Origin of the sequence: Helicobacter sp. 11S02629-2 (genome assembly GCF_002272875.1) — a bacterium.
Lineage (GTDB): Bacteria > Campylobacterota > Campylobacteria > Campylobacterales > Helicobacteraceae > Helicobacter_I.
In genome coordinates, this window is the sequence record NZ_MLAN01000002.1 from 57672 (window position 1) to 115342 (window position 57671).

50 protein-coding genes, 1 tRNA gene and 2 pseudogenes (2 of these 53 cut by a window edge) are annotated in these 57671 nt (G+C 35.5%); 28 read left to right on the forward strand and 25 right to left on the reverse strand.

What is annotated here, in order from left to right; all coding sequences use genetic code 11:
* The 5 genes from dnaE to pheS all read right to left on the reverse strand — a co-directional run.
* Nucleotides 1-802, reverse strand: the 5' portion of a protein-coding gene (gene dnaE / locus BKH40_RS01600) for a DNA polymerase III subunit alpha (RefSeq protein WP_095276255.1). Its footprint begins 2861 nt before the window's first position; only the first 802 of its 3663 coding nucleotides appear in the window; it begins with the start codon at nucleotides 800-802; its stop codon lies off the left edge, out of view.
* A 194-nt stretch (nucleotides 803-996) separates the two neighbouring features.
* On the reverse strand, nucleotides 997-1224 hold the full coding sequence (locus tag BKH40_RS01605) for a YdcH family protein (RefSeq protein WP_095276257.1): 228 nt from the start codon (nucleotides 1222-1224) through the stop codon (nucleotides 997-999).
* 46 nt (nucleotides 1225-1270) lie between these two features.
* Nucleotides 1271-1738 (reverse strand): peroxiredoxin, encoded by a 468-nt coding sequence (locus tag BKH40_RS01610; RefSeq protein ID WP_095276259.1) that lies wholly within the window; start codon nucleotides 1736-1738, stop codon nucleotides 1271-1273.
* A gap of 22 nt (nucleotides 1739-1760) precedes the next feature.
* On the reverse strand, nucleotides 1761-4169 hold the full coding sequence (gene pheT, locus BKH40_RS01615; RefSeq protein ID WP_095276261.1) for a phenylalanine--tRNA ligase subunit beta: 2409 nt from the start codon (nucleotides 4167-4169) through the stop codon (nucleotides 1761-1763).
* On the reverse strand, nucleotides 4169-5230 hold the full coding sequence (pheS, locus tag BKH40_RS01620) for a phenylalanine--tRNA ligase subunit alpha (protein WP_095276263.1): 1062 nt from the start codon (nucleotides 5228-5230) through the stop codon (nucleotides 4169-4171). The genes pheT and pheS overlap by 1 nt, the downstream gene beginning before the upstream one ends.
* An 82-nt stretch (nucleotides 5231-5312) precedes the next feature.
* Here pheS and BKH40_RS01625 point away from each other — a divergent pair, with 82 nt between their 5' ends.
* Together BKH40_RS01625 and BKH40_RS01630 are read left to right on the forward strand one after the other, a co-directional pair.
* Entirely contained in the window at nucleotides 5313-5642 is a 330-nt protein-coding gene (locus BKH40_RS01625) for a histidine triad nucleotide-binding protein (RefSeq protein ID WP_095276265.1), read from the forward strand.
* Nucleotides 5643-5794: 152 nt separating this feature from the next.
* Nucleotides 5795-5870 (forward strand) — tRNA-Phe (locus tag BKH40_RS01630).
* An 83-nt stretch (nucleotides 5871-5953) separates the two neighbouring features.
* On the opposite strand, the gene BKH40_RS01635 is transcribed toward BKH40_RS01630, so the two are convergent.
* Nucleotides 5954-6583 carry a recombinase family protein gene (locus tag BKH40_RS01635; RefSeq protein ID WP_095276267.1) on the reverse strand — a complete coding sequence of 210 codons (630 nt, stop codon included), beginning with the start codon at nucleotides 6581-6583 and terminating at the stop codon, nucleotides 5954-5956.
* 8 nt (nucleotides 6584-6591) lie between these two features.
* Between BKH40_RS01635 and BKH40_RS01640 the strand changes: the two genes are divergently transcribed.
* A complete protein-coding gene (locus BKH40_RS01640) occupies nucleotides 6592-7278 on the forward strand; it encodes a TaqI-like C-terminal specificity domain-containing protein (protein ID WP_180675056.1) in 687 nt (228 codons plus the stop codon).
* Nucleotides 7279-7347: 69 nt separating this feature from the next.
* Here the strand turns inward: BKH40_RS01640 and BKH40_RS01645 are convergent, their stop codons facing one another.
* Together BKH40_RS01645 and gltX are read right to left on the reverse strand one after the other, a co-directional pair.
* Nucleotides 7348-11292: an Eco57I restriction-modification methylase domain-containing protein gene (locus BKH40_RS01645; protein ID WP_095276270.1), complete on the reverse strand. Its 3945-nt coding sequence runs from the start codon at nucleotides 11290-11292 to the stop codon at nucleotides 7348-7350.
* 77 nt (nucleotides 11293-11369) lie between these two features.
* The gene (gene gltX / locus BKH40_RS01650; protein ID WP_095276272.1) at nucleotides 11370-12716 is read right to left on the reverse strand and encodes a glutamate--tRNA ligase; all 1347 of its coding nucleotides are present in this window, start codon (nucleotides 12714-12716) and stop codon (nucleotides 11370-11372) included.
* Between the two features lie 55 nt (nucleotides 12717-12771).
* On the opposite strand from gltX, the pseudogene BKH40_RS01655 reads away from it, so the two are divergent.
* Both BKH40_RS01655 and BKH40_RS01660 read left to right on the forward strand, forming a co-directional pair.
* Nucleotides 12772-13383 (forward strand): annotated as a pseudogene (locus BKH40_RS01655) (trimeric intracellular cation channel family protein); the annotation flags it as partial.
* A 153-nt stretch (nucleotides 13384-13536) separates the two neighbouring features.
* Complete coding sequence (locus BKH40_RS01660; protein WP_095276275.1) at nucleotides 13537-14304, forward strand: SDR family NAD(P)-dependent oxidoreductase; 768 nt, start codon at nucleotides 13537-13539, stop codon at nucleotides 14302-14304.
* Between the two features lie 139 nt (nucleotides 14305-14443).
* Here BKH40_RS01660 and BKH40_RS01665 read toward each other — a convergent pair whose 3' ends face one another.
* Nucleotides 14444-15277 carry a fumarylacetoacetate hydrolase family protein gene (locus tag BKH40_RS01665; RefSeq protein ID WP_095276277.1) on the reverse strand — a complete coding sequence of 278 codons (834 nt, stop codon included), beginning with the start codon at nucleotides 15275-15277 and terminating at the stop codon, nucleotides 14444-14446.
* Nucleotides 15278-15351: 74 nt separating this feature from the next.
* Between BKH40_RS01665 and BKH40_RS01670 the strand changes: the two genes are divergently transcribed.
* On the forward strand, nucleotides 15352-16017 hold the full coding sequence (locus BKH40_RS01670; RefSeq protein WP_095276278.1) for a polyphenol oxidase family protein: 666 nt from the start codon (nucleotides 15352-15354) through the stop codon (nucleotides 16015-16017).
* A gap of 86 nt (nucleotides 16018-16103) precedes the next feature.
* Here BKH40_RS01670 and traF read toward each other — a convergent pair whose 3' ends face one another.
* Nucleotides 16104-17879, reverse strand: a complete 1776-nt coding sequence (gene traF / locus BKH40_RS01675) for a conjugal transfer protein TraF (RefSeq protein WP_095276280.1) — start codon at nucleotides 17877-17879, stop codon at nucleotides 16104-16106.
* Nucleotides 17880-18002: 123 nt separating this feature from the next.
* Between traF and mqnE the strand changes: the two genes are divergently transcribed.
* From mqnE to BKH40_RS01695, 4 genes are all read left to right on the forward strand, one after another.
* The gene (mqnE, locus tag BKH40_RS01680; protein ID WP_095276282.1) at nucleotides 18003-19118 is read left to right on the forward strand and encodes an aminofutalosine synthase MqnE; all 1116 of its coding nucleotides are present in this window, start codon (nucleotides 18003-18005) and stop codon (nucleotides 19116-19118) included.
* Nucleotides 19119-19150: 32 nt separating this feature from the next.
* Nucleotides 19151-20074 carry a branched-chain amino acid transaminase gene (locus tag BKH40_RS01685; RefSeq protein ID WP_095276731.1) on the forward strand — a complete coding sequence of 308 codons (924 nt, stop codon included), beginning with the start codon at nucleotides 19151-19153 and terminating at the stop codon, nucleotides 20072-20074.
* Nucleotides 20075-20103: 29 nt separating this feature from the next.
* Nucleotides 20104-21264, forward strand: coding sequence for an SPFH domain-containing protein (locus BKH40_RS01690; protein ID WP_095276284.1), 1161 nt, complete (start codon nucleotides 20104-20106; stop codon nucleotides 21262-21264).
* 111 nt (nucleotides 21265-21375) lie between these two features.
* Complete coding sequence (locus tag BKH40_RS01695) at nucleotides 21376-23130, forward strand: Na/Pi symporter (protein WP_180675058.1); 1755 nt, start codon at nucleotides 21376-21378, stop codon at nucleotides 23128-23130.
* Nucleotides 23131-23133: 3 nt separating this feature from the next.
* Here the strand turns inward: BKH40_RS01695 and BKH40_RS01700 are convergent, their stop codons facing one another.
* From BKH40_RS01700 to BKH40_RS01725, 6 genes are all read right to left on the reverse strand, one after another.
* Nucleotides 23134-23364: a hypothetical protein gene (locus BKH40_RS01700; protein WP_095276287.1), complete on the reverse strand. Its 231-nt coding sequence runs from the start codon at nucleotides 23362-23364 to the stop codon at nucleotides 23134-23136.
* Nucleotides 23365-23532: 168 nt separating this feature from the next.
* Nucleotides 23533-24243: a uracil-DNA glycosylase gene (gene ung / locus BKH40_RS01705; RefSeq protein WP_095276288.1), complete on the reverse strand. Its 711-nt coding sequence runs from the start codon at nucleotides 24241-24243 to the stop codon at nucleotides 23533-23535.
* Nucleotides 24244-24255: 12 nt separating this feature from the next.
* Nucleotides 24256-25800 (reverse strand): hypothetical protein, encoded by a 1545-nt coding sequence (locus BKH40_RS01710; RefSeq protein WP_095276290.1) that lies wholly within the window; start codon nucleotides 25798-25800, stop codon nucleotides 24256-24258.
* A gap of 17 nt (nucleotides 25801-25817) precedes the next feature.
* Nucleotides 25818-27101, reverse strand: a complete 1284-nt coding sequence (gene eno / locus BKH40_RS01715) for a phosphopyruvate hydratase (RefSeq protein ID WP_095276292.1) — start codon at nucleotides 27099-27101, stop codon at nucleotides 25818-25820.
* Nucleotides 27102-27184: 83 nt separating this feature from the next.
* On the reverse strand, nucleotides 27185-27763 hold the full coding sequence (locus BKH40_RS01720; RefSeq protein WP_095276294.1) for a prepilin-type N-terminal cleavage/methylation domain-containing protein: 579 nt from the start codon (nucleotides 27761-27763) through the stop codon (nucleotides 27185-27187).
* A gap of 6 nt (nucleotides 27764-27769) precedes the next feature.
* Nucleotides 27770-28501 (reverse strand): chemotaxis protein, encoded by a 732-nt coding sequence (locus tag BKH40_RS01725; protein ID WP_095276296.1) that lies wholly within the window; start codon nucleotides 28499-28501, stop codon nucleotides 27770-27772.
* Nucleotides 28502-28700: 199 nt separating this feature from the next.
* Here BKH40_RS01725 and BKH40_RS01730 point away from each other — a divergent pair, with 199 nt between their 5' ends.
* The gene (locus tag BKH40_RS01730; RefSeq protein ID WP_095276298.1) at nucleotides 28701-30959 is read left to right on the forward strand and encodes a TonB-dependent receptor; all 2259 of its coding nucleotides are present in this window, start codon (nucleotides 28701-28703) and stop codon (nucleotides 30957-30959) included.
* A gap of 148 nt (nucleotides 30960-31107) precedes the next feature.
* Here BKH40_RS01730 and rlmN read toward each other — a convergent pair whose 3' ends face one another.
* From rlmN to BKH40_RS01755, 5 genes are read right to left on the reverse strand one after another with little or no spacing between them, the layout of a single operon-like run.
* Nucleotides 31108-32166 (reverse strand): 23S rRNA (adenine(2503)-C(2))-methyltransferase RlmN, encoded by a 1059-nt coding sequence (gene rlmN, locus BKH40_RS01735; protein WP_095276300.1) that lies wholly within the window; start codon nucleotides 32164-32166, stop codon nucleotides 31108-31110.
* A gap of 1 nt (nucleotide 32167) precedes the next feature.
* The gene (locus tag BKH40_RS01740; RefSeq protein WP_095276301.1) at nucleotides 32168-32767 is read right to left on the reverse strand and encodes a purine-nucleoside phosphorylase; all 600 of its coding nucleotides are present in this window, start codon (nucleotides 32765-32767) and stop codon (nucleotides 32168-32170) included.
* Nucleotides 32764-33519, reverse strand: a complete 756-nt coding sequence (gene hisF, locus BKH40_RS01745) for an imidazole glycerol phosphate synthase subunit HisF (RefSeq protein ID WP_095276303.1) — start codon at nucleotides 33517-33519, stop codon at nucleotides 32764-32766. Before hisF ends, BKH40_RS01740 begins: the two co-directional genes overlap by 4 nt.
* A 12-nt stretch (nucleotides 33520-33531) precedes the next feature.
* Entirely contained in the window at nucleotides 33532-34524 is a 993-nt protein-coding gene (locus BKH40_RS01750) for an ABC transporter substrate-binding protein (protein ID WP_180675060.1), read from the reverse strand.
* Nucleotides 34502-35041: a GNAT family N-acetyltransferase gene (locus BKH40_RS01755; RefSeq protein WP_180675062.1), complete on the reverse strand. Its 540-nt coding sequence runs from the start codon at nucleotides 35039-35041 to the stop codon at nucleotides 34502-34504. Before BKH40_RS01755 ends, BKH40_RS01750 begins: the two co-directional genes overlap by 23 nt.
* Nucleotides 35042-35181: 140 nt before the next feature.
* Here BKH40_RS01755 and BKH40_RS01760 point away from each other — a divergent pair, with 140 nt between their 5' ends.
* Complete coding sequence (locus BKH40_RS01760; RefSeq protein ID WP_095276308.1) at nucleotides 35182-36054, forward strand: LPP20 family lipoprotein; 873 nt, start codon at nucleotides 35182-35184, stop codon at nucleotides 36052-36054.
* A 127-nt stretch (nucleotides 36055-36181) separates the two neighbouring features.
* On the opposite strand, the gene ruvC is transcribed toward BKH40_RS01760, so the two are convergent.
* Nucleotides 36182-36652, reverse strand: a complete 471-nt coding sequence (ruvC, locus tag BKH40_RS01765) for a crossover junction endodeoxyribonuclease RuvC (protein ID WP_095276310.1) — start codon at nucleotides 36650-36652, stop codon at nucleotides 36182-36184.
* Nucleotides 36653-37122: 470 nt separating this feature from the next.
* On the opposite strand from ruvC, the gene dnaA reads away from it, so the two are divergent.
* From dnaA to BKH40_RS01815, 10 genes and pseudogenes are all read left to right on the forward strand, one after another.
* On the forward strand, nucleotides 37123-38424 hold the full coding sequence (gene dnaA / locus BKH40_RS01770; RefSeq protein ID WP_095276312.1) for a chromosomal replication initiator protein DnaA: 1302 nt from the start codon (nucleotides 37123-37125) through the stop codon (nucleotides 38422-38424).
* Nucleotides 38425-38632: 208 nt separating this feature from the next.
* Complete coding sequence (dnaN, locus tag BKH40_RS01775; protein ID WP_095276313.1) at nucleotides 38633-39772, forward strand: DNA polymerase III subunit beta; 1140 nt, start codon at nucleotides 38633-38635, stop codon at nucleotides 39770-39772.
* An 18-nt stretch (nucleotides 39773-39790) separates the two neighbouring features.
* Complete coding sequence (gyrB, locus tag BKH40_RS01780) at nucleotides 39791-42097, forward strand: DNA topoisomerase (ATP-hydrolyzing) subunit B (RefSeq protein WP_095276316.1); 2307 nt, start codon at nucleotides 39791-39793, stop codon at nucleotides 42095-42097.
* A gap of 12 nt (nucleotides 42098-42109) precedes the next feature.
* On the forward strand, nucleotides 42110-42355 hold the full coding sequence (locus tag BKH40_RS01785) for an HP0268 family nuclease (protein ID WP_095276319.1): 246 nt from the start codon (nucleotides 42110-42112) through the stop codon (nucleotides 42353-42355).
* An 11-nt stretch (nucleotides 42356-42366) separates the two neighbouring features.
* Nucleotides 42367-43701, forward strand: a complete 1335-nt coding sequence (gene miaB, locus BKH40_RS01790; protein WP_095276322.1) for a tRNA (N6-isopentenyl adenosine(37)-C2)-methylthiotransferase MiaB — start codon at nucleotides 42367-42369, stop codon at nucleotides 43699-43701.
* Entirely contained in the window at nucleotides 43695-44303 is a 609-nt protein-coding gene (locus tag BKH40_RS01795; protein ID WP_095276324.1) for a lysophospholipid acyltransferase family protein, read from the forward strand. Before miaB ends, BKH40_RS01795 begins: the two co-directional genes overlap by 7 nt.
* A gap of 35 nt (nucleotides 44304-44338) precedes the next feature.
* A pseudogene (flgD, locus tag BKH40_RS08925) lies at nucleotides 44339-45148 on the forward strand (flagellar hook assembly protein FlgD); the annotation flags it as partial.
* Between the two features lie 769 nt (nucleotides 45149-45917).
* Nucleotides 45918-47723 carry a flagellar hook-basal body complex protein gene (locus BKH40_RS01805; RefSeq protein WP_095276330.1) on the forward strand — a complete coding sequence of 602 codons (1806 nt, stop codon included), beginning with the start codon at nucleotides 45918-45920 and terminating at the stop codon, nucleotides 47721-47723.
* Between the two features lie 269 nt (nucleotides 47724-47992).
* Nucleotides 47993-48760 carry a TatD family hydrolase gene (locus BKH40_RS01810; protein ID WP_095276332.1) on the forward strand — a complete coding sequence of 256 codons (768 nt, stop codon included), beginning with the start codon at nucleotides 47993-47995 and terminating at the stop codon, nucleotides 48758-48760.
* A complete protein-coding gene (locus tag BKH40_RS01815) occupies nucleotides 48757-49410 on the forward strand; it encodes a hypothetical protein (protein ID WP_095276337.1) in 654 nt (217 codons plus the stop codon). Before BKH40_RS01810 ends, BKH40_RS01815 begins: the two co-directional genes overlap by 4 nt.
* 8 nt (nucleotides 49411-49418) lie before the next feature.
* Here BKH40_RS01815 and BKH40_RS01820 read toward each other — a convergent pair whose 3' ends face one another.
* From BKH40_RS01820 to dapE, 3 genes are read right to left on the reverse strand one after another with little or no spacing between them, the layout of a single operon-like run.
* On the reverse strand, nucleotides 49419-50249 hold the full coding sequence (locus tag BKH40_RS01820; RefSeq protein WP_095276340.1) for a DNA ligase: 831 nt from the start codon (nucleotides 50247-50249) through the stop codon (nucleotides 49419-49421).
* Nucleotides 50239-50931: a hypothetical protein gene (locus tag BKH40_RS01825; RefSeq protein WP_095276342.1), complete on the reverse strand. Its 693-nt coding sequence runs from the start codon at nucleotides 50929-50931 to the stop codon at nucleotides 50239-50241. Before BKH40_RS01825 ends, BKH40_RS01820 begins: the two co-directional genes overlap by 11 nt.
* Nucleotides 50928-52064 carry a succinyl-diaminopimelate desuccinylase gene (gene dapE / locus BKH40_RS01830; RefSeq protein ID WP_095276345.1) on the reverse strand — a complete coding sequence of 379 codons (1137 nt, stop codon included), beginning with the start codon at nucleotides 52062-52064 and terminating at the stop codon, nucleotides 50928-50930. Before dapE ends, BKH40_RS01825 begins: the two co-directional genes overlap by 4 nt.
* An 87-nt stretch (nucleotides 52065-52151) precedes the next feature.
* Here dapE and fliQ point away from each other — a divergent pair, with 87 nt between their 5' ends.
* The 6 genes in view from fliQ to BKH40_RS01860 are tightly spaced (at most 48 nt apart) and all read left to right on the forward strand, a layout consistent with a single transcriptional unit that may run on beyond the window.
* On the forward strand, nucleotides 52152-52418 hold the full coding sequence (fliQ, locus tag BKH40_RS01835; RefSeq protein WP_095276347.1) for a flagellar biosynthesis protein FliQ: 267 nt from the start codon (nucleotides 52152-52154) through the stop codon (nucleotides 52416-52418).
* A gap of 10 nt (nucleotides 52419-52428) precedes the next feature.
* Nucleotides 52429-53238, forward strand: coding sequence for a UDP-N-acetylenolpyruvoylglucosamine reductase (murB, locus tag BKH40_RS01840; protein WP_095276350.1), 810 nt, complete (start codon nucleotides 52429-52431; stop codon nucleotides 53236-53238).
* Entirely contained in the window at nucleotides 53238-54755 is a 1518-nt protein-coding gene (gene ybeY, locus BKH40_RS01845; protein ID WP_180675064.1) for an rRNA maturation RNase YbeY, read from the forward strand. Before murB ends, ybeY begins: the two co-directional genes overlap by 1 nt.
* Before the next feature lie 48 nt (nucleotides 54756-54803).
* Complete coding sequence (locus BKH40_RS01850; protein ID WP_095276356.1) at nucleotides 54804-56168, forward strand: fibronectin type III domain-containing protein; 1365 nt, start codon at nucleotides 54804-54806, stop codon at nucleotides 56166-56168.
* Nucleotide 56169: 1 nt separating this feature from the next.
* Nucleotides 56170-57348, forward strand: coding sequence for a hypothetical protein (locus BKH40_RS01855; RefSeq protein WP_095276359.1), 1179 nt, complete (start codon nucleotides 56170-56172; stop codon nucleotides 57346-57348).
* On the forward strand, nucleotides 57345-57671 hold the start of the coding sequence (locus tag BKH40_RS01860; protein WP_095276360.1) for an ABC transporter ATP-binding protein. Its footprint extends 345 nt past the window's final position; only the first 327 of its 672 coding nucleotides appear in the window; the start codon lies at nucleotides 57345-57347; the stop codon falls past the right edge of the window. Before BKH40_RS01855 ends, BKH40_RS01860 begins: the two co-directional genes overlap by 4 nt.

The following is a 57671-nucleotide window of genomic DNA, read 5'->3' on the forward strand; positions in this document are numbered from 1 at the left end:
AGTCAGCAAAAAGCTCTGCCATCTCTTCAGGGCTTTTTACATAAAACTCATGCACGCTATGGCGAAGGCGATTAGCATCAGCTAGGGTTTTGCCCATAGCTATGCACATAGCCACTTCTTGCATGCTAGCATCTTCTTTTACCCTATAGTGGGAATCATTAGTAGCTATAAGCTTAGCGCCAGTTTCTAGACTTAGACGTATAAGATTATCATCTATGTCGTTTTGCTCTCTTATACCATGACGCATGATCTCTATATAAAAGTCTTCACCAAAGATATCTTGATACTCAGCTACTGCTTCTTTAGCACCCTCATAGCCACGTGCACCCATGGAGAGGTTTCTTTCACTTCTAGTGTTTAGATGCCAGCTTATCTCCCCTTGCAAGCAAGCACTACTACAAACTAAGCCACTACTATGCTCTCTTAAAAGCTTCTTGTTTATTCGCGGAAAGCCAAAGTAGCGTCCATCCATAAAGCTTCTTGAGCTTAGATACATAAGGTTTTTATAGCCAATGTCATCTTTAGCAAATAAGCAAAGATGAAACCTTGGAGTAGTTCTTGACCTATCTCCTAAGTCTTCTTTATTGTGAATATAAGCCTCCATGCCAATGATAGGCTTTATGCCAGCTTTTTTCATGGTGGTATAAAACTTTATAGCACCAAACATATTGCCATGATCACTCATAGCAACACTGTCCATGCCAAGGGCTTTTATCTGATTGCAAAGTGCATCTAGTTTATTAGCACCATCTAGTAAGGAGAACTCAGTATGTAAATGTAAGTGGGTGAATTTAGCGCTCATGATAGAATCTTTAAATTTATATGATTTGATGTAATGATTAAGTAAGTATATGAAATATATATCAACTAGCCTTTTTTGTCTTAGCAAAAAAAGCCAGCCTCTAAAACGCTAGGAATCTAACCTAACCCTTGCAATCTAGCTATTACAAAAAGCTTTTAAGCAACTTTAGGCTTTTTCTTAAGCCTTTTTTCTTCTTAGGCTTTTTTCTCTTGCAAGTAGCGGTTTAGTAGTTCCCAAACCTCATCTTTTAGTTTTAGCTTTTCTTTTTTTAAGACATCTATTTCTTGTGTAGATAAAGGAATGATTCCTTGCTCTGCATTTTTTATCTTTTGGTCTAGCTCGTTATGTTCCTCAAAAATCTTATCAAAATGTGCGTCATTTTGCTTTAGGTAAGAAACCTCTTCTCTATACTCGTGAAACATCTCAAACTCCTTTGTTGATATGATGAAGATTCTAAAACATTTACCTTTAAATACTGTTTAAAACTTCTAAGGCATGCCCTTTTGTTTTGACATTATAAAAAGCCTTATCCACTTTGCCATCTTTTATGATAAAAGTTGATCTTATAACCCCTTCTACTTCCTTGCCATACATCATCTTTTTACCAAAAGCATGGTATTTTTTAGCTACTGCATTATCTTTGTCACTTAGTAACACCACATCAAGACTTTTAGAATCTATAAACTTTTGATGACTTGCTGGGCTATCTTTACTAACTCCTATGACTATAGCCCCTTTAGCTGCAAACTCAGCTTTTAAGCCAGTAAAGTCAGTAGCCTCTAGTGTGCAGCCTGGAGTGTTGTCTTTAGGATAAAAGTAAAGCACTACTACAAAGCCTGCAAAGTCTTGGAGGCTTATGTTTACATTATCAGAGTTTGGTAGCTCAAAGTTTGGTGCTAAGTCACCAGGTTTTAGCTGCTTTTTTTCTACTGGCATAAAATCTCCTTTTATAGATTTATTATTTCAATCTAGCATCAAAGTTAGATTCTAAAAGCTTTAAGACCTTAGCTATATCTTCTTCTATATCTTCTTGTGCAAGTGTTTTAGAACTAGACTGCAAGATAAAACGTATAGTTAAAGCATGCAAGTCTTCGCTTTCTTTATACACATCAAGCGGATAAAAGCCAACTATTGAATCTAGCCCTGCTTTTTGTAAGCCATCTCTTATACTAGAAAAAGGGATCTTAGAATCTATTAACACAGTTAGATCTCTTCTTGAAGCCTGAAAGGCAGAGTAAGTCCTAGCTTTATGCTCTAGCTTAGCAAGCCTTCCTTTTAAGATTAAGTCCATATCAAACTCAGCATAAAAGACATTTTCTAAGCCATACATCGCACACACTTTAGGATTTAGCTTTGAGACAAGTCCAAGCTTATGTTCATCTTGATAGGCAAAAGCACTTTGATAAGGATGATATAAGCTATTAGCTATCTCTTCTTTAGCATCACTTACATTAACAAGCCTAAAGTTATCTACCACCTTAGATAAGCACTCACAAAAGCTATAAAACTCCCACTCCCTTCCTTTAGGGTTAGGATAGCTTGGCACTAGCTTATCTCCACAAACCCCAAAGGCTATCTTTAAGCTAGCTTCTCTTTTTTCATTATAAACTGTCCCTATCTCAAAAAAGCTAACTGACTTATAGCCTAAGTTCTTATTTCGCTCCATAGATTCTAAGATATTAGGCATAAGGCTAGGGCGTAATGTATCTAAGTCTTTAGTGATAGGATTAAGCAAAGCTTTATCTTCATCTAAAGGCTTAAAGCCTAGGTCTAAAAGTCTCTGACTTGAAGCAAACACATAGTGCAAACACTCATAAAACCCTTGAGAAAGTGCCTTAACTCTTATATCCCTTGTAAGTTTGTGCTTAGTGTAAGCAGGAGAGGTGTTTAGGGTTTGTGCTATTAATAAAGGCTTAGAATGGATATTTTGCACGCCCATGCAGCGAAGTATCTCTTCTGCGACATCTTGGCGGTTGACTATATCAAAGCGGTAAATTGGAGGAGTTAGTATAAAGTAGTCTTCATCGCAAGTTGTTTTTAGTAAGAAGTTAAGCCTTTTTAAGATGATGGCTATCTCGTCATTGCTTATATGATTACCTATAACTTTTGATATGTAGCTAAAAGTCATATCTATATTTAAAGGTTCAAGCTTGTGCATGATCTTTTGTTCACCTGAGTAAACCACCACATCTTCTAAGCTATCAAAGAGAGTGCAAAGAAAGCCCATGCCAACTTCAAGATTAGAGTTAGATCCCCTTGTTGAAAGATAGGTTACATCTTTGTCTTGTGCTACTTTATCTTTGACTTTATAGATCTCATTAGAGATAGTATCTGGATGTATGTGACTTGCTTCTATGACAAAGGTTCTTGGGTAGTCATTAGGTGCTACCTCGTAGCGTTTAACACCTATAGTACTAAGCTTATTGACATTTTCTACATCACCTTTTTTAACTATGGAATAAACTGATTCTAACCCTAGCTCATCCCTTCTTATATCTAGCTTGACTGTATCACCACTAGCTGATATCTCCTTATCATCTAAAGGATAAGCGTTAAATACCACGCCACTCATATAAGTAGCATACTCTAGGAAGTTTTCAATCTTTTCTTGTTTATATCTCTTAGCTATACCTAGGCTTAAGGCTATAACTAAAGGCAAAAACATATCTTTTATCTCAACTATCTTATACATCAAGCTAGCATCTAGCTCGCCATGACTTAAAAGCTGCAAGATTCTACCTACTCCTATGGCAAGGGAATTATCCCCTGCTGGCAAACTTTTTAAGATAAGATTAAAACTACTTGCTATCTCTCTAGCCACTCCTAAGACATAAAGGCAGTCCCCGCGATTTGGAGTGATGCCTAGTTCTATAACGTCTTGATTAAAAACAGCATACTCTTTTAGCTCTTTACCTAAGACTAGCTCGCCTATACTGCTATCAAGCTCCATTATCCCTTCACCCAAAACTGGGAGACCAAGCTCCTCACTAGAACAAAGCATGCCATAAGATTCTATATCTCTAATGGTGCTTTTTACTATGTTAAAAGGAAGCGTAGACTCTCCTTTAGGAGGAAGACTAGCACCTATTAAAGCAACTGCTACAAAGAGATCAGTCCTAGCATTTCTTGCCCCACAGACAATTTGCAAGATCTCTTCACCTATATCAACATCACATATGCTTAGTCTTTCAGCATTAGGATGGGCTTTTCTTCTTACTATCTTGCCTACTACGACCTTTGAAGGTACGCTTATCTTGTGAGTAGATTCTATCTCTAGACCAAGGGAACTAAGCCTATTGCAAACCTCTTCTAAGTCTAGATTTTGTATATCTAAAAAGGCTTTTAGTGCACATGTAGTTACTATCATTAAAATTGCTCCAATAATCTTAGGTCTGTTTCAAAAAAGCTTCTTAAGTCACCTATACCCCACTTAAGCATAGCAAGGCGCTCTACTCCTAGCCCAAAGGCATAGCCACTAACGCCTTCGTAGTTAACTGCTTTAAAAACATTGCTATCTACCACGCCACAGCCTAGCACTTCTAGCCAGCCAGTATGAGAACACACCCTGCAGCCTTTGCCCTTACAAAAAACACAGCTTATATCAGCCTCAGCACTTGGCTCAGTAAAAGGGAAAAAGCTAGAGCGGAATCTCACTTTAGTCTCACTTCCAAAGATGAACTTTAAAAAGTCTTCTAAAAGATACTTTAAGTTAGCAAAACTTATATTATCACCTTCTTCTACGACAAGGCCTTCTACTTGATGAAACATAGGTGAGTGAGTTAGATCATAGTCACGCCTAAAAGTAGGACCTGTACATATCATCCTTAAAGGTGGCTTTTTTGCCTCCATAGTTCTTATCTGTATAGGGCTAGTGTGCGTCCTTAAAAGCTTAGAATCTTTAAAGTAGAAAGTATCTTGCATGTCGCGTGCTGGGTGGTATTTAGGAAGATTAAGTGCTTCGAAGTTATGAAAGTCATCTTCTATAAGTGGACCATCTTCTAGCGAAAAGTTTAAGTTAGTAAAGTAGTCTATGATGATATCTTGCATCCTGTGTATTGGGTGCCCTTCTGAGATACCTTGCATGTGAAGGCTTAAGTCTTTTTTGGAATCTTTTTGCCCTTCTAGGCTATAAAACTGAGTGGTTGCATTAAATAGTGAAGCATCAAGCCTTTCTTTAGCCATAGCACCATCTAGCTCTTTACTTTCTAGCTCACTCTTTTTAGATTCTAAGAGGCTATCGTAGTCTTTTTTAAGCTTATTAACCTTAGAGGCTTGCTCTTTTTTAGCTTCTCCATCCATATCTTTTAACTCTTTAAAAAGCGAGGTTAAGACGCCATTTTTGCCGCCTATAGCCACTCTTAAGTTCTCTAGCTCCTTTGTATCTTTCACACACTTAAGCATTTCTAAAAGCCTAACTAACTCTTCCATATGCCACCTTTTTAAATTTTTTTGATTTTATCAAATCTAGCTTATAATTAAGCCTTACTACCACACTAAAAAGGAAAGAGTTATGACTATATTTGAAAAGATTGTAAAAGGTGAGATTCCTTGCAAAAAGATACATGAAGATGAAAAGTTCCTAAGCTTTTATGATATAGCCCCAAAAGCCCCAGTACACGCTTTAATCATAACAAAAGCTCCTATAAAAGACTTTAATGACATAGATGGTGAGACTATGAAAGAGATGACTGCTTTTATAAAAGAAGTAGTAGATATCTTAGGTGTAAAAGAAAGTGGCTATAGACTAGTTACAAATACTGGCAAAGATAGCGGCCAAGAAGTGCCTCACTTTCACTTTCACTTGCTAGCTAAAAAGCCACTAAGTGCTAACTTTGCATAACGGCTAAGCTTTTTTAGATTCTAAATGTGGCTTTGTGCTTATAAAGGCAAGATTTACAAGCTATATAAAGATCTTAAAGTGGGTAGTTAAGCTATATTTAAGCTAAGTAAGGGCACAATTTAGCCCTTATTTGCTTTTAAACTTAACAAGTTGGCTTGATAGCTCAGTCGGTAGAGCAGAGGACTGAAAATCCTCGTGTCGGTGGTTCGATTCCGCCTCAAGCCACCACTACTTATATTTTATAATCACACCTAATTATTCCAAATTTCGAAGTCAATATTTTAGATGCCCATTAATTCAACATTTATATATTAGTAGTTTCTACCTTTGAGTAAGTTCTTATTCCCACTAGCTATTAAAAAACGTCTTAGACTATCTCTATGAACTCCTACTCTTTTAGCTATATTTGCATGACTCATACCTTTAGCATCCCACTCTAGTATCTTTGCCATAGCATGATAGCAAGGATGTAGCTCTATTCTAGTTTTAGCTCCCTTAGGACGACCAAGCACTACACCCTCAGCTCTAAGTCTTGCTAAGGCTTCTTTAGTCCTTTGGGAGATAAGCGTTCTTTCTATCTCAGCACTTAAGCTAAAAGCAAAGGCTATAACCTTGCTTTGGATGTTGTCTCCTAGCTCAAACTTTTCTTTTAAAGAGTAGATTTGTACACCTTTTTCTACACACTCATTTAAAAAAGACATAACATTAAGCAGACTTCTTCCAAGTCTTGAAAGCTCAGGCACTAGTAGTAAGTCTCCTTTTTTAAGCTTCTTTCTTAAAAGTCCAAGCTTTCTATGATCTATAGCTATTTTACCACTCATGGTTTCTTCCCACATTTCATCTATAGCCAACCCTTGCTTTTTAGCATAGGTTTCTATCTCAAAGCGTTGGTTTTCTACAGTTTGTCTATCACTACTTACTCTTATATAGGCGTATATCATCTTATACCTTGCAGATTGGTTTTAATAATGATATTAGACCCATTTTACGAGGCAGGGATATAAAAAGATACTCTTACAACTGGGCGGGATTGTGGATAATTAATACTCACAATGGATATATAGATTCTAAAGGCAATAAGATTCCGCGTGTAGATATAGAGGAACATCCGACCTTAAAGTTGCATTTTGATTCTTATTATGACAAGTTGATAGTACGTAGTGATAAAGGTGATACACCTTATAATCTAAGAAACTGCGCATATATCGGCGATTTTGCTAGGCAGAAAATTGTGTATCCAAATATGGCTAGTGAATTTGTCGCAGTTTATGATAAAGAAGGATATATGACCAATCAAAAATGTTTCATCATAACCAGTGAAACAGAAAATCTTGAATATCTAACTAGTGTTTTAAACTCAAAACTAAACTTTTGGTATTTTAAATTAATAGGAGCTACTTTAGGGGCAAGTGGATATGAGATGTCAAAAATATTTGTAGAGAAACTACCTATCATAAAGCCAAGCTTTGAAAATAGCAACCTAATAAAATCAATTACTTACTTAGCAAGTGAAATACTAAAATTTAAAAAAGAAAACAAAGACGCGTCTTTAGAAGCACAAGAAGTAGATTCTATGATTTATAAACTATATAATCTAAGTATCGAAGAAATAGAGTTAATAGAATCTAAAGGCTAAAATATGCAGAGCAAGGTTGCCACGTTAGTTAAGACTTGTTTGCACTAGCTGTCTTTTTATTTTTATTAGCTAAGACTCTATAACTTTTATATCTTTTTCATCTAAGCCATAAAGTTTATAAACTATAGAATCTATAGTTTTTTCTAGCTCGCTTGTATCAGCGTTTATGTCTTGCTTTTTAGATTCTAGGATTTGGTCTACTAAGGCTATAACTTCATCGCATAAAGCTTGATTAATGGAATCTGGTTTTGGCACAGGTAGCAATTCTAAAAAAACCTTCTTGTATCTATATCCTTTTTCTCCTAGACCACCACCTGCATAAAACCTTTTAAAAGCAAAAGTGGCAAGCTTTGAGTGTAATAATCCCAAAAGATACTCCAAGTTACTACCCACCAAGATAAAGCTTGTAGCTTCTGCAAAAAATCCTTCATTAGAATCTAAACAAAACTGCGGTTCTTGAACTATCTCACTGTACACAATTTTCTGCCTAGCAAAATCGCCGTAATAAGCTATGTTGTCTTGTGTTTCAAACCACTTATTGCTAGTTTTCTTACGGCAGTCTTTTTCACCGCTTTGATCTATCCTTGGTCTAAAGGATTCTAAGTAAGATTTTAAACTAGGATAGAAATCTATATCTAATTTAAAAGCCGGGAATGTGCATATTATCCACAATCCCGCCCAGTTGTAAGAGTATCTTTTTATATCCCTGCCTCGTAAAATGGGTTTTATAATTTCAGCAGTTGCTTTTCTTTCAACTTCGCTTTTACAAGCGTTTAATATCTCATCTTTTTTAGCAGTATCTATGATAAAAGCTTTGTTATATCCAGTTTTGATTCCGTAGTTTATGGATATATCCCAGTCTTTTAGTGAAGTACCTTTGCTTTCTATCTTAGCTTTTAGGTTGTAGACTGAAGTATCGCTAAATATAAAAGCTTCTTTGTTGAGATTAGATATAGATATATTTGATGTATCAGAAGTGCTTATGTCTCTTGAAGTGGGATTTATATACTTTAAGTTATAGTTTGCTTTTGTGTGCCCTTTTTGAAATGACAAAGTAGAAGTATCAACAGTGGCACTATCAAAAACTTTCACTCCATTAAAGTCAGCATAGATTAAAAGAGTAGTGTTTCTTAGTAAAAACTCTCTTAGCTTTTCGCCATACTTTGCACGGCACCATTTATTAGAAGTTATAAAAGATAAGATCCCTTTCTCTGCTAAGATGTTAAATCCAGCTTCATAAAAGTAAGTATAGATATCAGAAGTAGAGTTAAAAACTTGATAGTTTTTTAGTGCATCTTTGAGATCTTTGAGAGCTTCTTGTCTTATGTAAGGAGGGTTACCTATAACTAGATCAAAGCCTATAAAGTTGCCATCACTATCTAGCACTTCTGGAAATTCAAAACGCCACTCGAAACTATCACGTTTTTTAAAAGTTTCATATATGTCCATACTTTTAATAAGTGCATCAAAAACTTTTTTATCAACCTTGCAACACTTAGTTCGCGTATCTACTATCTTATATAAATTATAACTTTTCACATAATCATTCAACTTATCTTTTATGCGACTATTTATTTCTATACCATCAAAACTAACATTATCTATACCACTATAGCCATAGCTTTTTAGATAGTTTGTAAGAAGATATTTAAAATTGACAGATTCTGTGGATGCTTCTTTAAACATAGATAATATAAATTCTTTAGATTTTTTTATATCTTCTTTAATAAGCGAATTGATACCCTTATCTGTTTCATTCTTATAGTTGTAAACTGCTTCTTTATATTTTGCTAGTTGCTCTTTAAACTTTCTTTTTAGATTGTCTGCAGTTTTTTCAACCTCTTCATAGTTGAGTAAGTCTCTTTTTTGAGATGCCTTAGTTGTTAGATCTTTTAATAAAGATTTTGTTGTTTTGCTTGTGTCTATATTAGCAACTAGCGAGTTACCACACTTTATATTGATATCAATATTAGGCAGAGTGTTTAAGTCGTGATAGGTAGAATCTAAGCTTTGATAGTAGCTACTTTTAAGTAGCTCTATCCAAAGACGTAAGCGACAGATGGCTGCTGAGTTAGGGTTTATATCAACACCAAAGAGGTTGTTTTCTATGATGTCTTTTTTAAGGTTGAAAAGCTCTTCTTGTATCTTTTGTCTAGGGTCGTTTAGGTTTTCAGGACGTTTATAGATAAAAGTTTTAGAGTGGTTGTATATTACTTCTAGCTCGTCATTAACCGCGGTAATCTTATCTGCTTCAGAAAGCAAACCTAAAGTACTATATATCTCTATCATAGTATTAAGTGCTGAGACTAAAAAGTGTCCACTACCAACTGCTGGATCACAGATGCGAATGGAACCTAAAGTTGCTTTGTGTTTAGCTAATATGGCTTCACTATCACTTCTAGTACTTTTTTTCTCTTCTTGTATCTCTTCTTTTATCTCTGCTTTAATATGTTCTAGATATAAGGCGTTCCATTTAGGATTGGTTTTATTAAACTTATCGATAACAACTTTTTCTAAAGCCTCTTTACTCATATATGAGGTGATAAAACTAGGGGTGTAAAAACTCCCTTCTTTGTAGCCATTAAGTTTTTCAAAGACTAGTCCTAAGACACTAGAGTTTATTAGTTCTTTATCTTCTTTTAACTCGCTTTCATTATTACTATCCCCGAAGTCAAAACTATCTAAAAAAGTAAAAAGATACTCTAGCCAGTTTACTTCCCCATGTTTTTTCTTGCCATTAGTATCTTTTATCTGAGTGGAGTTAAAGTACTCTAAAGACATGGCGTTATCTAAAGCACTCATCTCTATAAGCTCTTTTTCATCTCTTGTAAACAAAGAAGAGTTAAGGTAGGGGATATAGTCAAGTTCTCTTACTTGCTGTGAGTTTCTATTTTCTTTTGTTATGGCTAGGACTTTGAAAAAGAGATCATTTAACCTATCATAAGTCTCTATTTTTGTAGTTGTTAGAAAGGCTAAGTTTTTATCGCCGTTAAACCTTATAAGACTAGATTCTAAAAGTTTTAGAAATAAGATTCTATTTATCCAGATGATTAGTATCTGGAGGACATTTTCATTAAGCATGCCTTTTTTTAAATCTTCCATATCTTTATGGCTTTCAGTGACATTGCTTAAGATGTTGTAGTAAAGTGTGCCCTTTTGTTGCAAGCTTTCAGGACTAGGGAGGATTAAAACTTTACCATCTACTTTTTGCTCGCTTAGTCCAAGTAAGTAAAGAAGTTCATTATAAAAGTTTGTATTAAGCTTATTAGCATCGTTTGGATTAAACTCGCCTAAAAGAAAGTCTTTGCTAAAGGCTTTAAAATAGGGCTTAAGTATCTTAAGGCTGGATTTTTCATCTTTTAGTTTTTTTAGCTCTATGTCTTTTAGGTTTAAAAAAAGTCCATTTAGCTTAAGGCTTGCACCTTCTAAGTTCTTATCTAGGTTCTTGCTTGCTTCTTTATAAAACGCATTATTGCCCTTTAATAAGCTTTTATCGTCTATAAAGTTTTTATATAAATTTTTAAAGTCTTTATTTTCATAAAAAAGCACTTCAAAGTCCCTAGCTTTAAATATAAAGAATCTATAAAAGTCTGTGACGATGATATATTTTAAAGAAGTATTCCTATTCTCTCTTAGTCTAAAGTAATAAAGGATAGTTTCATGCAGGGCTTTTGTATTAGGAGTGTTAGCACTAAAAAACTCTTTAGATTTTGGTCTTTTAGCCTCTATGATAACTTGAATACACCCATCTTTTTTAAGGACTAAATCTATCTCACTCTTTCCTTTAAAGCCTTCACTTTTGCTTTTGGTTTGAGTAATAAAACCAAGCTCGGTAAATAATGGCTTTAAAGCGTCAGCTACTAGCGAGTCTTCACCTTGAGTTTGCAGGCTATCTAGGGTTTTAAGGTATTTTGTAAGTGCTTTTTTAAACCTCTCAAAGTCTTCTTTTTTTGCTCCATATTTATAGTAAAGCTCACCTAAAAATTCTTCTTTTCCCTCTTCTTTAAACCTCATATAAACCTGCCTACCTTAAATGTAAAAGCCATTATATAACAGATAGGGTTTTAGGCTAGAGTTAAAAAAGATAGCTTTTACTTCTTAGATTCTAAGTAAGCTTTTATACGCTCTAAACTTTCATCTTTACCTAGTATAAAAAGACACTCGCCTAAATCTATACCGCCGGGCTTACCAAGTAAAGCACATCTAAGTGCTTGCATAAAAATGCCTATCTTATAATCAAGCTTAAGATTATGCAAGGCCTCTTTTATGGAATCTAAACTCTGAAAGTCAAAGTCTTCAACAACTGGCAAACTTGCTAGGGCTAAAGGGCTAACTTTAGAATCCATCTTTTCATCATAGCGTGGCTTTTCTAGGATAGATTCTATCCCTAGCTTAAAGTCATTTAAGGTATTAGCACGGCTTTTAAGTGCTTCTAGCAAACACTCAGTTCTTTTGTTTTCTTCTAAGTCCATCTTAAGTAGACTTAAAAGCTCTTTCATACTTTTTTGTTTTATATAGTGAGAGTTAAGCCACATAAGCTTAGAAAAGTTACAAGCTGAAGCTGAGTTATTAATCTCGCTTGGATCAAAGACTTCTAGCATCTCTTTCATGGAAAATATCTCTTGATCCCCGTGGCTAAACCCAAGACGGAATAAGAAGTTAAGCAAGGCTTCTTTCAAGATCCCAGCATCTCTATACTCTAAAACACTTAGTGCCCCATCCCTCTTGCTTAGCTTTGCCCCAGCTTCATTACATATCATAGGTACGTGATAAAACTTTGGCACTTTAAAGCCTAAGGCTTCATAGATAAGGATTTGTTTAGGAGTATTGCTTACATGGTCATCCCCTCTTATAACATCACTTATCTCGCTTAGTGCATCATCTATAGCTACTACGAAGTTATAAGTTGGAGTGCCATCACTTCTAGCTATAACAAAGTCATCTATCTCGCTAGCACTTATAACTATCTTGCCTTTTATGCCATCTATAAATGTCACATCACCACTAAGAGGTGCTTTTATCCTAACTACTGGTGGGATTCCTTGTATTGGCGCGCCTTCATAGTCCCTATACTTTCTGGTAAAGTCTTTAAGGTTTTTAGTCTTTTGGCGTTCACTTTCTAGCTCTTCTTTAGTTAGATAGCAGTAGTAAGCCTTTTTAGAATCTAGTAGCTTTTGTATATAGCTTTTATAGATATCAAGCCTTTTACTTTGAAACCACATAGGACTATCGTGCTCTAGCTCTGTCCACTCAAACGCCTCAAGGATAGAATCTAGTGCTGCTTGTGAGTTTCGCTCAGTATCTGTATCTTCTATCCTAAGTAAGAACTTACCGTGATTTTTCCTAGCGTATAAATAGCAATAAAGTGCAGTCCTTAATCCTCCTATATGTAGATTTCCAGTAGGACTTGGTGCAAATCGTGTAACTATCATAAATATTCCTTATAAAATATATCTAGTAGAAATTATAAATCAACTTACCTAAGGATAAAGCATGATCTTGTTTGTACTTTACATAATAGCAATCATAGCTGAAGCTATAACTGGGGCTTTGGCTGCTGGGCGTCACAAGATGGACCTTTTTGGCGTTATGCTTATATCACTTCTAACAGCCATTGGTGGGGGGACTGTTAGAGATGTCGTACTTGGAAGCTACCCAACTACGTGGGTGCTTCACCCAGAATACGTTTTAATGCTTTGTGTAGTAAGCCTTCTAACTGTTGCCATGCCTTACTTTCTAGCTAGATTTGGCAAGCTTTTTTTACTTTTAGATGCTTTAGGGCTTGTAGCTTTTAGTATCATAGGGGTTGATAAGGCTTTAAGCCTAGGTCATGGAATCATAGTCTGCGTGGTAGCTGGGGTATTTACCGGAGTAGCTGGAGGCATCTTGCGCGATCTTTTGTGTAATAAGATCCCACTAGTCTTTCAAAAAGAAGTTTACGCTGGAGTTAGTATAGTAACTTGCATCCTTTATTATCTACTTCTTAAAACGGAGTTAAATCACACTTTAATAGTAATCATCACACTAATTGTAGGCTTTAGTTTTAGGGCTTTGGCGATCTATTATAAGCTTGGACTTCCTGTGTTTAACTACGATGAAGAAAAAGCCCTAAGGTTGCAAGAAGAAAGGATAGCAAGACGTCAAGCTAAAAAAGCTAGGTTACATAAAGATGAGATAATCATAAAAGACACAGCAGCAGAAGTTAAAGAATTAGAAAAAGAAGTCAAAGACTTAAAAGATTCCAAAAAAGGATAAAACATGTTCGCACTTATAACTGGCGCAAGCAGCGGCATAGGCAAAAGTATAGCTACAAGGCTTGCAAGTCTTGGCATCCCTCTCATGCTAGTAGCAAGGGATAAAAATGCACTAGATGAGTTAGCAGTAAGTCTAACTCAAATCTATAGCCTAAAAGTACACACATTAGGACTAGATCTAAACGAAGACTTTGCCATTGAAAAAATTTTAGGCTTTATAAGAGAACATGGCATAAAGCTAAGCTATCTTATAAATAACGCAGGCGTTGGGCTTTATGGCAAGCTTATAGACCAAGACCAAAAAGACCTTAGCAACATGTTAGATCTAAATGTAAAAACACTAACGCTTTTAACCTCAGCCTTGCTTCCCATGCTAGTTGCTTCAACTGATAAGGTTTTAGAATCTAAGATCTTATTTCTAAGCTCTATGGCTGCCCTTTCTCCTTTTCCTAGTCTAGCAGCCTACGCTGCTTCTAAGACCTATGTGAAAAGCTTAGCCATAGCCCTAAGATATGAACAAAATATAAAAGTAACTATCTTGCTACCCGGGGCTACTAAGACTAACTTTGAAAAGAGGGCTAAAGTAAAAGGCTCTAGTATGTTTAAAAACGCCATGCTTCCTGATGAGGTGGCACGCGAAGCTATAGATTCTATGAAAAAAGGTAGGCTTATATCAGTGCCCGGTGCTATGAATAAGTTTTTATACTTTATATCACTTGGCAATATACCTATGTGGCTTAGAGTACGTTTTACAACGATGATGGCTAGGTGATATAAAACACACAATGTGACTTAGTGGATATAAAAATAGATTCTATAAGTTTATAGAATCTAAAAGCTCTGCTATGACGCCTCGCTCCAAAAGACCTTCCTAGCAGTCAAGACATGACTTACAGGCTGCCTCTTAATACTTAGCTAAAAGTAGTAGTAAGCGTGCCTATTTTTTCTATCTCACACTTTACTACATCTCCTGCTTTTAAAAACTTAGGTGGATTAAACCCCATGCCCACGCCACTAGGAGTGCCCATAAGTATGATGCTGCCAGCTTTTATAAGAAAGTAAGATGAAAGCTCTTCTAAAACATAGCCTATGTTAAAGATAAGATATTTTGTATTACTAGATTGGCGAAGCTCTCCGTTAACATAGGTTTTAACATCTAAGTTTAAAGTGTCTGGATTCTCATCTTTAGAAGCTAGGAGTATAACAGGGCCTAGTGGTAAGGAAGATTCTAGACTTTTGCCTGCGTAAAACTGCTTATGCTTAAGCTGTAAGTCCCTAGCACTGATATCATTACCTATGGTGTAGCCAAAGATATAGTCTTTTGCGTCTTTTGCTTTTATATTATGGGCGTCTTTGCCTATGATTAAAGCTAGCTCGCACTCATAGTCAAGCTGGCTAGTTTTTGAGTTTATCTTAACTGTGGCATTTGGGTTAGTGAAGTCATTAACCCGTTTTGAGAAGTAGACTGCCTCTTCACGCTTGCCATCAAAGCTTTCTTTTTTAAACTTAGCACTTTCTTTGGCGTGATCCATGTAGTTAATGCCAAGGCAGATAACATCTTGCTTAGGTCTAGCCATAGGGGCAAGAAGCTCTACTTCACTAAGCTTGAAGCTTTTATCTTTCAGACCAAAGTCATGTTTTTTTATAAGCTTTTTGATGCTTTTTTCATGCAAGACTTTTATCTCTTCACCTTCAAGCACCCCAAGACTAACCTTATCTTTGTGTCTAAATCTAACTATCTTCATGGTCTATACTCCTTTTGCTACGATTAGGGTTTCATAAGATAGTATAGCTTTGATAGATAGATAAAGGGGATGATGTGTTTAAAAACTCAAAAGACTTGGGGCTTTTTAGAGATGAGTGTGTAGATTTTATAATGAGTGATGCAAGCAAAGATGCTTGTAGTTTTAAAGACAAGCAAGATATGCTTAGACTTTTTGGGGACAAAAAGCTTTGTGAGTTAAAGCAAGTACATGGTGACTTGATAGTGGATTGTAAAGACATACATGAAGGCAAGGTGATAGAAGCAGATGCTATCTACTCTAATGACCACAACGTCGTTAGCCTTATAAAGATGGCAGACTGTGCTGGAATCTTGCTTTATGCTAAAGACTTAAGCGCCTATGTTAGTCTTCATGCTGGGCGTGAGGGGGTGCTTAAAGGCATAGTTAGCAAAGCTATAAAGCTTTTAGAATCTAAAGGGGCAAGATTAGATTCTATACTTGCTTATGTAAGTCCTCATATAAAGTGGTGCAGCTATGAAGTAGGAAGTGAAATCTATGTAAGGGCAAAAAAGTTTTGCAAAGAAAAAGATTCTAAGTTTTACTTTGATTTAGAAAGTGCTATTAAGTCTCAGTTAATGGTTTTAGAATCTAAAAATATCTACTATGAAGAAGCTGATACTTTTAAAGAAGAAGGGCTTTTTTCTTATAGAAGGACTAAGACGTCTAAAAGGCTAGGGCTTTTTGTGTCTTTAAAAAACTAGGTTATTTTTAAAAAAGCTAGAAAGTTAAAAGTGTGGAATCTAAAAGCTTTTAAGCTTTTAGATTCTAAAGTTAAGATGAAGCTAGGCTACCAAGAAAAGCTTCCACCTATCCTAACATCTGCGTATTTTGGTATGGTGTAGCCTTGATACTCAAAAGTACTAGTGCCTACTTGAGCACTTATATCTAAGAAGCCAAAGAGGTTAAGACCAGCAGTCATTATCACTCCATTACCCCTTTGTCTTAAGTCGTAAGCAAGCCCTGCTCTTATATCTACGTACTTAAAGCCTACTTTTGCACCACCACCTATCATCTGGCTTAAAAGCAAACTAGCACCATTTTGTGCAGCAAAAGGATAGACTTCATTAGGTGCTAAGTCAGCATCAAAGGCAGCTGAGAAGTAATCACCATTATAAGCGATCCCTGCTCTATACTGAGGCTTTATGATGGCTGTAGCATGCTTAAAGTTAAACTTTGGAGTGTTTATATTTTTAGCTACCACACCTACACTTAGGGCACTATCGCTAAAGAGGTTTAAGTCGTAGTTCACACCCACATCTATACCATAAGAGCTTGCATTTTCCATATTTTTAACGTTGTTTTGAAAGCTACCCATAAAGTCACTTATACTGCCTTCGTTATACATACCATAGGCGTTCATGTACTTTAGTGCTATACCTACATTTAGGTTAGATCCCGGCAAGGCTATACTATAAGCGTAGCCTATAGGCACTTCAGTAAGGATAAAAAGTGAGTTAACCGCTTTACTGTTTCCATTTTGAAGGCTAGCTATAAGGGAGTGGTTGTTATAGTCGTTTTCACTAGACTTACTAAAAGTATAGCCACTTGAAGAAGTGCTAAGCTCACTATAGTTATCACCACTTCCTACTATAAGTCTAAGCCTGCTAGGGTCAGACTTTATGCTGATGTTGCCATGAGTGTCATTAAAGACACCAAAGGCTAAAGCACCAAAGGTTGACTTTAGATAAGGACTAGTAAGCTGTAAGGCTATACCGTTTTGGCTTCTAATGTTGATGTTGTTAGACTTAAAGATATCTTGTATGGTATTAATATCTTTCATAACGTTATCTAACTCTGGGCTTTGACCTTTTCTAATGGCTATAGTAGATATACCATTACCATCAAACTTTACATTATTCCAGTCCACACCATTAGCCACGCGGGTTATAAGGTCTTTTTGGTCTGAAGGCAGATTTGCTCCTTCAGCCGCCTTTACTACTTGCTCAACTAGCGGACCAAAATTACCATTATGAGTTGTTTGATATTGCTCAAAAAGTTTTTGTAGGTTTTCGCCATTTACATCGCCACTACCACCAGTGCTTCCATTTTTATCAGCAGCTTTAAGTGCGTTTCTTATAATGTCTTGTAAGTTACTAGGAGTACCATTTGTCCCGCTTGCCCCTCCTGTACTATTAGTATTACCACTGCTAGGAGAGTTTGCAGCAGCTGCAGCTAGCACAGCAGTGCTTGCAACTGTACCACTGCCACCAGCACCATTAGCCATAGCACTAAGACTGTTGCCACCGCCAAAAGATGATGCGAGATTCCCAAGTGTATTGGAGATATTGTCCATATTAGACAAGATGGGCAAAGCTTTATCTACATTATGCTCCCTGATAGATGCACCAAAGCTATAGCCAAATCTTGACTTGCTTCCACTTGCTATAAGTGCTGGGTTATAATAAAGCCCAAAAGGACTTCTTAAAGCAACCCCAGCTCCACCCATAGAAGTGCTTAAATTTCCCATGCTTCCAAACTCTAAAGCTCCTGCGCTACTGCTTACAAGTGCTAATACGCCAGCGGTTTTTAGTAAGTTTTTGTTGAATTTTTTAAAGTTTGTCATGGGGATAGGTTTCCTTACCAGTTTAAATTGTGTTTAAATTTTAACATAACAATCAAAACTTAAAAATGTTAAAATTTTAAAAGATACTATATAACTATATGAAAAGTAAAAAGGTTGTGGACCATGGACGTATTAGATAGGGCATTAAAGGATGTAAATAGCGTAAGTGCTGATGAGTTAGAAAAACTTTATGACTATGATATCTTTACTTTAGGTGAGGCAGCTAGCAGCTTAAGAGTACCAAAGTATGGCAAAAAAGTCTTTTTTAACACCAACAGACATATTAATCCAAGCAATATCTGCTCAGATGTGTGCAAGTTTTGTGCTTTTAGTGCAAGCAGAAAAAATCCAAATGCTTATGAGATGAGTATAGATGAGATAGTCTATCAAGGCGTTAAGAGTTTTAATAATGGTGCTTTAGAGCTTCACGTAGTAGGTGCACACAACCCAAACCATAGCTATGAGTGGTACTTTGATCTTTTCTCTGCTATAAAAAAGGCCATACCTAAAGTGCATCTAAAGGCTATGGGTGGGGCTGAAGTAGACTTCTTGCATAGAAAGTTTGGCGTTAGCTATGAAAAGGCCTTAGAAGACTTGGCTAAGGCTGGAGTAGATTCTATGCCCGGTGGTGGAGCTGAGATATTTGATTCTGGCATTAGAAAAAAGATCTGCCATGGAAAAGTAAGTGGTGAAAACTGGCTTAAAATCCACAACATCTGGCACAAAATGGGCAAGATGAGTAATGCCACTATGCTTTTTGGCCATATAGAATCTAGAAATCACAGGATAGATCACATGCTACGTCTTAGGGCTATACAGCAAGATGAAGCACGCGTTGAAGCAAAAGAAGGTGGCTTTAACGCCTTTGTGCCTTTGCTTTATCAAACTCATAATAACTTTTTAAACATCAAAGCCTCTCCTAGCGGACAAGAGATCTTAAAAACTATAGCCATCGCTAGGATTATCCTTTCAAACATCCCTCATATAAAAGCCTACTGGGCATCTTTAGGGCTTAATCTTGCCCTAGTCGCCCAAGAGTTTGGCGCTGATGATATGGATGGCACTATAGAAAAAGAAAGCATACAAAGTGCAGCTGGAGCAAAAAGCAAGCAAGGAGTAGATGAGCTAGAGATGGTAGCACAGATAGCAGATGCAGGCTTTATCCCAGTGCAAAGAGATAGCTTATATAATGAAGTTAAAACCTACCAAACTTCAAAGCCTACTTTTAAGGCCTCATAGATATCTAATACAATTTAAGGAGTAACAAAATGATAAAAGAAGCCAAATACATCTGGATGGATGGCAAACTAGTCCCTTGGAAAGATGCCACAACACATGTACTATCTCACACTTTACACTATGGAAACGCTGCTTTTGAAGGAGTGAGGGCTTATATGACCAAAAAAGGCCTAGCTATCTTTAGACTTCATGAACACACACAAAGGCTACTTAACTCTTGTAAGATTTTGCTAATAGATTGTCCTTACTCAAAAGAAGAACTTGAAAAAGCACAGATTAATCTACTTAAAACTAACAGAGATGACTATAAGGGCAATGTCTACATAAGACCTATAGTCTATCTAGGATATGGCGTTATGGGTGTTTATCACAAAGAAGCCCCTGTAAAAGTAGCCATTGCTGCTTGGGAGTGGGGTACTTACCTAGGTGAAGGTGCCCTAGAAAATGGAATCAAAGTAAAAACTAGCTCTTATGTAAGAAACTCCGCTAAGACTAACTTAAACAAGGCAAAAGCTGCTGCAAACTATCTAAACTCTCAGATGGCAAAGTTTGAAGCCATTAACTCCGGCTTTGATGAAGCCTTGCTTTTAGATGACACTGGCTTTATAGCTGAAGGTAGTGGAGAGTGCTTTTGTATAGTAAGAGATGGCAAGCTTATAACCCCACCTTATGACACAGCTTTAGAATCCATAACTCACAACACCGTGCTAAACCTAGCACGTGACTTAGGCATAGAGATAGAGCAAAGACGCATCAGTAGAGATGAAGTTTATATAGCTGATGAAGCCTTTTTCACAGGGACTGCAGCTGAGATAACTCCTATATGTAACTATGACTTTAGACCAGTTGGAAGTGGCAAAAGAGGAGAGGTAACCAAGAAACTACAAAGTGAGTTTTTCAAAATAATAGAAGGCGAGAACAAAAAGTACTCTAGCTATCTAACCTACATAGACTAAAAACATTTAAATAAAAACAAAGGAGCTTTATGCCAATAGACTTAAACGAGCATTTAAAAAGAAAACGTGAACAAGGAGGGGGCTCTCCAAGAAATGATAGAAACGATAGAAATGACAACAATAGAAACGATGACAACAGACAGCAAGGCCCAAGAAAAAGACCTCAGGGCTTTAACTTCAATGGCGGTGGAAGTGTAGGCAGCTTTTTTTCTAGTAAGAAAGGTATCTCGCTAATTATAATCATCATAATAGTAATCATACTTATCATAGCTAGGCCATTTGAAACTATAGAATCTGGTGAGATAGGGATAAAAGTTACAACCGGAAAGTATGATAACGTCCCACTTCAACCGGGTATACACTTCTTTATACCGGGCATTCAGAGGATAATCATAGTTGATACTAAAGTTAGAACTTGGAACTTTACAGGCTTAGAAGATTCTCTCCCTAGGGCTAATCAAGGGATTTTAAGAAGTGGCGCTATAAACGTTATGGACGCTAGAGGTCTTACAGTTTCTATCGAGCTTACAGTTCAGTATCAGTTAAATGCAGCTACAGCACCTCAAACTATAGCAAGCTATGGCATGGGCTGGGAGAATAAGATAATTGGCCCAGTAGTACTAGAAGCAGTTAGAACAGTAGTTGGTAACTACCCAGCAGAAGAGCTTCCAAACAAAAGAAATGAGATAGCTAACAAGATAGAAGATGACATAAGGGCTAAACTTACAAGTGGAGACAACCCAGCAGTTAGACTAAGCTCAGTCCAACTAAGAGAAATCTCACTTCCAACTAACATAAGAGCACAGATTGAAAAAGTCCAAGAGGCTAGACAAAGAAGTGAGCAAGCAAAACTTGAAGTTGAGATAGCTAGACAAGAAGCAGCTAAAAAGATAGCCCTTAGTAAAGGTGAAGCAGAATCAAGCATCACAAGAGCCAAAGGTGTAGCTGAAGCTACAGTTATAGAAGCAAAGGCAAAAAGCACAGCTAACAAAGAGATATCTCAGTCACTAAGTAATAACCTCTTAAAACTTAGAGAGATAGAAACTCAAGCTAAGTTTAATGAAGCCTTACAAGTTAACAAAAACGCGCAAATCATGTTAATGCCCGGTGGCGCTGTACCAAATATCTGGGTAGATTCTAAGTCTAAGGCTTATAACTCAGTAGCAAGCCCTCACAAGGAATCTAAATAGTCTTTTAGACTCCTAGCCTTTTACACTTTTAGCCTTTTAAAACATTTGCCTTTTTCTACCCTTACAAGGTAGGGAGAGGCTTTTTTTATATACAAAAACTAGGATTTTATGGTGAAAAAACACAGATTAAAAGTGATTATAGTCTTAGTTATAGCCGTGCTTATAGTAGTTTTTATGGTTAGAAATCACGCCGTGCAGTACTTTGCTGCTGGGCTTGCTATCTTCTTACTTGGCATGATGTTTTTAAGTGAAGGCTTTAAAGAGATAAATGGCGGTTTTTTAGAAAAACTTTTAAGAAAGTTTTCAGGCACTAAAACTACAAGCGTCATCTTTGGTGCCCTAACTACTATGATAATGCAAAGCTCAACGCTAGTTACCATCCTTAGTCTTTCTTTCCTTTCAGCCTCACTTATCACCTTAGGACAGGCCTTAGGCATAGTCTTTGGGGCAAATATTGGGAGTACTACTAGTGGATGGATAATAGCTGGCATTGGACTAAAGCTTGACATATCTATACTTGGCATGCCACTAATTGCCATAGGCGTGCTTATGATGTTTATGAAAGATAATATAAATCTTAAAGCCCTAGGTAAGATACTAGCAGGTGTAGGCTTTTTCTTCTTAGGCATAGCTTATATAAAGACTGGGTTTAATGGCTATGCTAACTCTTTTAGCTTTAACTTTGGAGATAAAAACTATGTCTTAGCCTTTAGTATATTTTTTATCCTTGGTATAGTTATAACTTCTATCATACAAAGTAGCTTTGCCACACTAACTATCATAATACTAGCCTTAAATGCCGGAACTATCACTTATGATAATGCACTAGCCTTAGTCATAGGCACAAATGTAGGAGGTGTAGTAACTGCCCTTATAGCCTCTATATCAGCAAGTCTAGATTCTAAAAAGCTAGCCATTGGCAATACTATCTTTAACATAGCCATCGCCATAGTTTGCATAGCCCTTTTGCCCTACTTCAAAGACATAGTAAACTTTTTAGATGACCTTTTTAGGTTTGACCCAAAAAACTACACTTTAAAGATAGCCCTTTTTCACACGACTTATAACGTCATAGCCGTGCTTTTAATGACACCTTTTATACCCCTTTTTGAAAAAGCTCTTAATAAGATGCTAAAAAGTAAAAAAAGCCAAGTGGATATGCCTAGGTACATAGACCCAAGTCTTATACCTTATATAAACACAGCCACAGAGGCCTTGCAAAGAGAAGTAAGGCATCTTTTTTCTAACGCTAGATACGTCTTAAGCGTAAGTGTTGGACTTTCGCTTGATAAGTTAAAGCAAGGAAGCTTAAGTGCAAGCGACTTAGACAACTATGAGTGGGTGGATATAAGCTTAAAAGACTTATATGACCAAAAGATAAGGGCCATCTTTGATGGCATCATAGAGTTTTCTTCAAGCCTTAGTCTAGCATCTGGTGATGAGAAGTTTAGTAAAGAGATCTTTGCTTTACAAAACAGTGCTAGAAGCCTTGCTGAAGCCACTAGGAATCTAATCACTTTGCACACACACCTTCGCAAGTTTGCCAACTCTAAAAATAAGATTCTAACTGAGCAGTACTTGCAGCTTAGGCTAATGTTTGGTTTTTTAATATGTGAACTAGAAGAGGTGCTAACTTTTAAAGAAGATTCTATGGAATCTAAAACGCGTCTTAAAAACCTAAAAGAAAGCTTTAAGCTAAAAGATAAAAACGCGCTTAAGGAGGTAGAAAAACTTCTATCTAATAAGCTTTTAGAAGTAGATGTCGCAACCTCTTTGCTAAGTGATATAAGCTTTAGTTTTAATGTAGCAAAAGACTTTATTAATAGCACTGGTTATCTTATAAAGCTTCATAAGCATGATGAGTAAGACTTATGTCTTGATGCTAGGGCATGTAGTGGCAACTAAGTTGTTAAAAGTCACTCCTTGGCTAGACTTAGTAGCACTTGCATCAGTGCCTACAGCACCACCTACCATAAACTTAAGCCCATTTATATTGTTTTCTAAAGCTTGACTTCCTTCTCCAAAGGCTAGTGTGCCAAAGGATAAAAGGCTAGCTAGGGCTAGCTTTAAGGTTTTAATCTTAAGAGTTTTGCTTACCATAAAAACTCCTTTAAAAAGATAGATACGATTACGCGCCATACTAGTAAGTTTTATGTTTAGGAATCTTAAAAACTAAAAAAGAAGAAAGAAAGGTTAAGCTATAGCTTAACTATCAGCAAGCCCTAGATCGCTCAAGCTTGCTTTTTAAATAAAAGCTTTACCAAAAGCCTATAAACTAAGATCTAAGCTTATATTTTCACTTCTTAAGATCTCATCCATCTTTTTAAAGATGCCAGATCCTATAAAGCCTCTAGCTAGTGGGCTAGGATGGGGGGCTTTTAGTATAAAGTGTTTTTTAGAATCTATTAAAGCCTCTTTACTCTTAGCAAAGTTACCAAGCAAGATAAAGATTAAGCCTTCTTTTTGCAAGGAAAGATTTTTGATGATGGCATCAGTGACTTTTTCCCAGCCAAAGTTTTTATGACTTGCTGGGCTATTAGCCTCTACGCTTAAGATAGAGTTCATTAGCAGTATGCCTTCTTTTGCCCACTTGCTCAAGTCTCCATGTGCTGGTATCTTAAAGTCTATAGAAGTGGCTAGCTCTTTATAGATATTTTTTAAACTTGGTGCAGGCTTAAGCATAAAAGGCGTGCTAAAGCTTAGCCCCATGGCTTGAGGGATCAAAGCAAGGTTGCCATCTACTTTATAGATATAAGGCTTACTTCTAGGGTCTATAGAATCTATAGGGAAGCTAAAGGCGTTATGATAGGGGTCTTGACCAAGCAGGACTACTTTTAAAGATTCTAAAGGTGTAAGCTTAAAAGCGTTAAATAGTAAATCTTGCCTTGGAAAAACTAAGCTTTTAAGAGAGGCTTGTTTATAAGAAGATAAAGGCTCTTCTAATAAGCTTTTAGAAACAAACCCTTTCCAATCTAGCATCAACTTCCTTGTCTATTTAGCACTTACTGGAGGTGTTTGCGTCGTGGTTGCTTTTAGTGCTTGGTTTTGAGTAGTGCTAGCACTTGGCGTGGTGGCTGTGCTAGTAGAGATGTTAGTTGGAGGCTCTAAGGAAAGATACTCTAAGTACTCTTTATGAAGGGCGGCATTTTCTAAGCGGCTAGCTTCTACTTGGGCTGAGAGGGTCTTTTCCTCTCCTCTAAGCCTTTCTAAGATTCCAAAAGAGTTATCGCCAAAAAGAAGATAGGCGACATCAAGTACTATTATTATGGCTACACCAAATACTATAAGTGCTAGTCTATTAGAGTAAAGGGCATACTTTAGATTAGACCCCTTACCTCCATCAAAGGCTTCTCTTAACTCGGCTTTTTCTTTTAGCTTCCTTCTTTTTTCTTCCTCATGCCTTGCTTTTTTGACCTCTTTTTCTATATCTTTATCTTTGTGCTGAGGCTTAGTAGCGGTATCTTTAGTGTTTGCTTGGCTTTGAATCTGTTCTTTTTGACTAGGTATATTAGAAGTTTCTTCTTTTAAGTCTTGTGTATTAGTATCATCTTCTTTAAGACTTACATCTATATCTTTTATCTCTTCATAAGCCTTTGCTGCTTGAGACTTAAAAGACATAGCATCTTGTGCTATAACGCTTTGGTCGCTAGCTTCTTCTTGATTGAAATCTTTAGCCTTTAAGGCTTCAAGGTTTTTAGAATCTTCATCTAATAGATCATCTTTTAGGTCGTCTTTTTTTTTAGATTCCATATTTTTAGATTCTATATCTTTGAGTTCTGGGCTAGTTTTATTAGGTGGGTTGTTTATAGAAGTGTTTGTATCTGTAGATGTATTACTATCATCATCTATATCACAAGCACTAGGTCCATCAAAAAGCGCTTCTTCTAGCTTGCTTTTAAAAGTAGTAGAAGCATCATCTTGCACGCTTAAAGATTTTTTAGTTTGGGTGCCTTGAGTGCCTTGTTTTTTAAGGGCACTATGAAGCAAGTTTTTAACATCACTTTTTACAGTTTTTAGATCTAGTTTAGAGTTTTTAGCGGCTTTCTCATCTATCTTAGAATCTGTTTTAGAATCTACTTTTACATCTAGCCTTTCATCATCTGCAAAAAGATTAGAAAGGTCTTTTTCTACCACATCTACTATCTCATCAGCTGGCAAGCTAGCAGACTGCTCTGCTAAAGATGGCTTAGAAGTAGGAAGTATCTCAAGGCTATCTATCTCTTTTAGGTTTATAACTTCACTTAAGCTATCTATACTAGAATCTGCATTTTCTACATCGCTGCTTTCTTTGCTGTCTTCTATCTTTTTTATCTCATCTATCTCTGCTTGCTCACTTATATCTACTAGCTTTATACCCATGTCATCTTTAGTGGAAAATATATCATCTATAGGTGCAGAATCTAAAAGACTAGATCTAAGAGTAGTATCCTTACTGCTAGGACTTGCAGTCTTAGAAGCCTTGGCTTCTAAGATATCTTTATCTTCTTTTTTATCTATAGATTCTGACATAGTAGACTTTTGGCTAGTTTCTTGCAAAAAGTATCTTTATCAAGCTAGATCTTGCACTTATTAAAAAGTGTTCTAGCTACATAGCAAGTGCCTGAGTCTTTATGGGCTATATTTAGCAAGCGGTTGTATTTTGCCGTTCTTTCACCACGTGCTGGTGCACCTGTCTTTATCTCGCCACTATTTAGAGCAACTGCAAGGTCAGCTATAAAGCTATCTTCACTTTCTCCACTTCTATGACTTATGATGGTTTTGTAGCTGTTTCTTTGGGCTAGTCTTACTGTGTCTATAGTTTGAGTGATAGTTCCTATCTGATTAGGTTTAATCAAGATGGCATTAGCTATGCCCTCTTCTATGCCTTTTTTTAGAATCTTTGAGTTAGTGACAAATAAGTCATCGCCAACTAGTTGGATTCTATTTTTTAGCTTAGCTGTTAGATACTCCCAGCCAGTCCAGTCATCCTCATCTAAGCCATCTTCAATAGATACTATAGGATAGGCATCAACTAGGCTTTCATAGTAGTCTACTAGCCCTTTAGAATCTAACTTTAACCCCTCACCTTCAAGATGGTAAAGTCCATCTTTATAAAGCTCACTACTTGCTACATCAAGGGCTATAAAGATATCAACGCCGGGTTTATAGCCAGCTTTTTCTATAGCTTGCATAATAAGGCTTAAAGGTTCTTTATTATCTTTCAAGTTTGGTGCAAAGCCTCCTTCATCGCCAACTCCAGTGCTTAAGCCCTTTTCATTAAGCAAAGCTTTTAAGTGATGATAGATCTCTACACTTGCACGCATAGCCTCGCTAAAGTAGTCAAAGCCAAGAGGCATGATCATGTATTCTTGAAAGTCTACGTTGTTATCAGCGTGGCTACCGCCATTAATGATATTAAGCATAGGAGCTGGAAGGATGCCAGCGTTTATACCGCCTATGTATTTATAAAGTGGGAGATGAAGGCTATTGCTTGCAGCACGCGCTAGTGCCATAGAAACGCCCAAAGTGGCATTAGCCCCAAGCTTAGAAAAGTTAGCAGTATTGTCTATTTGTTGCAGTAAGGTATCAAGGCTTGATTGCTCTAGGGCATCCATGCCAACTATCTCTTTTGCTATAAGCGTATTAACATTAGAGCAAGCTTCTAGCACACCTTTACCAAGATAGCGTTTTGGGTCTTTGTCCCTTAACTCTAAGGCTTCTTTTTTACCAGTGCTTGCTCCACTTGGGACTATAGCACTTCCTATACTTCCATCACTTAAGGTTATGTTTACTTGTACTGTTGGATTTGCCCTACTATCTAGTATCTCGTGTGCATGAACTTCTTTTATAGTTGCCATTTTGTTAAGTCTCCTTATTATATGTCTTGATCTATTTTAACTTATGAGTAGGGATTTTACGCTTTTAAAATTAGCTACATAAGTCATAGTGCGCGACTTAGTGGTACATTTATCTCAGAGCTTGGATAGTGCTTAAGTATAGCCTCACACATAGGTGATAAAGTCCCAGAAGCATTATGTAGTCTTATATGCAAGGCATTTATACCATCAAAACTTATAGTTATGCAGTTATTAACCAAGTCTTCTTTTCCTTCCCTGCCTATCTTTAAGCTATCTCCACTTACCACCCATCTAGTTGGAGAGAGATGAAGATAGCCCATAAGCCAAAGTGGAGTGGCGTTGTTAACATTAAAGCCATTTATTAAAGCATATTCTTGTGTGCCACTTATTATGGTTTGTAAGTCGGTTTGATAGGCTACTGCTTGGGCACTATTACGAGTTAGGGTAATCTTAGGGAGGGCTATACTTGCAATTATCCCTAGTATGATTATCACAAAAAGCACTTCTAAAGCACTAAAGCCACCCTTAAAAGTCTTAGTGCTTACTTGTGAGAACTCCACATCTCCAAATTTTTTTTCAGAGCTTTTTATAGAATCTTCTTTTTTAAAAAGACCTTGTGCAAGCGCTTTTAGATCTTTTAGGTAGACGCTTAGTTTACTCACAGCTTTTTATTTGTTACCAAAAGAAGCAATGAGTGCTTCTATATCATCTTCAGTAGCTACTTCATCGCTTCTATCACCAGCTATATAAGTAGCAGAGCCCACACGCCTAGAATCTTCAACACGCCCTTCAAACAAGGAGTTCATATACTGACTTAAAGCACGCATAACGTTTATTACGCGCTCTATCTTTTGTCTGTGTATATCTTGATACTGCATGATATCCATAGCCTGCATACTAGCATCACCACACTCCATAGCACTATCTGCAAGGTTGGCATTTTTCTTTGCTATCTCTTTTGTGTCCTCTAAAGCCTTTTTAAAAGTCTCTATGTTTGGGAATCTAGCTGAGAGTGTTTCAAAGAGTTCTTCTTGTGCACTAAAGTACTTTTTTAGTGCCTTAGACTGCTTTTCTATATTAGTAGCAGCACTGCTTATAACTTCAAGTTGATCAAAAATCTCAGTCATCTTAACTTCAGAATCTTTAGTTACATCATCTAGCTGGTGTACTACTTTATGCTCTTCTGTAGGCGGTGGTGGTGGCCACTTCCTACCTGCATCAGCCCTATAGCGTGCAGGGTCTATATACTCAGCCTTTATGTCTTCATCATGGCTAATTGGCTCCATCTCTTCTGATGTAGTATGTTCATCTTGGGATGCAGTTTGTGATGTTTGGGAATCTAGATTTTCTAAATCATCAACACCTTGAGACATTAAGGAATCTAGCTCTTCTTGTGTCATCAAAACTCCTCTATGGGGAAAATTTGTACTTTTGCCAATTATAGCAAAGTTAAAAAATGTATTTTTTAAGTATGACAAAAAGTTACTTTAAAGTATTTAATAAGGGCATTTAAGCTAGATATTATTATTTTTGCTATATCTTAATACTTATAATGATGTATAAAATCGTTATCATAATTAATAGATAATAGGAAAAAGTATGAAATCGACATCAAGGCATACTAAGACTGTAAAACATGCAGTCTTGTTTTTAGGTATCAGCATGGCTTTAAGTCACACCTTACTAGCAGAAGAAGCAAGCAAGGACACGACTAAACCAGAAAGCTTTAAGCACAAGATGCACACATTAAAAGCTATAGATACTGTAGGAGTTAGGGTTCACACAGGCACTTTTGAAAACACTTTAACTATAGGAGATAAGTTCTTAGGCAACACCCAAGCTAGTAATATAAGGGATATAACCCAAGCAGATTCTAGTCTTGAAGTAGGTGGAGGAAGCCAGATAGCTTCTAAACTTTATATAAGAGGCTTAGAAGAGCAGATGCTTAATGTAAGTGTAGATGGCATCACCCAAGGGGGTAATGCCTTCCATCACCAAGGAAGTATCAACCTAAACCCTGCCATCATAAAAAGTATAACCATACAAAAAGGCTATGCTAGTCCAGAAAGTGGGCCAGGTGCACTAGTAGGCTCTATGAAGGTAGAGACAAAAAATGCCTTTGATATGCTAAGGGGAAGTAAGAAAAAATATGGTGCTATCTTAGATCTAGGTGCCTTTAGTAACTTTGGGCTTGATGGTAGTGCTGCAGTTTATGGAATCTTAGGCAAAGATGCAAATAGCTTTTTAGGTAAAACTGGCGTTATGGTCTACTACTCTAAGCAGTATATGCCTTACTACAGAGCAGGAAGCACTATCTATGGGCGTAGTGACTTTGTAAAGCCAAGTGATAGAAACGAAAAAGTCCAGTCAAGTAAAAACAACTCTGATAACGTAGTTGCCAAAATCACAACTGAGTTAAATGAAGCAAACTCCTTAGAGTTTACTTATAACTTCATGACTAGTAACACCATAACGCCTTTTGCGGCTAATGTCTTTATACCAACTGAAAACCCTCTTTATAATAACGACCTTTTTAACAACCAAGGAAGCTTTAAGTATGAGTACAATACTGAGAAGTTTAAAGCCAACTGGAACACTTACTACTCTCAAAAAAAGCTTTTTTTATACCCGCTAGCAGGGGATGATAGCGATCCTTCGACTGTAGTTTCATCTTCAAGCCCAGAAGCTATGGAAGAAGCAAAAGATCATGATGATGAAGTAAGACCACTAAACATAGCAGTACAAACTGCAGGAAGTGACTTAGTTTTCACCAACACTTTTGGGAAAAATGACTCCTTATTTAAATACGGGCTTAACTATCAGCTTATCTATCAAAGCTTAAGAAATGACTTTAGGACAGACCCTCATGGTCACACTGTAGAAGAAGCTGCAGGCTTTACAAACAGGGGGCGTGAGTATGCAAACATCATAGGAGGCTTTGTAAGTCTAGACTACCACTTACTAGATTCTTTATCTTTCCAAGCAGGCAGTAGATATGACTTTTATAACTACGTAGATAAGTTTAACCAAGTGCATAATACTAATAACATAAGCCCAAGCGTAGCCCTAGTCTACACTCCTATAGACCCTTTAGACATCAAGCTTAGCTATGCTTTTTCTATGAGAGGGGCTAAGCCAACAGATGCTTCTCTGCTTTATAGCGTAGATGCCAACATCGATAAGAATCTAAAAAGTGAGCAAGCCCAAAACACAGAATTAGACATAAACTATCAAAGTGATCACTTTAATCTTAGAGGTTCACTCTACTATCAAACCATACACAACTTTATAAATAGCTACTTTAATACTGACCCAGAAGATGAACACGCCTTCTTGAAAACTAATATGCCAGGCTACGTAGAAATCCTAGGCTATGAGGTAGCAGGAAAAGTCATGTATGGTGGCTTTAGTGCAAGTCTTGGAGCAAGCCAACAGTTTCCTTTTTATAAAGGAGTTTATGGGATAACAGATAGCTTTGAGTTAGGTGCCTTTACAGGAGCTACTTTAACTTTAAATCTAAACTATGATATCAAAGACTGGGGCTTAAGCTTTGGCTGGTTAAGCCGTGTGGTGCTTACAACTGGAGAATTTAGTGCTTATAACCTTTACTTTAATACAACTGAAAACTATCAAAAGTTTGGCTATGACACACATAACCTCTATATAAACTACACCCCTCCTAAACATGATAATCTAACGCTTAGACTAGCCTTTACTAACATTATCAATAGGCTTTATATTAACCCAGCCTCTCCTAGAAAAGAAGTCTTTGCTAATCCAAAAGATAGCGATGAAGCAAGCTACCCAATCTATGAGCCCGGGTTTAATGCGAAATTTAGCATAAGCTATAAGATATAGTAGCTTTACTGACACTAGGAGTAATGAACGCTTAATAGTAATCTTTATATTATCTTGACGCTAGGCTGCTTTAGCAGTCATAGCAGTTAGGTGTTTAAAAAACTGTTCTGGCTTTATGGAATCTAAGATTTCATATTCTAGTGCTTTTCTAATCCTGCTTTGCTAGATACTTCTCGCGTAACTGCCCGCAAGCTGCATCTATATCTTGACCACGCGACTTTCTAACCGTAGCAAGCAAGCCCTTGCTATATAAAAAATCTGAAAATTTTGTAATCCTTTCCATACTTGGAGCTTCATAGGGACTGCCCTCGTGAGGATTAAAAGGGATGAGGTTAACTTTAGCCTTGAAAGGATTTAGTAGCTTTACAAGTTTTGCTGCACTTTTTAAGTCGTCATTTACATCTTTGATGATTAAGTATTCAAACAAGATTCTACTTCTTTTATCAAGCTTAAAGCTTTTTATAGAATCTAATACGGTTTTGATATTATAGACCTTATTAAGCGGCATGAGTTGTGACCTAAGCTCATCATCTACAGCGTGAAGTGAGAGGGCAAGACGCACGCCAAGATCTAGCTCACTTAGCTCTTTTATCTTAGAAGCCACTCCAGAAGTTGAGATGGTTATACGCTTAGGACTTATACTTAAACCAAACTTTGAAGAGATGATATTTATAGCACGCACTACTTCTTTTAAATTATCAAGCGGCTCACCCATGCCCATGAAAACGATATTTACACTTTTAAAGGCTTCTATTTCATTATCCCTTTTTAGAGCGACAACTTGCTCTACTATCTCGCTAGCTTTAAGATTCCTTATAAAGCCGCCTTTAGCAGTAAAACAAAAACTGCAGTTCATCTTACAGCCCACTTGAGAAGAAACACAAAAGGTGTACTTTTCGCTTTCTATGATGATGCCTTCGGCATTTTTTTTCTTCTCTTTCATCTTAAGAAATACAGATTCAAAGCTTAAATTATCTTGTGTTTTAAAAAGATACTTTTTAGTGCCATCTATACTTTTTTTTATCTCAACTGGGCTGATACAAGAGATACAAAACTTTTCACTTAGCTCTAATTTTAGCTCTTTATTAATGTTCATACACTCAAAGTCTAAGGCGTACTTTTGATAAAGCCAACTATAAATCTGCGTTGCCCTAAAGCCATACTTTGCTTTTAAATCTTCATAAGTTTCATTATAGATAGAATCCATACTAATGCTGCTTCCTTTTATCTAGTATCTCTTTTTGCACAAAAGATTCTAAAAGCTTTTTTATACTTGCGTGATTTGTTCTAAACTCACTAAAAGCGTCTTTGCCTACATAGTTAGTTATACCAAAGATTCCAAAAGCTGGGAGGTTAAAGCTTTGTGCCACGCTTAAAACACTAAAAAACTCCATGTTTTCTAAGGCTATGTTTGCATTTATAAAGGCTGTATTTAAAGAATCTATGTTTGTTATATAGTTGCTTGAATTAACTTGAAGTTTTGGTAAGTTTAAAGGCTCTAAGCTTTTAAGCTCTAAGTTTTCTAGTGCTACGTGGCAAGCTAAAGGGGTATAGCACTCACCTTTTATAAAGCAAGATTCTATATTAAAAGCACTAGTTGATAAGCAGATATCGCCAATTTTTAAATTTTTATCATAGCTCCCTGCACTGCCTACAAAGACTATAGAATCTAAGCTTGGATTCATCAAACAGTATCTTGTTAGATTAATAGCACTTTGAACTAGGCCTATACCTATAGGATGTGCAAAGCTAAAAGTTTCACTTACATCTTTATGGCTACTATTAACCCCAGCACAAAAAAAGCTCACAGTCTTACCTCTATGCCATTACTCTTAAGGTAGTTTTTAAGCTCACTTATATCTATCTCATGGTAGTGAAAAACGCTTGCTGCTAAGGCAGCATCAACATCACATTTTAAAAAGACTTCTAAAAAGTGCTCTTTTACTCCAGCCCCACCACTAGCAATTAAAGGCACTTTTAGCACACTGCTTGCAAGATCAAGGGCTTTTAGATCAAAGCCAGACTTTGTGCCATCTTTATCCATAGAAGTTAAAAGCACCTCTCCAGCCCCTAAGTCTTGAACCTCTTTTAACCACTCTTTCATCTCACGCCCTGTATCAGTCCTACCACCATGACTAAAAACGCAAAACTTACTCCCATCCCACCTTACATCTACTGCTACAACCGTGCAAGAGCTTCCAAAGACTTTAGCACTTTCTTTTACAAGGCTAGGATTTTCTAAGGCTTTAGAGTTAAGGCTTATCTTATCGCAGCCAGTATTTAAAAGCACAGATATATCTTCAATCAAAGATATACCCCCTCCTATGGTCAAAGGTATAAAGACATTACTTGCGACTTCTTCTATAGTGCTTAAAGTGGCACTTCGCTTTTCATGGCTTGCGTTTATATCTAAAAACACTAGCTCATCTGCCCCCATCTCGTTATAGCGTTTTGAGACTTCTAGAGGGCTACCAGCATCTTTTAGCCCTACAAAGTTTACTCCTTTTACCACCCTTCCTTCTTTTATATCAAGGCAAGGGATGATGCGTTTTGTAAGCATGGGGTTAGTCCTTTAGTTAAAGATATAGTGGATTTTAGATCTATCAATGTTAGGGAAAAGTTTATCATAGTAGCTTCTTTCAAGGGCTTTTAAGTCTACATCTTTAAAAGCACTAGGATAAGTCTTGCTTGCTACAAAAAGAGAGATTAATGCCATCCTTGGCCCCCCTAGATCAATGCCCGGCATCCTAAAAACATGCCTTTCTTTGATAGCTTTCATATCTCTAAGCCTTTTATCTTTATATAAGTCACTTGGACTTAAAGCACTTATCCACCATATAAATATGTAGTCAGGATCTAGTTTTATAAGCCTTTCTAACTCTATATAGCCGCGATTTGAAGCGACATAAGGCAGGGCTATATTATTAACTTTTGCGTACTTTAATATAGAGCTATCTAGCCCTCCTCTTCCACTAACTATATTAACCTCACGAAAGATATAAGCAACGCGAGGCTTTTTTAAGCCTTTAGTTTTAGAATCTATTAGATGATAGATTGCATTACTTTCATCTAAAAAGTCCTTTGTTTTTTGCTCCTCATGAAAGATGCTTCCAAAGTTTTTAATATCACTCATAACATCTTCTACGCTAGACCAGTTTGTAAGATAGGTATTAATATGAAGCTTGTCATAGAGATAATCTAGCTTAGGTGCACCTCCATATAAGACAAGAAAGTTCATATCAAGCTTTATTAATAACTCAGCATTTAGTGCTTCAGAGTGGGAGTCACTAAACCTTACTAGCTTTTGGTTTTTAAGGCTAGCTTTTACTAAATCACTAGAAAAGCCATAGCTTCCAAGACCTTTAACCTTGTCCCAGTTGTCAAAAAGAGCTGGGATTTCTGCATAAACTCCTATAAAGCCCATATTTTTTGGTGGGGCTTTAGCAAAGGCCTTAATCACTTTTTCATTATGCAAAGTTAAAGAATCTGCTTTTAAAAAAGGAGAACATAAAAGCAAAAAGAAGCTAGATAGAAAAAAGATTCTAACCCTCATAGACATAAACATAATCATCCATAAAGTAGCCCCCACCTATATCTTTTTTAACTGAGTAAATGTTTTTAAACCCAAACTTTTCATAAAAACTTATAGCAGAGACATTATTTTTATTAACATAAAGCCAAAGTATCTGAAAGTTTTCTTCTAAACTTTTTAAAAGCTTATAAGCTATCTTCTCTCCTCTATGCTCTTTTTTAATATAAAGCTTATCTATAAAAACTGACTTTTTACAGCTACTTTTAACCTCATCTACAAAGTCACACTTTGCAACCTTTAAGCCAAGATATCCAAGACTAACATGCTGCTTTTGTATGATATAAAAAACATAGCCTTCAGCTAAGGCTTTTAATAAACTTTCTTTGCTATAAAAGTTTTCTAACATGTAGTCAATCTGGGCATTGCTTAATATGCCTTTATAACACTCATGCCAGATCTTACTAGCTAGACCTTCTAGCTCTAAGACAAAAATATTTTCATTTGCAAAGTCTTTTATGCTTAAAAGTTTTAAATCTTTAACTTGCAACATGCACATCCTTAATCTTAAGATTCTTATACTAAAACACGCTTGATGTTTTTACTTAAGTTAGCACATAAACGCTCTTTGGCACTAGCAAAGATTGTAGCATGTTATATACTAGCAAAGCACAAAAAATCTAAGCCAAGGAGATGGCGAATATGAAAAGTGTCTTTTTAGTCATCATAGCTTTAGTGTTTATAGCTTGCAGTAATACTTTTAATAGTCTTAATCCCCCAAAAGACCCAGCCTTTCTTTATGGCATGGCAACTGGGGCAAACTATGAAGATGCTAAAAAAAGTGCTATAAAAGACCTAGTAAGCAGCATAGATGTAAGCCTTAAGTCAAGTCAAAACTTCCTAGCTAACACAGAAAATGGCATAACTTCTAGCAAACAAACTCAAAACATAGTCCTAAGCACAGAGGCGAGGAATCTAAAAAATATAGAAGTAGATACTATCAAGTACATAAAGCTTAATGGAGAAAGAGTAGTTTTTATAAGAGTACACCTTAGTCGCCTTAGCCTAGAAAAACAGCTAAGTGACAAAGTAGTAAGCTACTCTACTAAGGCACTTGCTTTAAACACTGCTTGTGGAGTTAGACTAAAAGATAGAGATAAGTTTAAAGAGCTAGCTAAAAAGGCTTTAAGTGCCAACCTCACCTTACAAAGCCTTGGACTACACTATGAAAATCTAAGTAAGATTGATAACTTATATAGTCTTATACTACAAAAGCCAGAGTTTAGTTTTAAGACTAAGGGTATAGATTCTAACTCTAGTGTAGCACTAGCCTTGCAAGCTGAGCTTTCAAACTTTGTAAGCTTTACTCCTAATACTAAGACCAATAAAAGCATAGAAGTTATAACAACAAATAATTACATAGATATAAACTTTTACTGTGAGATAGATAATAAAAAAGACCTTATGGAAGGTATAAGACTTGATTTAAGTAAGCCTATAGATAAGCTAGATGACTTTGATATAGTAAGGTTAAGGGCTAGACTTTATAAGGATTTGTTAGATTAAATATTTTTAGATTCTATATTCAAACCAAACATCCTTAAAAACTCTTTTCTTTTTTAAGGCTTAGGCTTAGCCATCAAGCTTTGCTTTTTATTGTTTTGATAAGAGGGGTTAATAAATCTAAAACTTTTTAAAACCTTCTAGCATTAAAGTGAGTAAGGGCTACAGCTAAGGCATCAGTTACATCAAGGAACTTAGAGCTAAAGTTGCAATTAAGTATACGCTTAACCATAAATGCCACTTGCTCCTTGCTAGCCTTGCCATTACCAGTTAAAGCTTTTTTAACCTGCAAAGCAGTGTACTCTGAAAAGTTACCTACATCTTGGAGGATTTTTAAACTTATAGCACCTCGAAACTGAGCTAGTTTTATAACAGTCTTTGGGTTATAGGCAAAAAATATATCTTCTATAGCCACCTCATCTATGGGGTTACTTTTTAAGATTAGGTCAATTCCTTCTATAAACTCGCTTATTTGATGCTGTAAAATCCTAGTTTCTATCTTTATGATACCTGCATCTATGAGACTAGGCTTTTTATCTTCTACTTTTATAACCCCATAGCCACAGTTTCTACTGCCGGGGTCTATGCCTAGTATAGTCACGTATCTCCTTTTAAAGCCTTGATGTGTGAAAATCTACTATTTTAAAATTTTAATTTATCAAAACACTTTCTTAATATACCACTTTAAATATTTCTAGTTTTTTAACTAAAAATAGATGAAATATACTTTAGTAAAAAATAGATTCTATAAACTTATAGAATCTAAAACTATCTACCACATCACCTTATACATGATAAATATTAAAACCTAATATCAAAATTTAATACTCTTAAACCCCCAAATATTAGGCACTAAACAAGCTAGGCTTACTTATAGTAGTAAGATAAGTTTTTGCTAGTTACTCACTGTTTTATCACATATTTTTTACTAGTTAGTCACATATTTTTTACTAATTATTCACATATTAGTCACATAAAAATATCAGTTAGTCACATATTTTATTTGATATTTAGAACAAACTTTATACTATATAAAAACGATATCACAAGTTTACATTAAGGCAAGAAGCAATGAATGGGGATGAAATACTAAAAAAACTAAAAAGTGAGATTCCAAAACAAGAGTATGAGCAGTATCTAAGCACTCTAAAGTATGATAAAAACAACTCTGGAGCATCTATTATAATATTTGACACACCAAATATCTTCATAGCAAACTGGATAAGGCAAAACTACTTAGAAAAGATGCTTAACATTGTAGAAATGACTACTAATGTAAAAGCTGAGATTACCATACAAGTAAAAGCTAATAAAACCTTTACTAAATCTAAACCCTTTGGAACAAAAGCTAATAATAATGACTTAAGTGATCTTTTAACCTTTGATAACTTTGTAGTAGGAAAGAGCAATAATGCTGCCTATAATGTATGTAAAGATATAGCCATGGTTAGCAACTATGACTGGAAGACTGTCTTAATCTATGGCAACACTGGTCTTGGAAAAACCCATCTTCTTAATGCTATAGGAAAGTATGTCACTGAAAATAAACCAGAATCTAAAGTTATATTTATAACTGCAGAGATGTTTTTAAACGACTACATGAAAAGACTAAGCACAAAAACTATGGATCTTTTTCATGAAAGATATAGAAATTGCGACTACTTACTAATTGATGATATAGCTTTTTTTAAAGCTAAAGAAAAGATTCAAGATGAATTTTTTCATACTTTTGAACAACTTCAAAAAGATAAAAAAAAGATAGTTATGACTAGTGATGTCTCTCCTGCTGAGATGATAGGACTTAAAGATAGACTTAAATCACGCATCGAAGGCTCTCTTATAACTCAAATACTCCCCCCTGAGATAAGTGTAAAAATAGATATCATAAGGCAAAAATGTGAGCTTAATAGAATAAATATTGATGAATATATCATTGACTATATAGCAAATAATATGGGTTCAAATATAAGAAAGATAGAAGGGATAATCTCAGAGATAAAAACTATGAGCTTAATATCTGAACAAAAAATAGACATAAACATGGTAAAAAGATCCCTAGATAATAAAAACACAAACAATAAAGACAAAATAACAACAGCTAATATTATAAAAGCTGTCTGTCAGAATCTAAACATAAAGCCTATGGATCTAAAATCTAAAAAGAGACTAAAAAATATAGCCTTTGCAAGAAAGGTCTGTGTCTACATACTAAGAAGCCTAGTTAATGAAAGTATGCCAAGTATCGCCAAAGAGCTAAATATGAAAGATCATAGCTCAGTTAGCAAACAAATGAAAACCATAGCCAAAGAGATAGAAGAAAATGAACAAACAAAAATGATAATAAATGAAATAATAAGCCAGATAAAAAGCTAAAAGCTAAATTCAAACAATTACATACGTGAGTAATGTGTGAGTAAAAAGTGATTAAAACAATAGGGTTTGGCACAGGTTAAAACTAAAAGATATTTCACTTTAAAACACATAAAATAGATGTTTTAAACAAAAAAAAGTTAGAATATTAGAAATAATTCACACACATACTATTACTAATATATATTTATATATCTATATAGGAGAAAAAATGGAAGTTTCAAAAGCGAGTATAAAACTAGATAAGAATCTATTTGAAAACACTCTAGCAAACTCACAAAATGCATTAAACAAAAAAGTTATTGAGATAACTTCTAATATATTCTTAAGAATAGAAAATGCAAAGTTAGTAGTAGAAGCTTATAATCAAGTAATCTACATAAGAAGCTTCATAGATATAAAAGACTTTAAAAGTAATAGTAATGAAGAATTCATCTGTGCGATAAATGGTGAGCTTTTATTTAACACTATTAGATCTTTTTCTAATGAGGATATAAGTATAGATCTTTTTGGTGAGTATGTAGTTATAAAGCAAGGTAGAAGCAAGATAAAACTGCCAATTTACGCACATCAAAGCAAAGCTTTTAAATACCACTACGAAGATATGGAAAAACTAAATGTAGAAAACACCCTTTTAGTAAAGTCTATACAAAAAGTCCTACATGCTTGTAACTCCTCTTCAACTTCAGTACACCCTGCTATGCAAGGAATCTTTTTAGATTTCAATGACAACAAACTAGATATAGTTGCAACAGATTCCAAAAGGCTAGCAATAGTTGAAAATGAGATAAAAAGTGATAAAGAGCCCTTTAATATCATAATCTCAAAAAATAGTATAAATGAAGTTATAAAAGTTTTTAATAATGACTTTACTTTATATCTACACTCAGCTATAAATGAAGAAAATAATATAAAAATTAACGACATGGTAGGTGTTGTAGGTAATAACATAGAGCTTTATATAAAGCTAATTAATGCAAACTTTCCAGAATATAAAAAAGCACTTCCTAAGACTGAGTTAACCCAAGTAAAAGTAAAAAAAGAAGAACTAATTCAAGGGCTAAAAAAAGTACTAGTTTTAACTGATAAAGTAATAGTTACTTTTAAACCTGAAGAAATAATCTTAAAATCACTTAGCGGAGTAAATGGCTCTTCAGCTAATATAGCTATAGATACTAAAACTGATATTAAAGAAGACTTTTCAATCGGCATGAATGTATCTCATATATTTGACTGTATATCGCAGATAGATAATGAGTTTATAAACTTCTACTTTGAAAGTGAAAATAAACCATTTTTGATAAAAGATCAAAACTTTTTAGAACTCTTCATCAACTTAGCTATTAACTAATCATAAGGACATCACACAATGAATGACTATCAAGCTAGCAATATTAAAGTCTTAAAAGGACTAGAAGCGGTCAGAAAACGTCCGGGTATGTATATAGGTGATACTAATATTAATGGGCTTCACCATATGGTTTATGAAGTAGTTGATAACTCAATAGATGAGGCTATGGCTGGCTTTTGCTCTAAGATAAAGATAACTCTTACAAAAGAAGGCAGTGCTATAGTTGAAGATAACGGTCGTGGGATTCCAGTAGATATGCACCCAACTGAAAACTTACCGGCTGCAACTGTAGTTTTAACAGTGCTCCATGCTGGTGGTAAGTTTGATAAAGATACTTATAAGGTTTCTGGAGGCTTACACGGTGTTGGTGTTTCAGTAGTTAATGCCCTTTCTAAAAAGCTAATAATGACAATTTACAAAGAAGGTAAAACTTATAGACAAGAGTTTGCTAAAGGTATACCAACAAGTGCCCTAGAAGTTATAGGTACTACTAAAAAGACTGGAACTACTATAGAGTTTTTCCCTGATGATGAGATCATGGAAGTAGTGAGATTTGATCCAGTTGTTTTAATAAAACGCTTTAAAGAGATGGCTTATTTAAACCGTAGAATCGAAATTGAGTTTATCGATGAAGAAACTGGACTACGTGAAAACTATAAGTTTGAAGGTGGTTTAAAACAGTTTGTTGAAGATATAAACAAACGTCCACTTATCTCAGAAATCATAACTTTTGAAGCTAATGAAAACGATACTGAGATAGAAGTAGCCCTAGCTTATAATGAAGGCTATGATGAAAAGCTACTAAGCTTTGTTAATAATATAAGAACTATAGAAGGTGGGACGCATGAAGCAGGCTTTAGGGCTGGACTAAGCCGTGCTATCTTAAACTATATAGAATCTAATGCCAGCTCTAAAGAAAAAGATGTAAAAGTAACTGGCGATGATGTTAGAGAAGGACTAGTTTGTATCATATCAACTAAGATTATGGAGCCTCAGTTTGAAGGGCAAACTAAAGGTAAGCTAGGAAGCTCTTTTATAAAGCCAATCATTCAAAAACTAACTTATGAAAAACTAAATAAGTTTTTTGAAGAAAATCCTATACAAGCAAAGCTGATATTTCAAAAAGCAGTAGTTGCAGCACGTGGTAGGGAGGCTGCTAAAAAAGCACGTGATTTAACTCGTAAAAAAGATTCCTTATCTGTTGCTACATTGCCCGGTAAACTAGCTGACTGTCAAAGTAAAGATGCAAGTATCTGTGAGATATATCTTGTAGAAGGTGATAGTGCAGGAGGCTCAGCTAAGCAAGGAAGAGATAGGGTCTATCAAGCCATACTCCCTTTAAGAGGAAAGATACTAAATGTCGAAAAATCTCGCCTTGATTCCATACTAAAATCAGAAGAGATAAAAAATATGATAACTGCTTTTGGCTGTGGGATAGGTGAAGAGTTTAATATCGAAAAGCTTAGATATCATAAAATCATCATTATGACAGATGCTGATGTAGATGGCTCTCACATACAAACTTTATTAATGACATTTTTTTATAGATATTTTAAGCCTTTGGTTGAACAAGGTCATATCTATATAGCCCAACCTCCACTTTATAGATATAAAAAAGGTAAGAAAGAAATCTATCTTAGAGACGATAAAAACTTAAGTGAGTTTTTAATAGAAAATGGGATAGAAAACTATGAGTTTAAAGGTGTTGGAAGTAAAGACTTAATAGATATATTAAAACTAATTGCTTATTACAGACTTAATCTAAATGACCTAGAAAAACGTTTCTTTACTAAAGAGGTTTTAAGATTCTTAGTTGAAAATGACTTAAATTTAGAAGATGCTAACTTAGAATCTAAACTTATAGAGTTTTTAAAGTCAAAAGATTTTAATATCTTAAATACTCATAAAGATGAGCACAGCGTGATACTCTTTGTACAAACTCGCCTTGGACTAAGTGAGATAAAGCTTAATAGAGAGCTTTTTTATGATAAAACTTTTATAGAATCTAAAAACATCTTTCAAAAGTTAAAAGCTAGAGATCTTCACTTTTTAGATTCTAAAGATATGATAGAGACTTTAGAAGAGATAGAAGATAGTGCTAAAAAAGGTGCTTACATACAGCGTTATAAAGGTCTAGGTGAGATGAACCCAGAGCAGCTTTGGGAGACTACTATGATCCCAACTAATAGAACGCTTTTACAAGTAAAAATAGAAGATGATGAAGTTACAGATGAGATATTTAATATCTTCATGGGTGATGAGATAGAGCCTAGGAGACGTTATATCCAAGAGCATGCAAGACATGTTAAAAATTTAGATGTATAAAAGGAAAGATTTATGGACTTAAAACTAGCTAGAACGGACTTAAAACAAGACTGTAAGATTCAATCACTTGCTGATATCTTAAAAGTGGCAAATGAACACAAAAGAGGTAAGATTTTTTATCTTGACAAAGATAACAGCGACAAAGATCTTAAAAAAGCTATATCTACTTTAACTTCAAAGGGTAAGACTTGCTTTTTACGTGAGATAAAGTATGGTCTTGATGAAAAAGACTATATATATGAGCTTCACCTTTTATAAGGGCTAGCTTTATGCAACACTTAAAGGACTTTAGTCCTTCAAAAAAGCTTTATATAGAAACGCTTGGCTGTGCTATGAATGTTAGAGATAGTGAACATCTAATAGCTGAGCTTAGAGAAAAAGAAAACTACACTTTAACAGATGACGCTTCTCAAGCTGATTTAATCTTAATAAATACTTGCTCAGTTAGAGAAAAACCAGAAAAAAAACTCTTTAGTGAGATAGGCGTTTTTCATAAGATGAAAAAAAAAGACGCTAAGATTGGAATCTGTGGCTGCACAGCTTCAGCCTTAGGAGAAGAGATACTAAAACGATCTAAAAATGTAGACTTTGTCTTAGGTGCTAGAAATATATCTAAGATTAGCACTATCATCCATAAGCCAAAAGCTGTTGAAGTAGACTTAAACTATGATGATAGCCTTTATATGTTTTCTCAAAATATAAACTCAAGCTACAAAGCCCTTTTAAATATAAGCATAGGTTGTGATAAACACTGTGCTTACTGCATAGTTCCTCATACTAGGGGTAAAGAGATATCTATCCCTATGGATTTACTACTTAAAGAAGCAGAAAAATTAGCCAGTAAGGGTGTAAAAGAGCTGCTTTTACTAGGGCAAAATGTTAATAATTATGGTGCGAGATTTAGTATAGAGCACCCAAAAGTAGACTTTACTAAGCTTTTAAGTGAGCTAGCTAAGATAGAAGGACTAAAGCGGATACGCTTTACTAGTCCTCATCCTTTGCATATGGATGATGAGTTTTTAGAAGAGTTTGCTAAAAATCCTAAAGTGTGCAAAAGTATCCATATCCCCTTGCAGTCTGGCTCAACTAAGATCTTAAAGTCTATGAAAAGAGGCTATAGCCAAGAGTGGTATTTAAACCGTATAGACTATCTTAAAAAGCTACTGCCTGATGTTGGTATCAGCACAGATATCATAGTTGGCTTTGTGGGTGAAAGTGAAGAAGACTTTTTAGAATCTATGAAGGTTTTAGAGTATGTTAGATTTGATACTCTTTATAGCTTTATCTACTCACCTCGCCCTTTTACTCCAGCTAGCACTTGGGAAGAAGGTAAAGTTAGCAAAGAAGTGGCAAAAGAAAGACTTCAAAGACTTCAAGACCTACATAAAAAGATACTAACTGAGAACTCACAGCTTGAACTAGGCAAGATTCATAAAATCTTAATAGAAAATAACAAGCAAAGTGAAGTAGAAACCTTTAGTGAAGGCAGAAGTGATACAAACCGCTTAGTTAAAATAGAAGGTAAGTTTATAAACTTAGGCGAGTTTGTGAACGTAAAAGTCACTCATGCTAAAAATGCTACTCTTTATGGAACCCCTTGCTAAAACGACTTAAAAAAAAGATTCTAAGAGCGATAGCCCCTCCACTAGTTTATATACTTATGTGGCTTATATATATTAGTTCTAAAAAAAGATACCACTTAGATCCTTTAGAATCTAACTTCATAGCCATCTGCTGGCATGGTAACTTTTTGATGATGCCTTTTTTATATGACAAGGTTAAAAAGATTCAAGACCTTTACTTTATCACTAGCCCTCATGGTGATGGGGACTTGATAGAAAAAACATTAAGCCTTTTTAAGCTTAGATCTATAAGAGGAAGCACTAATCAAGATGGCTTAAAAGCTATGATTCAATCTCTTAAAGTACTAAAAGATGGCAAGGACTTATTTATAACTCCTGATGGACCAAAGGGACCTTATCACGATGTAAAAGAAGGGGCTATAGTTTTATCTTTAAAGTCAAAAGTGCCCATCTATCTTTGCGTGGTTAAGTCTTCTAAGACTTGGGAGTTAAGGACTTGGGATAGATTTAGCATACCTAAGCCTTTTTGTACTATAGATTATTATTTTAAAGGACCTATAACCTTACCTAGTGATATAGAAGAAGCAAAAATCTATATAAGAGAGCAGATGGAACAAATATAGCTTGTAGTCTTTACTACTAAAGTCAAGGACATCACATGGCTATAGATTTAAACAAGGTCACAGGCTTTGAAGCAGCACAGGCTGAGAAGAAAAAAGAGCACTCTACCAAGCTAACTAATGACATGGATACTGATGCTTTTATGAAGCTTTTCTTAGAGCAGCTTAAAAACCAAGACCCTACTGCGCCCATGGAGACTGATAAGATCATCTCTCAAACTGCCCAGTTAACTCAAGTAGAGATGCAAGAAGAAAACAAAAAGGCTATGAAAGAAGTAGCCTCTGCTATGAAAAGCACTCAAGAGACTAATGCAAGCCTTAGAGACTTCCAAGGGCAGATGAAAAAAAGCCTAGAAGAGCTTGATAAAGGCATGAAAGAAAGTGCTAAAAGCATGGCACAAGCTGCACAAAGCAACTCTATGAATACAGTTTCTATGATAGGAAAGATAGCTGAAACTGACGTTATGGGTATAGATTTTAAAGGAGATAAGGTTAACTTCTCTCTTTACTTTGATGATAAGATAGATGCAAGTAAGGGTAAAGCAAGTATAGAGATACTAGATAAAAATAACGACATAGTAAAAACTATATCCCTAGATTCTAAAAACAACCAAAAAGGCTATCTAGACTTTAGTTGGGATGGTGTTGATAACAACGGCAAGCAAGTCCCTAAAGGAAACTACAAGATAGTAGCAAAGTATAACCTTGATGAACACACTAATAAGTATAATGAAACTCGCTTCGGACGTGGTGAGATACAAAGTATCATCTTTGATAAGGGAGTGCCTTTAATGAGACTAGGTGAGCTAGTCTTGCCACTAAAAAGTGCTATGGAGTTTTATCCACCTCATGCTATTAATCAAAATAAGTCTTTAGAAGCCTTAAAGCAAGAAGTTAAAAGCTTAGATGAAGCCCTAGCTGCTAAGCCAGTAGATGTTATAGATTCTAAGCTAGCAGCTAAAGATACTTTAAAAGAAGTGCCTTTGTCAAAGGCTAATCTTGCGGATAATATCTCACATAAAACTAGCCCTGTGATGCCAGATAAGAGTGCATCTAGCACTAAGCCATTAGATGCTATAGCACCTCATACTACTCATTCTCTTAGAGATCTAGCCCAAGAAGAAGGCATAAGGAAGATAGAAGAGCTAAATAAAAAGCAAGCACAAGAGGCTAAAAAACACTCTGCTAATAGCCCTAAGGTAGCAGATACAACTAGTTCAGATTCTAATACTAGCAGTGATAAAGACCCACTAAGTAGTATTAAAAATCCTCTTAACATAAGCCCACTAAGCTCTAGCCTTCAAAGCCAAGTAAAGGTTTAAATAGTAAGTATTAGTAACTAGATATTTAAAAATTTTTTAGTTTTATAGAACTTAGCTTTTTAAACCAAAGGCGCTATCATCTATTAAACTACAAGCCTAAAGTCTTGTTTTGATTTAAAAAAATATATAAGCAATAAATAATAAAAAAAGAAAATATTGGAATATAGAATCTAAAACTATAAAAAATTAGATTCCATAAAATCTAGAAATATCTAATTACCACAAATCCAAAACTCCAAAAGGCACGGCTTTTGCTTTTCTATAAACGTAAGTAAGACAGGGAGTTTTCAAAGATATGAATGACACTTTATTAAACGCAGTCTCTGGGATAAAAACCCATCAGTTCGGCTTAGATAGTATCTCTAATAATATAGCTAACGTTAATACAAATGGCTATAAGGCTAATACTCCTGAGTTTAAAACTCTCTTTTCTAGGAATCTAGATTCCATGAACTCTAGTACTGTGACTAATAATGACTTTAGCTATGGCGTCACAGGCGGAAGTAATAATATAGATACTAAGCTAGGCGACTTAAGAAAGGTTGATAATCCAACTAGTGTAGCTTTTACTGGTAAGGGCTGGCTAGTAGTTGGAAAAGATAAAAATGGTAGTTTTGAGATAGATAAAAAAGGCTATAAAGAAAGCTCTCCAGATCAAAACTTTTTTACTAGAAATGGCGACTTTAGCCTAGACAGTGATGGCTACTTGGTAAATCCTCAAGGCTATTATCTTTATGGGGTTAATTTAGGAAAGATTCAAAATGACACTTTTAAAGCCAGCCAAGACCCAGAAGGTGACCTGAAAAAGCTAGCAACTGGGGTTATGAAGCCTATAGCTATTCCACCTGATATAAGTTACGCGCCAGTTGAAACTACTAAAGTTGACCTAAGTGTTAATCTAAATAGGACTAAAAACTTTAAAAGCATAGTAAACGCTTATACTGAAGGCAAGGTATTTAATGAAGCAAGGTTTTTTAACCAAGACTTAAACGCTATAGCTAATACTGAAAAAGATATGCTTAATCCAAGTGCTTATAGTGATGGAACTATAACTATCACAGATAAAAATGGCGTTAGTAAGGAGTTTAAGTATAGCTATGGAGATGGCACTTCTTCGGAAAATAAGTTTCACACCATAGGTCAGCTTCAGTATCTTATACAAAGAGATACAGGGCTTGACTTAGACTTAAGCCGTGATGCTAAAGGGGCTATCTACCCAAAAAGTACTTTAGTTTTAAAAAACTCTGATGATGATACTTTGAAAATCAAAGTAAGTGGCAGGCTTTTTGAAAGGCTAGGCTTAAATGGTAGTAATGATAATTTTGCTAAGGGTGAGAGCGTTTTGGGGATTAACTTAAATGTCCCAACTTATAGCACCACTACGGAAGTTTTTGATGCTAGTGGGAAGAAGTATGCTTTAAGGACAGATTATCTTTTAGTTAATAGTGGCGATGATACAGGACCTCAAAAGACACCAGAAACTTGGAATACTAGAAGTGCTATATATGAGTTTGGAGGCGATCATATGATGGTCTCTAAAGGCTATACAGAAGGTGTTATAAGCTTTGATAAAGATGGAAAAGTTATAGCTAAAGACTTAGATATACCTTTTTTAGACAACAAAGATATAGTTTATAGCTTAAAAGATAGCACTAATAAAAGCTATGCAGATTCTAGGATTAATAAGACTAAGCAAGATGGAAAAGATAGAGGCGAGTTAAGGGATGTTAGGATTAATGATGAAGGGATAATCAGCCTTAGTTTTAGCAATGGTCAAAATGAAGCTATAGGAAGAGTTGGTCTTGCTATGTTTGCAAATGACCAAGGATTAAAAAAAGTAGGTGGGAATCTTTTCGCCCTTGACCCAAGGACTATTAATGGGCAGCAAGGTCTTGCTAGTGGGGATCCTAAGCTAGTTTGGGATGAAGATTCTAACCTGAAAAATGGCAAGATTATGCAAGGCTATGTTGAGACAAGTAATGTTGATTTAAGCACTGCTTTAACTGATTTAATCCTTATGCAAAGAGGCTACTCTATGAATGCTAAGGCTTTTACTACTGGAGATGATTTAACAAAAGAAGCCATAAATCTAAAAAGATAGAATTTAAAAGATTGTTGTTTGTAAAAGCGCTATAAAGAAGATGTTGGAATATAGAATTAAAAATATCTAATTGCCATGCTAATCTAAATACCTTCTTGCACATGATTGTGTAATATGGACTAATATATTTAAGCTTTATAGTGTAAGAATGAAAAGAAAATATTAAAAAATATAAAATCCTTTTAAAAAAGGATTTTATGACCACTAGCTTAGGTATCTTTATTATAAAATTAGCCTTTTTACTAACCAAATACTAAAGAGATATAGCCATGATAGATACTCATATACACCTAGACTTTAAAGACTTTGAGCCAGACTTAGAAGCTGTTTTAGAAAATGCAAGACTTACAGGCGTAAGGGCTTTTATCATCCCGGGTGCTGATATAAAAACTCTGCCTCGTGCTATAGAGATAGCACAAAATAATAAAGGGGTTTACTTCGCAGTAGGAATCCATCCAAACGATATAAAAGACTTTGATGAAGATGCTTTAGAGAAGTTTATAACTCATGAAAAGTGCGTAGCAGTTGGTGAGTGCGGGCTTGACTACTTTTATACTAAGGAGTATAAAGAGGAGCAAGAAAAGTACTTTAGATACCAGCTAGAGCTTGCCTTAGAGCATAACTTGCCAGTCATCTTACACGTAAGGGATGCTAAAACTGACTTTGAAGCTAGCACAGATATGGCTAGGATTTTAAGAGATTACCCCACTATAAAAGGCGTCTTTCACTGCTTTAATGCGAACCCTTTGCTTTTAGACTTCCAAGAAAACTTTTACTATGGCATAGGAGGAGTAAGTACTTTTAAAAACGCACTAAACCTCCAAGAAGTAATCGCTAATTTAGATTCAAATAAGATCTTACTTGAAACTGACGCACCTTTTTTAGCCCCAACTCCTTATAGAGGTCAAAGAAATGAAAGCAAGTACCTTGATCTAATAGCCCTAAAAGTAGCAAGTCTTAAAAAGCTAGAAGTTAAAGAAGTGGTTGCTACAAGCACGCAAAATGCACTAAATCTCTTCCATAAAGTAGCGATATGATCTCACTTAAAGCTTCACTAGCTAGTGCTTTTTTAAGCCTTAGTTTACTAAGTCTTAGCGGGCTTAGTGCCTTTGGGATAGAAGCGCCTCCTTCTGGTCTTTTTTACAAAGCAGGTCTTAGTTCAAATATAAATAACATCAAAACTAGAAACTTAGACATAACAGCACAAACTAGCACTTATACAGGCTATAGCGGCAGCTTTGGGCTAGATGCGGGTGTTGGCTATATGGCTTTTATGAATAGATTTATAGGATTTAGAGCATCTTTTGGCTTTGATGCAAACTATCTTAGAGGTGTTTTAAATAAGCAGCCTTATTCAGGTTTTTTTATGCTATTAGATGCAGGGGTTGAAGGCTTAGTTACTTTTTTGCCCTTACAAAGCTTTCAGATGTATGGCATAGGAGGTTTTAGCTTTGGACTTATAAGCTCTAGGACTGAAGCAAGTGGCGCCCTTCCTTTTGCAATCCTTGGTCTTGGGGCTAATATAAAAGGCTATAGGGTAGAGTTAACTACTAAGATAGGTCTAGCTACTTTGCAAGACCAAAGAAGCATACCTAATGAAAATGGTGGTGAGCTTAATCAAACCTACTTGATGAATAGCTACTTTATAAATCTAAACTTTGTTAGATACTTTAATATAGGGTTTTAAAAGTGTCTTTACTCAACCTCTCTAACCCTTAAAAATACCGCGTGTTTTGGAATCTTGTTTTTAGTTAAAGAGTAGTACTTATAAGTTATAAGACTGCCTAGGGCTGGAGGATTCTTTCTTAAGGCTTTAGTGAAGCCTGAGCCTATCTTAAAAGTAAGATTAGATTCCATCTTGCACTCCATGGCACCTTTGCCAGCTTTAAAAGCTTCTATCCCTAGTGTGTAGTTAAGTAGTCTACACTCAGCATCTAAAAAGGGCTTAAGCTTAAGGTTAAAATCATTTCTAAAAGTAGTATAAGGTGCTTTATCTTTTCTTATAACTAAGCCTTCTCCTCCTTTAGCCTTTATGTCTTTAAGCATGGAATCTAGTGCTTTAAAACTAGTTAGCCTTACTTGGTCTATCACTATGATATTAGGCACTTTATGCTTTTTAAGATAGTCTTTTAATACTTCTAGTCTTTCACTTAAGCTTCCTTTAGCATCTGGCACATCAAAGACATAGTATTTTAAGTTGTGATTAGGACTAGCTGTTTTTACCATGCTAACTATGCCTTCAAAACTATCTTTTTTAGAGTAAAGCTCGCCATCAAGCCTAAAAGGCGGAAAGCCTTGCATGAAAGAAGTTTTAAAGTTAAAGTCATTGCCATTTTTACTAAGTAAGTTTTTACCATCATAAAAGGCACGCACACCATCAAGCTTTTCACTTACAAGATACTTTTTTATATCATTAATGTAGCTTTGTTTATAAGGCTTTAGAAGAAGAAGGTCTAGCCCAAAAAGAGGGCTAGCAAAAATGCTTATAAAAGCTAAAAAGATAAAGATTAAGTTTTTAAAGCTCATAGCTTTTTAGTCTAAAAAATGCCACTATATAAAAAACTATGGCTGCTACGTAGGTATTAAAGATATATTTTGCACCTTGATACCAAAAGCTTGAAAAGCTTGTAACATCTCCATTAAGCTCATCTACACGCCAGTAGATAAAGCTAAACTGGCCAATTGATATAAAGATATAAATTAACGCAAAAGCCCCTATACAGTACATCATCTTAAAACGCTTATCTCTAAAAGCTACCATCAAAAAGCAAAATGTAGCCACTTCAAAAAAGTAAGTTACAGCACTTTTAACAAAACTTAAAACGCTTTCAGAGTTTGCAAAGTAGCTTTTATAAGAGTAGCTATACTCAAGATAGATGATAATCATACTTATGATATAAAATGTAAGTAAGGCTAGGAGTCTACTAAGGATTAAGGTATTAAAAGAAGCAGGGATCATAAAAGTTATATAACCACTTCTAGTAAAAAAGTCCCTATGAAACCACTTTAATATGTACTTTACGTGTAAAGCTACAAAAACTATGCTAATAGCTACTAGCAGTATGATAGCACTTACTCCAGCCCCTCCAGACTTGTGCATAGCAAAGTTAGCATAGGCCACTATGATGACACTTACTATATAGGCTATGATGAACTCTAAGTAGGCTTGTTTGATAAAAGATGCATAAAGCTTAAAAGTCATTTTCATGGGATGGTCTTTAGTAGGTTGTAATAAATGCTAGTTAAAGAATCTAGCTCTTTTAAAGATACTCTTTCATCAACTGCATGGATTCTATCATTTATAACTCCTAGTTCTACTACTTCTACATTAAAGCGTGAAAAGTACTTAGCATCACTAGTGCCACCTTTTGTGTTAAGGCTTGGAGTTATATCACATACTTTTTTTACACAAGCACTTAGGGCTTTTACAAAGGCGTTATTTTTAGCATCTTTTAAGACAAAGCTTTGTGAGGCTTCTTCTAGCTCTAGCTTGTAGTTAAGTCCACTAAGGATAGAATCTATATAGTTTTTAATGCTTTCTTTTGTAGTAAGGGTAGAGTTTCTAACGTTAAAAAGTAGGCGCAAGCTTTGAGGGGTAAGGTTAGTTACGCCAGTGCCAGCGTGCATATCTGTGATGATAAGTCTTGAAGGCTCAAAGTAGCTATCTCCACTATCAAGCTTAACTCCTGCAAGCTTTGAAAGTCTAGAGGCTATAAGCTCTATAGGATTACTGCACTTTTCTGGATAGGCAGCATGGCCTTGGATTCCAAAGAGTTCTAGGGTTCCATTTATACTTCCGCGTCTTCCTACTTTTATGCTATCACCTAGAATCTTTTCACAAGTTGGTTCAGCTACTAGGGCATGAGTTGGTAAAAAATCTATATCTTTTAGATGTTTTAACATCTCTAAAGTCCCATCAATCGCCCTGCCCTCTTCATCACTAGTTAGCAAGATAGAAAGGGTGTGCTTTGGCTCTTTATTAGAATCTAAAAAAGAACGCAAAGCACTTAAAAAGCAAGCTATACCCCCTTTCATATCTTGTGTCCCACGCCCATAGATAAAGCCTTCTTTAAGAGTGGGACTAAAAGGATCACTTGCCCAACCAATACCGGGTGGTACTACGTCTATATGACCCGCAAAGCAAAGGTGGATTTTAGAGTTTTCATATTTTTTATATAAAAAAAGGTTTTTAACGCCGTTTTTTTCTAGTGCTATAACTTCAAACTCTGGTAGTAAGCTTTTTATATAAGTATAGATTCCTTCTTCATTAGGAGTGATGGTTTTATAAGATATAAGCTTTGTTAGGATGTCTTGTGTTTGTTTTATAGCACTTTGTGGCATCTAATCCCCTTTAAAAAGATATTATTATATTACAAGAAACTGCCCGCCTTTAAACAACCCATTTAAGCAACAAGGAGTAAGTAGCATATGGAATCTCAACTTATGTCTTTAGCCATAGAGACTTATAAGATAACTCTCTATCTAGCTTTACCCATACTTTTAGTAGCACTTATCATGGGGCTTTTGATAAGTATATTTCAAGCGACTACTCAGATAAATGAGATGACTTTAGCCTTCGTCCCAAAGATATTAGCAGTTATAGCTATGATAATCTTTACTATGCCTTGGATGCTTAGTATGTTAACTGACTACACAAAGATGCTTATTAATATGATTCCAACTATTATCTCGTGAAAAGTGCTTGATGTTAGTAGACTTTAGTAAGCACTCTAGCCTTGGTCTTGGTATAAGTGCAGAAGTGAAGATCTTTGATAGAGAAGAGCTAGGCTTAGATATAGACTATAAGGGCTTAAAAGAGCTAGGCTTAAACTACTTGGGTAAGTTTAACTTCATAGGTAGGGGTAATAATATCTTGGTTTATAGGGGTGAAAAACTTGCTAGTTTAAAAGGCTTTGATCATATATTAGATTTAGGGAATCTTATAGAGATAGGGGCTAATGTAAAAAGTAGGGATATGTTTAAGTACTTTAAAGAGCATAACTTTATAGGGGCTGAGTTTTTAGCCCATCTTCCAGGTGAGCTTGGAGGACTAATAAAGATGAATGCAGGCATGAAAGACTATGAGATATCAAACATGCTGCATAGTTGTAATATAAATGGCAAGTGGGTTTTAAAAGAAGAACTAGACTTTGAGTATAGGGCTTTAAAGACTAAAGGGGCGATACTAGCAGCTAGGTTTTTAAAAATACCGGGCTTTAGTAAAAACTTAGAAGCTATCTGCCTTAAGATGAGGGCTAATCAGCCAGGGGGTAAGACTTGTGGGAGCTGCTTTAAGAATCCAAAAGGAAACTACGCTGGTAAGCTTTTAGAAGATGCGGGGATGAAGGGCTTTTTTGTAAAAGGGGTTGGCTTTAGTGAAAAGCATGCTAACTTTTTAGTAAACACTGGAAAAGAGACTAATCCAGACATAGCCTTAGAAGTTATAGACCTAGCTAAGGCTAAAGTCTTTGAAAAAAGTGGCATCAATTTAGAGTGTGAGCTAGCCTTGCTATGATGAGCTTAGACATAAACTTAGAACTTACTAATGAGGTAAATTTATATAAAAACGAAGTGATTTATAATGAAGAGTGTTTAAAAGAGATAGGTAGTCTTTGTGCGCCTTTAAAAGACACTTTAGTAGAGCTTATCTTTATAGATTCTCCTTCTATGCGTGAGATGAATAAAAACTATATGCAAAAAGACTATGCAACTGATGTTTTAAGCTTTCCTTTTGTAGATGAGGTAAGTTTAGATTCTAGTGGAAAGACACAGGACTTTTTGGGAAGTATCATCATAAATCTAGATCTTGCTTATGATGTAAGTAAAAAGCTAGATCACAGTTTGCAAGATGAGATAGCTTTGCTTTTTACACATGCACTTTTACATCTACTTGGCTTTGATCATGAAGTAGATAAAGGAGAGCACAGGACTAAAGAAAAAGAGATCTTAAAGTCCTTAAGTCTTCCTTTAAGTCTTATAGATAGAGCATTTAGTGATGTGGGTTTTATTAAAGAAGCCAAAAAAGATTCTGAAGAAGATTTTAAAGATGGCATTTTTAGCTTTTGTGTTTTAAAAGACTATAAGAGGGCAGATATAGCTTTAAGTGAGATTTTAGGCTTAAGCAGGAGTGATGTGGCGAGGGCTTTAAAGCTAGGACTTATAACTAGCCATAAAAAGACTTTAAAAGCTAGTACGCCTTTAAAAGCCAAAGCTGAAGTAAGTGTCTCAAAGCTTGCCTTGCCTAAGGAAGAAAGTAGCTACCCTTTAAAAGAGGACTTTAAGCTAGAAGTACTTGGTGAAGGTGAAGGCTTTATGGTTATAAATAAGCCTAGTGGTATAAGCGTGCACCCTGCTAGCTCACTAAAAGAAGCAAGCCTTGTGGAGTATCTAAAAGAAAGCGGTATAAGCCTTTCAAACTTTAGTGGTGAAGAAAGGGCTGGTATAGTCCATAGACTAGATAAAGACACTAGTGGCGCTTTGATGATAGCTAAGGATAATAAGACCCATGCCTATCTTTCTCAAAAGTTAAAAGACAAAGAGATAGCTAAAATCTATCTAGCCATTATCTCACCTCCTTTAAAAGAAAACTGCACGGTTGAATGTTTAATAGGAAGAAATCCTAATAATAGACTAAAGATGAGTGCAGTTGATAAAAATGCTAGAAATGCCAAAAGTGCGCGCTATGCAAAAAGCGAGTTTAGAAAAATCGCCCTAGGCAAAGATGGGAAAGAGAATCTAGAACTTATAAGCATTAGGATTTTTACAGGCAGGACTCATCAAATAAGAGTGCATCTTAACACTTTACATCGTTTTATCTATGGAGATAGCTTGTATGGTCCCAAAGATAGGACTTTTAAGACTAGGATGTTACTACATGCTTATATGTTAAGATTAGATTCTAATCATATTTTTAAAGCCAGTCTCCCAAAAGATTTGATAGAATTTATAGATTCACATTTTGATGATTATAAAGACTTATTAAGTAAGGATTATGAGAATTGGCAAAAAGAGCTAGAAGATAGCGAACTTTAATGATAAAAGGCTTTAAAAGTATGGGTTTAAAAAAGATAGGGGCAAAACATGTATATAGCTAAGATAGTAGGTACATTAAAGTATGCTTTAATCCCCTTCATTGCCCTTTTTTTTATAGCCTGTGCCAATATTTTTAACACCTTTGGAATCAAAGACAGGATAGACCCAAGCCTTCCTACTATCAATCAACTTAGAATCTTGCCTGATGTCAGTGAAGTAGCTTTTGAGTGGGATCTCCCAAGTGATGTAAGGATGATTAATGGCTATGTTATATTTAGAGAAAACCCAAAAGGCGAGTTTCAAAAAGTAGCCATAGTAAAAAACCCCTTTGCCACCCACTACTATGATAAACACCTTATCCCTCAGACTAGATATGTTTACGCTATCTCTACTATAGGAAGAGATGGCAGTATAAGTCCACGAAGCACGCCTGTTGCCACAACTACTAGCTTTATAGACCCAGTAACTCTTTTTTATGCAAGTAAGGACTATGCAAGGAGTGTGAAGCTTATATGGAGCCCTTCTGCTAATCCAAGCGTAACTGGCTATATCATAGAAAGAGAAGTGCTAAAAGATGGCAAGAAAGCTTTTATAAAAGTAGGCACTACAAAAGATAGATTCTTAAGTGAGTACTTTGATAAAGACCTTGAAGATGGTACCTCTTATAACTATAGGGTTATCTCACAAAGCTTTGCTAAAAGTCTTTCTTTGCCAAGTAATATACTAGAAGGCAGAACGCGCTTTTTACCCGATCCTATAGTTAATATAAAAGCTAGTGATGATAGGCCAAAGCAGATTTATATAGAGTGGGATAAGTCTAAAGATAGAGATGTAGTAAGCTATAACGTCTACTACTCTAGCACGCTTGAAGGGGCATACTCCCTACTTGCTAATGTCAAGGGTAATAGCTATCTTGATAACTTGCAAAGTGATGGCACAAGACGCTTTTATAAAGTAAGTGCAGTTGATATCTATAAGCTAGAAAGCAAGCTTAGCTTTGGTGCGGCTGAAGGAAGAAGCCTTCCTAAGCCTACTACTCCAACTATAGTTACTAAGTCTTTTGTTAATAACATAGCAAGCTTTTCTTGGAGCAAGCCTAGTGAAGCGCGCATAAAAAGCTACATAGTTTATAGAAAGGCTGGCTTTTTTAAAGACCCTGATAAGTTTGATATAGATGGTAACTCTTTTTCTGACAAGGAGATGAAGCCGGGCATTAAGTACACTTATAGCGTTTCAAGTGTTGATGATAATGGCTTAGTTTCAGAGCCAAGTAGCACTTTAACGTTTGAAGTTGGTCAAAAGATCCTAGTCGCCCCAGTTAGTCCTATGATACCACCTAAAACTTTAGGTGATACTAGCCCTGAAAGCAAGCATAAGACTACTCATAAAAAAAAGCATAGCGAGAAAGAGTGATATGCCACATTTTATAAGTAAAGATAGACTAGAAGTTAGTAGCACTTTAAAAGACTTTGAAGTTATCTTCTGTGTGGAAAATAAGCCTTTTAAAACTAGCATCTATGGGGTTAAAGATAGTAGTGATACTTTAAATCTAGTAGCTTGCTTTGAAAGAGAAGATAAAAAAAGTGGCACTAACTACCTTTATAAGTTTCCAAAAAACGCTAGACCACTTAGTAACGCCTATGCTAAAAGCTTGCTTTTAGAGCTTTCAAGTCTAACTAAGTGCTTAAGTCATAATCTTAACTTTACCACTAAACATAAACTTAGCCCTAATACAGAAGAAGTCTATAAAGACATAGATATAGTAGAGATAGGCTTTGGTAGTGGAAGGCTTTTTTTAGAGCTTTGCAAAACACACAAAGATAAAAACTTACTTGGTTTTGAAGTCCACACCCCTAGTGCCAATCAAGTTAAAAACGCCCTTATCTTACACAATATAACTAATGCAACTATAAGTCTAAGTGATGCTAGAAATGCCTTGCAGGCACTACCAGATTCTAGTCTTTTAAAGATTTATATGCACTTTCCCATCCCTTGGAATAAAGCAAAGCACAGAAGGGTTATAAGTGAAGCTTTTTTACAGACAGTTTTTAGAATCTTAAAGCCAGAAGGCATGCTAGATATAAGAAGTGATGATCTTACTTTTATAAAAGACTGCATGGAGTTAGTTTTAGACTTTCCTAAAGTTAGATTTAACTTAGCAAAAAATGCCACTTTTGATGTTACAAGTAAGTATGAAGCAAGATGGAAAGCACAAAATAAAGACATCTATGACTTGCATATCTTTAATGATGCTTCAAAAGATAGTAGCAAAGAAAGCTTAAGTCTTGGACAAGTTAACTTTAACTTTGATGACTTAGAATCTAAGCTAGAGCTAAAAGACTTAGCTTCTTTGCAAGGGCAAAAAGTGTTAAAAGAAGACTACTTTGTGAGCTTTAAGGGACTTTATAGTGATGGCAGTATATGTTTACTAGAAGTAGTACTTGGTGAGTTTAACTCTCCTTTTAGTACATTTTTAATCTTAAAAGATTCTAAACTAAGCTATTTTAAAAAGCCTTTATCTACTAGGAGTTTAAAACTAGCGCATATTTTGCTAAAAGACTTACTAAAAACTACACTAAAAGAAGCCACATGAATGTTTTAATAAAAGCAGACAAGCTAAACCTAGGATATAAAAAAGATGAGCTAATTATAAAAAATGCTAACTTTGAGATACACCAAAAAGACTTCGTTTTTATAACTGGCCCAAGTGGGAGTGGTAAAAGCACGCTTTTAAGGTCATTTTATGGTGCGCTTAAAGTACAAAAAGGAAGCTTGCAAGTAAATGGCTTTAATATGAAGCGTCTTAGCTCAAGAAAGCTTGCCTCCTTAAGGCGTGCTATAGGCGTAGTATTTCAAGACTATAAGCTTATAAATGAGTGGAATGTAGAAAAAAATATAGCCCTGCCTATGATAATA

Excerpts from the sequence above, each read along its gene's own strand:
- miaB (WP_095276322.1), top strand. The coding sequence starts at position 42,367 with ATGCAACACTTAAAGGACTTTAGTCCTTCAAAAAAGCTTTATATAGAA.
- BKH40_RS01730 (WP_095276298.1), top strand. The coding sequence starts at position 28,701 with ATGAAATCGACATCAAGGCATACTAAGACTGTAAAACATGCAGTCTTG.
- BKH40_RS01850 (WP_095276356.1), top strand. The coding sequence starts at position 54,804 with ATGTATATAGCTAAGATAGTAGGTACATTAAAGTATGCTTTAATCCCC.
- ung (WP_095276288.1), bottom strand. The coding sequence starts at position 24,243 with ATGCTAGATTGGAAAGGGTTTGTTTCTAAAAGCTTATTAGAAGAGCCT.
- gyrB (WP_095276316.1), top strand. The coding sequence starts at position 39,791 with ATGAATGACTATCAAGCTAGCAATATTAAAGTCTTAAAAGGACTAGAA.
- BKH40_RS01635 (WP_095276267.1), bottom strand. The coding sequence starts at position 6,583 with ATGATATACGCCTATATAAGAGTAAGTAGTGATAGACAAACTGTAGAA.
- rlmN (WP_095276300.1), bottom strand. The coding sequence starts at position 32,166 with ATGGATTCTATCTATAATGAAACTTATGAAGATTTAAAAGCAAAGTAT.
- BKH40_RS01665 (WP_095276277.1), bottom strand. The coding sequence starts at position 15,277 with ATGAAGATAGTTAGATTTAGACACAAAGATAAGGTTAGTCTTGGGGTG.
- BKH40_RS01815 (WP_095276337.1), top strand. The coding sequence starts at position 48,757 with ATGATCTCACTTAAAGCTTCACTAGCTAGTGCTTTTTTAAGCCTTAGT.
- BKH40_RS01605 (WP_095276257.1), bottom strand. The coding sequence starts at position 1,224 with ATGTTTCACGAGTATAGAGAAGAGGTTTCTTACCTAAAGCAAAATGAC.
- BKH40_RS01625 (WP_095276265.1), top strand. The coding sequence starts at position 5,313 with ATGACTATATTTGAAAAGATTGTAAAAGGTGAGATTCCTTGCAAAAAG.
- BKH40_RS01810 (WP_095276332.1), top strand. The coding sequence starts at position 47,993 with ATGATAGATACTCATATACACCTAGACTTTAAAGACTTTGAGCCAGAC.
- BKH40_RS01610 (WP_095276259.1), bottom strand. The coding sequence starts at position 1,738 with ATGCCAGTAGAAAAAAAGCAGCTAAAACCTGGTGACTTAGCACCAAAC.
- BKH40_RS01785 (WP_095276319.1), top strand. The coding sequence starts at position 42,110 with ATGGACTTAAAACTAGCTAGAACGGACTTAAAACAAGACTGTAAGATT.
- BKH40_RS01660 (WP_095276275.1), top strand. The coding sequence starts at position 13,537 with ATGTTCGCACTTATAACTGGCGCAAGCAGCGGCATAGGCAAAAGTATA.
- BKH40_RS01750 (WP_180675060.1), bottom strand. The coding sequence starts at position 34,524 with ATGTTTATGTCTATGAGGGTTAGAATCTTTTTTCTATCTAGCTTCTTT.
- mqnE (WP_095276282.1), top strand. The coding sequence starts at position 18,003 with ATGGACGTATTAGATAGGGCATTAAAGGATGTAAATAGCGTAAGTGCT.
- pheT (WP_095276261.1), bottom strand. The coding sequence starts at position 4,169 with ATGATAGTAACTACATGTGCACTAAAAGCCTTTTTAGATATACAAAAT.
- BKH40_RS01755 (WP_180675062.1), bottom strand. The coding sequence starts at position 35,041 with ATGTTGCAAGTTAAAGATTTAAAACTTTTAAGCATAAAAGACTTTGCA.
- BKH40_RS01825 (WP_095276342.1), bottom strand. The coding sequence starts at position 50,931 with ATGAAAATGACTTTTAAGCTTTATGCATCTTTTATCAAACAAGCCTAC.
- dapE (WP_095276345.1), bottom strand. The coding sequence starts at position 52,064 with ATGCCACAAAGTGCTATAAAACAAACACAAGACATCCTAACAAAGCTT.
- traF (WP_095276280.1), bottom strand. The coding sequence starts at position 17,879 with ATGACAAACTTTAAAAAATTCAACAAAAACTTACTAAAAACCGCTGGC.
- dnaN (WP_095276313.1), top strand. The coding sequence starts at position 38,633 with ATGGAAGTTTCAAAAGCGAGTATAAAACTAGATAAGAATCTATTTGAA.
- pheS (WP_095276263.1), bottom strand. The coding sequence starts at position 5,230 with ATGGAAGAGTTAGTTAGGCTTTTAGAAATGCTTAAGTGTGTGAAAGAT.
- BKH40_RS01645 (WP_095276270.1), bottom strand. The coding sequence starts at position 11,292 with ATGAGGTTTAAAGAAGAGGGAAAAGAAGAATTTTTAGGTGAGCTTTAC.
- BKH40_RS01690 (WP_095276284.1), top strand. The coding sequence starts at position 20,104 with ATGCCAATAGACTTAAACGAGCATTTAAAAAGAAAACGTGAACAAGGA.
- ybeY (WP_180675064.1), top strand. The coding sequence starts at position 53,238 with ATGAGCTTAGACATAAACTTAGAACTTACTAATGAGGTAAATTTATAT.
- BKH40_RS01855 (WP_095276359.1), top strand. The coding sequence starts at position 56,170 with ATGCCACATTTTATAAGTAAAGATAGACTAGAAGTTAGTAGCACTTTA.
- BKH40_RS01760 (WP_095276308.1), top strand. The coding sequence starts at position 35,182 with ATGGCGAATATGAAAAGTGTCTTTTTAGTCATCATAGCTTTAGTGTTT.
- murB (WP_095276350.1), top strand. The coding sequence starts at position 52,429 with ATGTTAGTAGACTTTAGTAAGCACTCTAGCCTTGGTCTTGGTATAAGT.
- BKH40_RS01805 (WP_095276330.1), top strand. The coding sequence starts at position 45,918 with ATGAATGACACTTTATTAAACGCAGTCTCTGGGATAAAAACCCATCAG.
- BKH40_RS01725 (WP_095276296.1), bottom strand. The coding sequence starts at position 28,501 with ATGACACAAGAAGAGCTAGATTCCTTAATGTCTCAAGGTGTTGATGAT.
- BKH40_RS01700 (WP_095276287.1), bottom strand. The coding sequence starts at position 23,364 with ATGGTAAGCAAAACTCTTAAGATTAAAACCTTAAAGCTAGCCCTAGCT.
- hisF (WP_095276303.1), bottom strand. The coding sequence starts at position 33,519 with ATGCTTACAAAACGCATCATCCCTTGCCTTGATATAAAAGAAGGAAGG.
- eno (WP_095276292.1), bottom strand. The coding sequence starts at position 27,101 with ATGGCAACTATAAAAGAAGTTCATGCACACGAGATACTAGATAGTAGG.
- dnaA (WP_095276312.1), top strand. The coding sequence starts at position 37,123 with ATGAATGGGGATGAAATACTAAAAAAACTAAAAAGTGAGATTCCAAAA.
- fliQ (WP_095276347.1), top strand. The coding sequence starts at position 52,152 with ATGGAATCTCAACTTATGTCTTTAGCCATAGAGACTTATAAGATAACT.
- BKH40_RS01820 (WP_095276340.1), bottom strand. The coding sequence starts at position 50,249 with ATGAGCTTTAAAAACTTAATCTTTATCTTTTTAGCTTTTATAAGCATT.